The organism is Neobacillus cucumis (assembly GCF_023715505.1).
In genome coordinates this window covers 1-57,671 of record NZ_JAMBOH010000031.1, presented here as the reverse complement: position 1 = coordinate 57,671, position 57,671 = coordinate 1, and the positions used below count along the sequence as shown (strand labels likewise).

The following is a 57,671-nucleotide window of genomic DNA, read 5'->3' as shown; positions in this document are numbered from 1 at the left end:
CCATATTCTTTTTAAGAACTTAGGTACATTTCAGCCGACTTCACCTAGCTCCATACACATTAGGGCTACTACCATTCCGTGCATGCAGGAGTATCAGATAACTCGTTTCAGCTCAACATGACGGCTTTCATTCCGAGTTTCGATTAATCAGTTGTAATTGCCTTTCGGCAATCCTCCTATTTCGTGCTTTGGCACTTATAAGGAAACGTTTCGCACAGTACATCTCTTCACAATCTTGCTCTAAATCATAGAAAGGATGAAGCCATTTGACTTCATCCTCAATATTATTACTATCTAACATTTTATAACCTCTTAAGGCTGAACATTTATCGTAATCGTCGGTATCGGGTTTTCAAAAGGTAGAGAAACGACTTTATCATCCGTAACCAACAAAAAGTGTACTTCTCCGCCTTTATCAAAGGTATAAGAGTTTCCTTTCCACAGACGGTCTGAATTCGATGTATTCAAGGGAGCGCCACTATTCCAGGCATCCGAATAAATGCCGATAATTCCCTGTTCGAAGGCGGCTCTGGTTTTTCGTCAGACTTTTCAACATTTGCAGCAAATGCCGATTCCAATAAAATGGAAGCCACATTTTTAAACGTAATCATTCCACGGGCCATATCTTCAACCGAGAAGTTTTCCCAATCCCATGAGCCCATGAGACCCACTCCTTTTTTTGTCCCAAGTTTCTGGTAGGGAACACCAAACACCGTATCTGGTTCTGGATAACCCATTAAATACAGGGCACTATCCAACATATGCACCCCGATATCGATTAAATGGCCTCCCCCCTGTAATTCTTTGTTCGTAAATACACCCCAGCCAGGAATTCCACGGCGCCTCATCGCTGTTACCAGGGGGCAACTGCTGTGAGCATGGCCATGGGTTCTACTACCTTTGGTGCTGTAACGGGTCCTAACTTGGTCGATGTGATGGGAGAATTTGCGCATTCGATTTGTGTTCCAACTTTGGCTGGCCCCTTTATCATAGCTAGTAGCGTCAACAGACTTGCACATAAGCATTCTAAATAACCTATAAGCATGATTGAGAGAAAACAGGTTACGCTATTCACTTATGCGATAGAATTTGCCATTGGAAATAAAGCATAGACAACATTATAATGTTATTAAAGATGTAAACTATTTAGATTCAATAGAAATCCAATAGATTTTGGTAAATTTATGGAAGGCTTAATATAGAAACTTCTAGATGATTTATTGGTAGAAGTCCAGAGGAGAATTGAAAATGAGTAAAAATATGACAGTTTCTTTGAAGAAGAACGAGAACATTTATGATAGGAATGAACGAAGTGTAAAGGCTGTCCTACTAGACCTTATCTCCCTTTTAAAAGGATTTGTGTTGGTTGCCAATGTGTTTCCTGTCCTAACCGGATTTTGGTTGGCACTGTACTTTACCGATGCTTCCATATCCCAATATTGGGATGTACTTTTATTCACGATGATCGGAAGTACATTCGTCATTGCTGGAGCATTAGCTCTTAATAACTGGTACGAGGTTGATCTTGATCGAGAAATGGAAAGAACAAAAAAGCGTCCAACCGTGACCGGAGGCTTTTCTCTAAACGCTGTTTTGACGATGGGAATTGTTTTTACCCTTGTCGGCTTCGCGTTTTTATTTCAGACAACGAGCGAAGTAATCATCTACGCTTTTATTGGCTGGTTTACCTATGTGATCCTGTATACAATGTGGTCAAAACGCAAATATACCCTTAATACAATGATCGGAGCCATTTCAGGTGCTGTTACTCCGCTCATTGGTTGGACGGCCATTGCACCAGGGTTTCATATTGTCCCAATTACGGTGGCACTGATTGTGTTTATTTGGCAAATGCCGCATACCTTCTCCATTGCAATGAGAAGATATGACGATTATAAAAGGGCTAGAGTAGCGATGCTCCCAGTGCTATATGGATTTGAATTAACAAAACGGCAAATTGTTGTTTATATCCTTTGTTTGCTACCATTGCCATTTTTCCTATGGTCTCTTGGTACAGTTTTTATCGCCATCGCAACATTGCTTAACATTGGTTGGATTGTTATTGCGATACGTGGACTTTTTACGAAAAATGATATGAAATGGGCAAACACCATTTTTATTTATTCCGTTAATTATTTAATGATCCTGTTAGTCGTGATGATGATTGTTACATGAGGATATATAGTAAGAAGAGCTTGGGAAATTCCCAAGCTCTTTAACATGTTACCGGGAAATAACAGAATTTCTTTTCTGAATAGGATTATTTTACTAAAAAGATACGAATTACTTTGTTTCCGTATTGGCACTAAGGGCCACCATTTGATTAAGGCTTCACTTACTTCCTAGCTCATCCATAGCCAACGCCTCCCATTCATGAAAGATCCCTTCGTTAGAAGCAAGAAATATGAATACAATAATCGCTTGCTATACACATTCATCTATTGTCCTAAAATTCAAGAACACTCTTCTTCGTCTGACTGTTTCTAAGATGCAGTTCGATAGTTCCGATTTCCTCTACTACGGCTGCCCCCACCGGACGTGGAAGTGTAGGAAATACCCGTTCCGGGCAGTGATACTGTAGTTCTTCTTTGGTCCCGTGAATTAACAGAATACCTTAATCCCTTAACTCCTACACTTGCCCCGACCCCTCGACTACTTACGTTTTAAAAATAACTTATATGTTACTATATAATATACAATGACATATATATTGAAATATAATTTGATTTATATTATAAAACATAGATGGGATTAATATATAAATTTTAATTTGTTAATTTACGACCTAAAAAATAGCATTGGTAGCAAGCAATACGGCAAGTTTGCAATACAAATTATCTTTCCATCCAAAACGCGGCGAATCGAAAAGGCTAACTCCTCACTCGGACTGTCCTTCAATAAAAAATTTCTTACAACATCTTTTAATTCACGTTGAAAATAACCATTGCTTGCAAAGGTTGTTATAAAAATTACTTTCCATCCCTGCTCTTTAAGACGTATCTATATCCATGATACAAACTTCTGGCTATAATTGGTGAACAAGAGTAAGTGCCTCTTCTCCATCCCTCACCTGCCCCACGACTTCCTTATTTATCATTTTCCAAATTCAGTAGGGAACTAATTCCTCTAACAACTTTTCTTAATCCTCTGCCATTACAATTCGAATCATTTAAGTTCTCTCGTTTATCGGGCGGCTTCTATTAAGCAAAGATTCCCAACACAATAATAAGCTTCTTTTACAAAACGTCTAACGAGATCCCTTGTTTCAAGCTTGCGGTCATTCCGTTTCAGCCTATGGGATGAGAAAACTAGAATTTTGTGGGCTTTAAAGACGTCAAATCGCTAGATGGAATTAGTATTTCCGTTCAAGTTATACCTGAACTATAACGTAAATTAGGTTTACCTAATGATATATTGTACGGACATTATGCTATAACCAAACACTTTAGAAAATACTTAAAGGATTCTCCTGAATTCGTAAATATCTCCAAATTCCACTTTCCTGCTGCAGACCAAGAAAATTATCGTTGAGCACATTTTTTCCGTTAAACTAGCATTCCTCATAGTACTTGGAGTATATTAACTAAATATAATGGTTGTTTTTATGTTTATGAGTAAAAGGAGTGTATAATTCGGATGTTAAAAATTGAAGTGCCAAGAATTGAAAAGGTTATGATTAGCGAGGATGCCAAGTATGGAAAGTTTGTCGTTGAACCACTCTTGCGAGGATTTGGAACGACACTTGGCAACTCATTACGTCGCATCCTTTTATCTTCACTCCCCGGTGCCGCTGTCACCTCCATACAAATAGATGGGGTGCAGAATGAATTTTCAACTATTGATGGGATAGAAGAAGATGTAACAACTATCATTTTGAACATAAAAAAATTATCTATGAATATTCTCTCTGACGATGAGAAAGAATTGATAATCGATGTACATAGAACCGGTACAATAACAGCTGCTGATATTTCTCATGATAGTGATGTAGAGATCTTAATCCCCGATTTGCATCTTGCTACCCTTAAAGAAAATGTTCATTTTAGAATGCGCCTAACTGCAAAACGTGGACGTGGTTATGTTCCTGCAGAGCAAAACAAACGTGATGGCCTTCAAGTAGGAGTCATACCAATAGATTCAATCTATACACCGGTTACACGCGCTAGTTATTTAGTTGAGAACACTCGTGTAGGTCAATTGGTTAGTTTTGAAAGGTTATATTTTGAAGTTTGGACAGATGGGAGTTTAGGGCCCAGCGAAGCCATTTCTGAAAGTGCAAAAGTGTTTAAGGAACATCTTTCTATTTTAGTAGGACTTAATCCTAAATTACAAGATAGCCAAATTATGTTGGAAAGAGAAGAAGTTTCAAAAGAAAAAGAAATTCTTAACCTGACTATTGAGGATTTAGACCTTTCTGTTCGTTCTTTTAACAGTCTAAAACGCAATGGGATTAATACGATTCATGACCTAGCTAATAAGTCCGAAGAAGATATAAGAAAATTACGCAACTTAGGACAAAAATCTTTAAAAGAGATTATAGATAAATTAGAAAGTTTGGGTATAAGCGTACGCAAAGATGATTAAAAATCACCATTATTTTCCTTGTGAATTCCCACTAAAGCAAAAGTTCTAAGGTACCTTGAAGAAGTACCAATGGGCGGTAGTTATAAATGATTATTCTCTTATATTTAAATGCAGTATGTAGGTGATAATTAAGTATGATCACCTATATACTGCAAGGACTGCGCAATTATGGTTTTCAAAAAATTTCCTGTTTAAAAAAATGAATGAAAGACCCCAAAATAATTTGGTCTTTCATTCATTTTTTCATACGACTAATTATTATTATTTAATACCAGTAGTGAACCAGCACACAACATTTGTAGTGTGTGATTTTATATAACCTAAGCAAATAACAGTCTTTAAACTACTTATTAAAGTTAATAAATGAAAATGTGTGACTACTATTAAGATAATACCTGGGTAGACATTTTAGTTCTAATTACATGTACTATTCTAAGGTAAATTTGTTTCATCCATTAAAAATCTATCACACTCCCTAGCAGCACCTCTTCCTTCATTTATAGCCCAGACGATAAGACTTTGACCACGACGCATATCACCTGCAGCAAAAACCCCTTCGATATTTGTTTTATATTTTCCATACTCAGCTTTTACATTTGAACGATTATCAGTCTCGACGTTCATTTTTTGAAGTAAATCCTGCTCTGGACCACTAAATCCAATCGCGAGTAATACTAACTGAGCAGGCCAGATTTTTTCTGTACCAGGAATTTCTTTTCGAATTCGCTGCCCATTTTCATCGGTTGTAGTTTCAACGTTAATGGTATGAATTTCTTTGACATTGCCAAACTCATCCCCTACAAACTTTTTCGTCATTACGGCATAGGCTCGAGGATCTTCACCAAATGTGGCTGCGGCTTCTTTTTGGCCATACTCCACTCGATGGATAACGGGCCATTGCGGCCATGGATTGTCATCTACCCGAACTTCTCCTTTTTTCTCATAAATATCAAACTGTGTTAAGCTTTTACATTTATGACGTACAGAAGTAGCCAAACAATCTACACCTGTATCCCCGCCGCCAATGACAACCACATCTTTATCTTTAGCTGATATAAAATCACCGTTCTCAAGGTTAGAATCTAATAAACTTTTGGTATTGGCATGGAGAAAATCCATCGCAAAATGGATCCCCTTTAGCTCTCTTCCTTCTACATTTACGTCACGAGGTTTTGTTGCACCGCCACATAGAACAATCGCATCAAATTCTGATTGTAATTCTGAAATTGGATAATCTTTGCCTACGTCTGTATTTGTCACAAACGTAATCCCCTCTGCCTTAAGAAGATTGACTCTTCTCTCGACAACAGAGTAAGGAAGCTTCATTTCAGGTATCCCATACGTTAACAGCCCCCCAACACGATCATGACGTTCGAAAACTGTGACATGGTGTCCTGCTTTATTAAGTTGGGCAGCGCAAGCCAACCCAGCCGGACCTGAACCGACAACAGCCACCTTTTTATCAGTTCGGGTCTCTGGAGGCTCCGGTTTCACCCACCCTTCCTTAAAGCCTCTATTAATGATTTCTAACTCGATTGTCCGGATTGCAACCGGCGGCTCATTAATCCCAAGTACACATGCTCCTTCACATGGAGCCGGACAAGCAAGTCCAGTAAATTCAGGAAAGTTATTCATTTTATGTTCTCTCTTCAGGGCTTCCTCCCATTGGCCTTGGTAAACTAAATCATTCCACTCCGGTATGAGGTGATGGACGGGACAACCTGAAGTCATCCCGTTTATCATGATTCCAGTATGACAAGTTGGAATACCGCAATCCATACAACGAGCACCTTGTTCTTTTAATTCTTGTTCTTCAAGAGGTGACGTATAAACGTCCCAATCAGCCGTGCGTGTTTTAGGGTCACGTTCCGGCCTTGATTGTCGTTCATAGTCCATAAAACCAGTTGGTTTTCCCATTGTTCACCCTCCCTCTTTTATCGCTTTCACTGCTTTTTGGCTTTCTTCAAATGCCCGAAGTGCTGCTTGATTTTCACTCAACCCAGCTGCTTGCAGGCGTTTAATTCGCTCTTGCATCTCCAAATAGTCTTTCGGAATGACACGGACGAATTTCTTTCTCATGTCTGCCCAGCTATTTAACACTCTCTCCCCAAGGGGGCTATGCGTATATTGAACATGCTTTTCAATCATTTGGTGGACAAGTTGGAGTTCCGACTCATCTTGGATAGGATCGAGATAAACTTGAGCCCGATTACATTTGACTCGAAAATCGTTTGTCATATCCAAGACATACGCAACACCACCCGACATACCGGCTGCGAAGTTTTTCCCTGTTTCCCCCAGTACAATCACTGTTCCACCTGTCATGTATTCACAACCATGGTCGCCCACACCTTCTACGACCACATTTGCTCCGCTATTCCTCACACAAAAGCGCTCTCCGGCAATTCCGCTGATATAGGCTTCTCCTGCCGTTGCCCCGTAAAAGGCAACGTTTCCGATAATGATATTATTTTCCCAGGTAAAGGTAGCCCTCCGGGAAGGGCGAACAATAATTTTCCCCCCTGATAACCCTTTACCGATAAAATCATTGGCATCTCCTACTAGTCTCATCGTTAATCCGGGTGGAATAAAGGCAGCAAAGCTTTGTCCGGCAGAGCCTGTAAAAGTTAGGTGAATCGTATCCTCAGGCAGCCCCTTTGCACCATACCGTTTTGTTATTTCACTCCCTAACATGGTCCCAGCGACTCGGTTAATGTTCCGTATCGACAAAGTTGCCTTAATAGGTTCCTGGTTTTCAAGCGCTTCTTTACATAAAGGGATTAACTCTTGTTTGTCCATTGTTTTATCAAGTCCATGAACCTGTTCAACCGTGGCATAACGGCTGGTATTTTTCGGAACTTCAGGCTGATAGAGAAGAGCAGAAAGATTTACCCCTTTTGCTTTCCAATTGTTAATCGCTTGATGTGTCTCTAAAACATCAGTCCTTCCAATCATTTCATTGATAGTGCGGAATCCGAGTTCGGCCATAAGCTCTCTTACTTCCATGGCGATGAACCTCATAAAGTTGATTACATGCTCCGGTTCACCCGTAAATTTTTTCCTTAACTCAGGGTTTTGTGTGGCAACGCCTACCGGACAAGTATCGAGGTGGCATACCCGCATGATGATACATCCTAATACAACTAACGGTGCCGTTGAAAATCCATATTCCTCTGCCCCAAGTAAGGTTGCAATTACAACATCCCGGCCCGTCATCAATTTCCCATCCGTTTCCACGACGATTCGATCACGGAGACGATTTAACAGCAATGTTTGATGTGTTTCGGCTAAGCCCAGTTCCCACGGCAATCCTGCATGCTTTAAGCTTGTCCTTGGCGCAGCCCCCGTTCCGCCGTCATATCCACTAATTAGAACAACATCGGCTCTTCCTTTGGCAACACCTGCTGCAATGGTTCCGACACCGGCTTCCGATACAAGCTTGACACTAATTCTGGCGGATGGATTGGCATTTTTTAAGTTATGAATCAATTCGGCCAAGTCTTCTATGGAATAAATATCATGGTGGGGAGGAGGCGAAATCAATCCTACGCCAGGTGTTGAGCCCCTTACCTCGGCAATCCATGGATATACTTTTTTTCCGGGAAGATGTCCCCCTTCTCCCGGCTTGGCACCTTGGGCAACCTTAATTTGGATTTCGTCAGCATTTACAAGATAATAACTAGTCACTCCGAATCGGCCAGAAGCAACTTGTTTAATCGCACTGCGCCTTGATTGTCCATTTGGATCAGGTGTAAATCTGTCAGGGTCCTCTCCACCTTCTCCAGAGTTGCTTTTTGCACCAATTTTATTCATGGCAATGGCAAGTGATTCGTGGGCTTCACGACTAATGGAACCGTATGACATCGCTCCCGTTTTAAACCTCTTACAAATTTCTTCAATAGATTCCACTTCGTCAATCGGTATCGATTCTCGTTTTTTAAACGATAACAAGCCGCGAATGGATTGAAGATTGTCACTAGGATCTGTTAATAATGCTGAATACTCTTTAAAAAGTTTATAATTATTCGTTCGGCAAGCTTGCTGTAATAGATGAATGGTCCGCGGGTTGTATTGATGATCTTCTCCGTCATGGCGCCACTGAAAATCATCACCTGAATCCAATGTCCTCTCCCCGCCTCTTGTCGGAGCAAATGCTCGTTTATGCCTCATCATGACTTCTTCGGCAATGATACCCAACCCAATACCTTCAATTCGTGAAGCTGTTTCAGTAAAATATTTCTCGATCACGCCTTGATCAATTCCGATTGCCTCAAATATTTGTGCCCCAATATAACTTTGAATGGTTGATATCCCCATTTTCGATAACACCTTAACGATTCCATCGGTTGCTGTCAAAATGTATGTGTTAATAGCCTTATCAACTTCTGTTTCGCGTATATCACCGATTTCAATCAAGCCCCTTAAAGACTCAAAGGCCAAATAAGGATTGATCGCTTCCGCCCCGAAACCAAGTAATGCAGCGAAATGATGGACCTCTCTTGGTTCCGCCGATTCAACAATGATACTTACCTTTGATCGTGTTCCTTTTCGAATTAGATGATGATGCAAACCCGAGACTGCGAGCAGAGCTGGCAACGCGGCATTTTCTGCATCGACTCCGCGATCAGATAAAACCAGTAAAGAAATACCATTGTCGATGGCGTTGTCGGCTTTCTTAAATAAACTATCTAAAATTTTATTAAAATCAGGTGTATTGGCTTCAACAGGAAACAGAATGGATAGCGTTTCCGTTTTAAAACTGGAATAATGAAGTTTTTCTAACTGACTATTCATCAAAATCGGTGTCTGAAGCTGAATTTGTTGACAACTTTCAGGCTCGGGTTTAATTATGTTTTTCTGTGGTCCAATTGTTGTTATAACCGAAGTAATAATCTTTTCCCGAATGGAATCAATCGGCGGATTGGTTACCTGGGCAAAAAGCTGTTTGAAATAGTTATATAGCAACTGTGGTCTTTTTGATAAAACAGCAAGGGGAGAATCATACCCCATCGATCCAATGGGATCATGCTTATCTGTAACCATCGGCTTCAAAATTTTATTGAGGTCTTCGTTTGTATAACCAAATGCAAGTTGCTGTTTGAGTCGTTCATCTGTATTAATAACTTGTTGATGACTGTCCGTTTCAGGCAGATCATCAATATGAACTAAATGTTCTGCTAACCAATCTTTATACCGATTCTCTGAGGCCATGTGCATTTTAATATCTTCATCCGGAATAATTTTGCCCTTTTCCAAATCAACAAGGAGCATTTTCCCTGGGAGAAGTCTGCCTTTATATTCAATATCCTCAACAAAAATATCCAATGCGCCTACCTCAGAACCCAAAACAATCATACCGTCTTTTGTTACATAATAACGGGCAGGACGCAGCCCATTCCGGTCAAGACATGCCCCGATTTGTTTTCCATTCGTAAATACAACAGCAGCAGGACCATCCCATGGCTCCATTAAACAGCTATGAAATTGATAGAATGCCTTCTTTGCTTCATTCATTGTTTCATCATATACCCATGGCTCGGGAATCATCATCATCGCTGTATGCGCAAGTGAACGTCCTGATAGATGCAGAAATTCAAAACAATTATCAAACATGGAAGAATCACTTCCATCCGTATCGATGACCGGAAATAACTTTTGATAATCCTTGTCTCGAAATAACTCAGATTCACAAAGAGCCTCTCTAGCCTGCATCCATTTAACATTTCCTTTTATCGTATTAAATTCTCCATTATGGATTGTAAACCGGTTTGGATGAGCCCTTTCCCAGCTAGGAAATGTGTTTGTACTAAATCGCGAATGAACAAGGGCTAGTGCAGACTTAAAATCACGATGATTTAAGTCAACATAAAAGGAATCCAGCTGTTCAGGAATTAACATGCCTTTATAGACAATTGTTCTTGAGGATAAACTGCAAACATACATCCCTTCTTGATGTTCCTTATCTGAAGGGCATACTTCTTTTTCTAACCGTTTACGGATCACATATAATTTTCTTTCGAAATCATTTTGATCATGTGGATTAAGAGATGAAGCAATAAACATTTGACGGATAAACGGTTTTGATTTTTTGGCCATGTCACCAACAAAAGAATCATTAACCGGAACAGTCCTCCAACCAAGAAAGACCTGCCCTTCTTCTTTAATAACGTTTTCAATTTTTTTTTGGGTTTTTTTTCTAACTTCTGGATCCTGTGGTAAAAAGATCATACCAATCCCGTATTTACCCTCTTCAGGGAGTTCAATATTTTCTTTTTCACATTGTTTCTCAAAAAAAGAATGAGGAATTTGAGTCAGAATCCCTGCTCCATCCCCGGTACTCGTGTCTGCGGATTGTCCGCCCCTGTGTTCTAAATTACATAAAATCGTGATAGCATATTCCACAATGTCGTGTGACTTTTTTCCATTAATATTAGCGACCATTCCAATTCCACAAGCTTCATGTTCATATTCAGGGTGATATAAACCTTGCGGACCAGGATACCCAGGCTTTTTCATGACAACATCCCTTCTAAAAAATTTGTATTTTATGATTAAGCAGACCTGCTATGTACAACTTTTACTTGGTAAATATTTTTTCACATAAAAATAGTGTATACATTCTATTTCTATATATCCTATTTCATAAAAAATCAATGTCCGTCAAAACCGATATAATGAAAATATTTAAACAAAAATCTCGTTTAAAAATGCGAAGAACCTTTTTCAGCCTACAGCAATACTGTTACACCCAAGAATAATAAAAAGAGCCTCCCTAGAAGAAAAGACTCTTTACTCATTGTTACATCCTTTTATTTACCCATTTTTACAAGCAGTGAACAGAACTCCACATGTGTGGAATGTCGATCACTACATTAGCCTACAAAATAAATCCGTTTTCTTGAGTCGGCCTTTATATTATTTTAAAGATAGGATGTTCTATTCTTGATCTAATACTCCAGTTGTCTCTTGTGATGACATTTGTTTTTGCGCTTTGGCAACTGGGTTGTTTTCATGGTTGAATTCATTGACTTCACTGAATTTTTTGATGTCTTCCTGTTCTTTTTTCGTCACAGCTTGCGTATTATCCATATTTATCCCTCCCGCCAGTAACTTTTTAAATTCACCTATACATCTGATTTTCGTAGTATTTCAAAAGCTAGGATTTATGATCCGGATTATCACCTAGCGGGCACTGCCCATTGGCGTCGTTTGGAAACCAATGGTTTCAAGTACACGGAAGATAGCAACTGCTGTATCAAGAGAGGTTAAACATGGAATACCATTTTCAACTGCTTCTCGGCGAATCCTAAATCCGTCACGCTCAGGCTGTTTTCCTTTTGTTAGGGTATTGATGACAAGGTGGGCTCTGCCATTACGAATCACCTCTAACAGGTTCTCCTCTTCACTTCCGATTTTGTTGACAACTTTAACTGGAATTCCTACTTGTTTAAATGCAGCAGCTGTCCCTGCTGTTGCCAGGACATGGTACCCAATGTTGTAGAAACGTTTAGCCAGATTAGTTGCTTCCGCCTTATCCTTATCGGCAACGGTGAACAATACAGAACCGCGTGGCCTAATGGAAACACCAGATGCAATAAAGCCTTTATAAAGTGCTTTCTCCAATGTTGTGTCTTGCCCCATGACTTCCCCGGTTGATTTCATTTCCGGTCCAAGCGTGATATCTACTTTTCTTAGCTTCGCAAAAGAGAAAACAGGGACTTTCACATAAACATTTTCCTCTTCGGGATGAATGCCTGATTGAAGCCCAAGCTCCGGTAACGTTTTTCCCAACATGACTTTCGTAGCTAGATTGGCCATTGGTATACGTGTTATTTTGCTTAGGAATGGTACTGTACGGCTCGAGCGCGGATTCACTTCCAATACATACACTTTGCCTTTTGATAAAACGAACTGGATATTGAGTAACCCGACTATTTGTAAACCTTTCGCAATTCTTGTTGTATAGTCAATGATGGTCGCCTTTGTTTCTACTGACAGGACTTGAGGTGGATAGACACCGATGGAGTCGCCTGAATGGACACCTGCACGTTCAATATGTTCCATAATTCCTGGAATGAATACATTCTCACCATCAGAGATTGCATCAACTTCCATTTCCTGGCCCGTTAAATAACGGTCAACCAGCACCGGCTGATCCTCGTGAACTTGGACCGCATTTTTCATGTAATGAAGTAATTCCTCTGTTTGATAGACAATTTCCATTGCCCTTCCGCCCAGTACATAAGAAGGCCGAATCAGGACAGGGAAGCCAATCGACTCTGCGATTTTTACCGCTCCTTCCACTGACGTTGCTGTTTTCCCTAAAGGCTGTGGAATTTTCAGGGTGGCTAATGTTTTCTCGAACTTTTCACGGTCTTCTGCTGCCTCAAGACTCTCAAGCGATGTTCCTAAAATTTTCACACCGCGGCTTGCCAGTTCTGCGGCCAAGTTTATCCCTGTTTGCCCTCCGAATTGCACGACAACTCCAATTGGTTTTTCTAAATCGATGATGTGCATAACATCTTCAATGGTTAATGGTTCGAAATAAAGCTTGTCTGAAATACTAAAATCAGTTGAAACCGTTTCGGGGTTGTTATTAATAATAATCGCTTCGTAACCTGCTTCACGAATCGCCCAGACAGAGTGAACCGTTGCATAGTCGAACTCCACTCCCTGTCCAATACGAATCGGACCTGATCCCAGTACGATAACACTCTCCATTTTTGTTACAACGGATTCGTTTTCCTCCTCATACGTACCGTAAAAATAAGGTGTTTCCGATTCAAATTCGGCTGCACAGGTATCTACCATTTTATAGACAGGGATAATATTTTGCTCTTTGCGGTATTCATATACTTCACGTTCGGTCATACCCCAAAGTTTGGCAATAGTCTTATCTGAGAAACCGATTTTCTTTGCTTCGAGCAGCACTTCTCGGTTGCCTTTGTTGTCTGCTACAACCTTCTCAAACTTTACAATATTTTCAAACTTCACAAGGAAGAAAATATCGATTTTGCTCCACTCATGAATTTGTTCGACTGTTATTCCGCGTCGAAGGGACTCACCAATGTAGAATAAGCGCTCATCCCCGGCTGTACGAATACGTTTTTCAATTAATTCATCATTGATTTGATCTGCATCCTTTAATTCCAGATGAAATATTTTCAACTCAAGTGAACGAACTGCTTTTAATAATGACTCTTCGAGTGTGCGCCCGATGGCCATTACTTCACCTGTCGCTTTCATTTGGGTACCAAGCTTACGGTTGGCCGACTCGAATTTGTCAAAGGGCCAGCGCGGAATTTTTGTTACCACATAATCCAGAGCAGGTTCAAAGGATGCATAGGTTCTTTCCGTTACAGGATTCATCATTTCATCCAGCGTTAGACCAACTGCTATTTTTGCTGAAAGCTTCGCAATGGGGTACCCTGTCGCTTTGGAAGCCAGCGCGGATGAACGGCTGACACGCGGGTTTACTTCAATCACATAGTATTGAAAGCTCGATGGGTCCAAAGCGAGCTGAACGTTACATCCACCCTCAATCTTTAAGGCACGGATAATCTTTAAAGAAGCATTGCGTAATAATTGATACTCGCGGTCGCTTAACGTTTGGCTCGGTGCGACAACAATGGAATCCCCTGTATGGACCCCGACGGGATCGATGTTTTCCATGTTGCAGACAACAATCGCGTTGTCGTTGCTGTCACGCATGACTTCGTACTCAATTTCTTTAAACCCGGCAATACTTTTCTCGAGCAAACATTGGGTAACTGGACTGTATTTTAAGCCGCTCGTGACAATTTCAATTAATTCCTCTTCATTATGGCAAATGCCGCCGCCCGTTCCTCCAAGTGTATAGGCGGGACGAACGATAACAGGATAGCCGATTTGTTCCACAAACGAATAGGCCTCTTCAAGCGAGCGAATAATTTCACTTTCCGGAACAGGTTCATTCAGTTCGTTCATTAAGGAACGGAACAAATCCCGGTCTTCCGCTTGCTCAATGGCGGTTAATTTTGTCCCTAAAATTTCAACACCCAGCTCATCTAAAATACCTGATTTGGCAAGTTCGACCGTAAGATTTAACCCTGTTTGTCCCCCCAGTGTCGGCAAGATGGCATCAGGACGTTCTTTATGAATGATGGAGCTCACGAATTCAACCGTTAACGGCTCAATGTATACTTTGTCTGCCATTTCCGTATCGGTCATAATGGTCGCGGGATTTGAGTTAACAAGAATAACTTTGTACCCTTCCTCTTTTAATGCGATACATGCCTGCGTGCCTGCATAATCAAACTCTGCCGCTTGTCCAATCACAATAGGTCCTGATCCAATTACTAAGATTGTTTCAATGTCTAAGCGCTTTGTCATCGTTCGTCCCCACCTTCTTACTTGTTTCCATCAAGTCAATGAAATGGTCAAATAAATAATTTGCATCCTCTGGCCCCGGGGATGCCTCTGGATGGTATTGGACAGTAAAAGCCAGATATTTGTTATGCTTTAACCCCTCAACTGTCCCATCATTTAAGGCAATATGGGTGACAGATAAATCCGTCCCTGCTAACGATTCCATACGGACCGTATACCCATGGTTTTGCGAGGTAATTTCGACACGGTTTGTTTCTAAATTCTTTACTGGATGGTTTGAGCCGCGGTGGCCAAACTTCAGTCTTTCTGTATCGGCTCCGCATGCGAGTGCAACCAATTGATGACCTAAGCAAATGCCGAACAATGGTATTTTCCCAAGCACACCTTTGATCATTTCAATTCCTTCTGTTATTTCCTTCGGATCCCCCGGCCCGTTACCTAACATGATGCCATCAGGGTCTAAACTTAATATTTTTTCCGCTGTTGTATCATATGGAACCACTATGACATCACAGTTGCGCAGTGTTAACTCACGCAAAATACCGTGCTTCATTCCGAAGTCGACAAGCACGACTTTAAACCCGCGCCCTGGGCTTGGGTAGGATCGTTTTGTTGATACTTGCTTCACCTGATCTCTTTGCCATTCCGCTTTCTGTAACTCTGAAACTATTTCGTCAACATTAACATCCATGCTGCAGATTCTTCCTTTTAGAATCCCATGTTCGCGGATTTTTCTTGTAAGCTTCCTTGTATCAATTCCCGCTAGACCTGGAATATCTTTGTCTTTTAAAAATTGATCAATCGGATATTGGCTGCGGAAATTAGACGGTACTTCACAAAATTCTTTGACAATCAAGCCGTTAATGGTAGGTTCAATCGATTCAAAATCATCACGATTAATCCCATAGTTACCGATTAGTGGGTATGTAAGTGTAACAATTTGACTGCAATAAGAAGGGTCGGACAAAATTTCCTGATAGCCCGTCATCCCTGTGTTAAATACTACTTCACCTATCAATTCCCTTTCACTGCCAAATCCCTTTCCAACAAATACAGTACCGTCTTCTAAAATGAGTTGACGTTTCATACCATTAATTCCCTTTCTTTCATAAAGATTATCCTTCTACCAGCAATCCTTCGATTAATCTTGTCAACCCTTCAAAACGAGGATGCATTTTAAAGGTTTTTTATTTCATTTAATATTTCGTAAAGTTAAAACAACTTCTTTCTCTAATATGTCTTTTACAGATCATTCCCTATAATCCCCTTATTTGGAATTAAGATGTATTAAATAAAATACTCAATAATGTCCATATTATTAAGCTAATCTTTTTAAATACTGCCTATTTTCAGCACAGCCAAAATAAAAAAAATAAAAGTGCCATAGGACACTTTTACTTTTTCAACATATCAAAATCCACCTTTCCCATTCTGTCAACAGCCCCTATACGGCACCTTTATCTTTTCTTATATCCCCTAACAATTTTACAAAAACCCACATGTTTCAACCAAACCAGCCAGCCAATGTATGTATCTTATTTCCTTTCCCGTTAAATCTCTGTCCAATCTGCTTGAAATTAGACGAATTAATTGTTTATATCTCTCTTCGTCAGTTACATAGCCGATGGCATCTAAATATTCTTTTCTACTCATCATAATTTTTATCTCCTACAAATTAATATGATTGTGATTATATTTTTCTAATTGTTCTTGTAAGAGTGATATGTAATTCATCATTGCCATTCTCACTATCGATACGGTTGGTAAAATTGCCCCTAACAAGCTCAACCGTAGGTTTAAAACAGATCGTCCTTATCAAAAGCTCACGGTTGTATTTCCTGAAGAGTTAATAAATTAAAACAACAAATATACCAAATAACTTGAGATTCTGTAAAATATTTTTTATTTTTTGTAAAAAAATTTTTACCAACAAATTTTCGTTTCAGGAAAATGAATTTCCCATCCTAGATGTTCTAAAATTCTTCCGTTGCCTTTCCTACCTTACTTTGAAACATGTCTACTAGACAGGTGGCAAATAGACACCAAAGCAGCATAATTGAGTTATAATGACACACACCCACTAAATCCCCACTTTGTCACAAAGTTCGGCCGGCTCCAGATGTTTAATTTCTCTCTTCTTGCCAAACTCTCATCGTCCCTATATAAATCTAGATATCTATAGGGTGGATTCATAATATATGCCACTCGTGCGAATCCATCTTTTAACAAGGCTTCTTGAACAGATTGGCCCTCAACATAAACATAGGCCAACAGTCGACCATAGACATCCCTTATGTTCCCCTGCTCGTATTCTATCGTTATAGTGCCGTTATTCACCAGCTCGTCATTCCTTAAATAAGCTTCCTTTGCGTAAGGCTGGCACACATGTCTGGCTTTTTCGATTCCGGTGTATCGATCAATAAATAACGAACGGTTTCGATTTTCCCCTTCACTCTTACCTTTATGGTATCTCCATCCACAGTATCGACGAATGTAACGGGTACTTGTCCTGTCGGGCCGACCAAAGCTTCATCCTGACGTGAAGTAGTCGCTGAAATCTCATCCTGCTGTAGGCTGACCCTGGATTTTATTTCTTCTTGCTGAAAAGATGGCGGATGTAAGGCTAGAAGTGTTGTGGCTGCTACTAATGCGACTCCTGTTATTCTTTTTCGCAATATAAATACCTCCCTAATTTCAAGCTTCCAAGTCTACAAATTGTCCAAATAGCTTGTTAAAGCCTCTTAAAATACCCCGCGAACAAAATCACATCGGCGTCTTGTTCCACACTGCCCGATTCACGAATATCAGACATCATCGGTCGTTTATCCGCTCTTGATTCCACTGAACGATTTAGCTGCGCCAAACAAATGACGGGGCAATTAAAATCCTTCGCCATCGTTTTCGGTGATTTAGAGATTTCAGTGACCTGTAAATGGGAATTCCATCCGTAAATTTGACCGGATTGGATCAGTGTTAAGTAATCAATCAAAAGGATCGGTTTCTTGGTTGGAAATTGATTCATCATTTTCCGCGTCTTCGCTCTTATTTCGGCAATGGATTGTCCTGCCCCATCAAAAATTTGCATATGGGTTTGATTGAGAGCACCAATCACATCCGACCATTTATCCTTTTGACTTTGACTGAGCATTCTTTTCGGATCACGCATTTTTGCACGGTTATAGCCCCCTGTTGAAGCCATTAATCGGGTGGTAATCAACCTTTCCGGCATTTCTAAGGAAAATACGAGTGGCAAGTAACCAGCCCAACCCGTCATCTTGGCAAAATGAAGCATCATATCGGTTTTTCCCATGGAGGGTCTTGCGGCTAGAATCGTTACTTCCCCGTCCTGGAAGCCACCCGTTACTTCGTCAAGTTTTTTGATTCCCGATGGGGCGCTTTTTAGCGTTAATTGATCTTCCCAAGGTGCCTCATAGATATCGGACAAGGCTTGCTGTAAAGACGTGTGATCCACCATCTTCATTTGATTAATCTTGTCCAATTCGCCAATGACTTTCGCAATCTCCCAATCATTCAGGGCTGCAATCGTCAAGATATTTCTCTTCTCCCGTTCCTTCCATAGGTCAAGAATGAGCTTCTCCGTGCTTTCAAATTTTTCGAGATCCGCAAACGATAACAGCTCAGAAAGGTAAGACATTCCCCCGAATGAATCGAGATCGGGTATGGTGGTCAATGTGATCAAATCAATATTCTTACCGGACCGGTTTAACTCGACCATTTTTCGCATTAGTTCTTTATGCCGTGTACTTTCTAGCTGTTCAGGCTGGACCACGGTATCCTTGAGTAAATACTCTTCTTTCATTAAGCACCCTAAGAACGCTTTTTCCGCTACACTCATCACTCTTCACCCGCCGTTAAATCGAGTTTAAAACCACTTGGAATTTGTCGTCCGGTTGATATCGTAGATTGCTTATGCTTGAGTGCAGGTTTATGGTTGTTCTCATGATACGAATCAATTTCTTCTACTGTCAGAAGAGATTCATTTTCCCAGTTTTTCAAAATTCCAACCACATAACTCAACCTTCTCTTGTTATTAGCACAGGCAATTTTCATTGCTTTTATAATGACCTCTTTCCGCTGTAGGAAGCTGGAATCCTCTAACCAAGCTAACAGCTGCTGTTTCGCATTGAGGTTTGAAATACCAAATCCATTGTTGTCCCAAAATTCAACAAGTTCATTCACATCTTTTTGATTATTCACTAATGGATTCACGATATCTGGATTTTTCTCTATATTTGGATTAAAAGATTCTTGTTGTTGTTTTTCTTTTTCTTCTTCTTTTTCTTTTTGCCCACCTGTCGTATAACGAGGCGTGAACGTATCGTCACGATCTTCAAATTGAGGTTCTTGATATGTATCATTTTCATCTTGGCCACTTGCTTCGTTGCCGAACATCATCTCTTCTTGTTGACAAAAGGCTTCATAAAGGCTGCGAATTTCCTGTTTTTGAATGGGTTCCAAAACATATCGAATCAGTGATAAATCTTCTACCTCCTTTAACTCGGATAAAATACAATCTATCACCGGTTTTCCGCCTTTTTGCAGATTATCTTTACCCCAGTTTTTAATCGCAAGTTCTCTTGTTACAGGATTGTAACGAATCAACTTGTGATGCGTGATAAATCGTTCCATTAACGAATGAACACTCTCAATCGAATAACCGAGATCAAACGCTATTTGTTTTTTCGTAATTTTGTAGATTCCAATTTGAGTTGTTTGTGGATTCGTTAGAAGATAAATGTAAAAATATCTATCCTCCGGGGTCATTACTTCTGAAACAATTGGATTCGTCCAAAAATCAGTACGTACCATTCTAAACTTTGCCATCTTCCACCACTGCCCTTCTTCTTATAAAAATTTCTTCTCACTTGATATATAAATAAATGAAGCAAATGGTCATATGATTTTCATTAGAATGTGAATAGCTTATGACACTCTTTCTTCACCTTGTCCATTGTGGTGGCTTTCTGTAAAAGCCTCCGTCTTTTGGCACTTCTACCATATCGAGATTTGCGGGCCAAAGCGAATTTCACTTTTTCGCATTTGAGGGCACTTTTAGCGCTTAAAAGCAAAAAATCGCCTTCAAATTTCGAATTTGAGGGCGTTTTTTGCCATTTAGCGTCAATTTTGAACTTTTTTTGAAGGCGTTTATCTTTTTTTAGTTATGTAAAAATCCTGTTTTTCTCTGAGTAGTTTTATCAATATATTAAAGACAAAAAGATAAGCGTACCACAATAGAATAAGGAAGAGCCTTTTTTTATTTTTCCTTCAAAGTCTTTTGGAATACTTTTTCCTACAAGTGGGGAAATTTATTAATGATTCACACTCATTTTTGTGATTGTTCCATAGACGTTTTTATTCCCCTTTAAGGAAGTGGTGACCATTCATAATAGTACTAGCGACTTATTTAACATAGAAAGATTGAAATGTTTGATAATCTCATCGTTAAAAGGAATCTCACAGGTAGTATTGGTGGAAAACTCCATTTCCGGATTTATTATTTTGGCCGCCATTACCATTACATCCTATTCTTTAGGAATTATTGCTTTTTTCTCAAGTCTGATTGGAACGTTAATCGGGAAAGCAGGTGGAGCCGACCAGAACAGCGTCAATCAAGGATTGTATGGATATAACTCTGTTCTGACAGGTATGGCCCTTTTCTTATTTTTAAGCGGGGATGACCGCTGGTTCATCGCTTTAGCAGGTTCTGCAATCGCCGCTTTATTTACAGCAGCCATGATTTATATCATGAAGCCCACTGCAATCCCAACTCTAACCTTTCCATTTATTGTCCTAACCCGGTTTTGGCTCCTTACTACATATCGATTAGTTACATTCAAAATCAGCCCTGAACTTACACCGCAATCTTTATCCAATTGGACCCTAAATATAACCGGAGAGACAAATTGGCTTAACGGCGCTGTGAACGGAATGGGGCAAATTTTTTCCTTGATAATCCCTTTTCTAGTATCCTGCTATTTATTGCGGTTTTTTGGGCTGGATGGAAATTAGGGCTTTATGCGATAATCGGGAACCTAGCCGCCCTAATCACTTCTTATTTACTCGGTGGTGAACACCATTTAATTTTTATGGGGCTCTATGGTTACAATGCCATTTTAACCATTATTGCGGTTTCAATCGTTTTTAATGACTACGATCGGAATGGATTACTATATGGAATAATTGCTGCTTGTTTAACCGTTCCGATTACAGCAAGTATTGTCACTTGGCTTTTGCCGTACGGCCTGCCGGCATTGACCATGCCTTTTGTTTTTTGCTCATGGCTATTCCTTTGTGCTAGGAAAGTTCTTCCTTTATTTTAATAAAAAAGCATCCGGACCAAATAAAATGGTGGATGCTTTCTTTTATTAGTCTTGATGATTACTCATCATATATTCCTGCATCCAATCAGATCCAAAGTTTAAATAAGCCATCATTCACACCTAAATTATACATATAGTAAAATCCAAAAATCGTACTTAGAGCTCTTGTTGCTAATATTAGTGTTCGCCCTGCTGTGACTCGTTTAATACATAAAATATTCCGCATACTGTTTACGTGACATTTCAAAACTCATTTTTTCACACCCTTTTCAACCGATCCATCCGTTCTATTGTTAAATCCATACACTTTACTTTCTCCTGCATAACTAACTAATTCTACTTCTTTTTCATCCCCCGGTTCAAAACGAACCCCTGCTCCTGAAGGAACATTTAATCTTTTTCCAAAAGCTTCTTCTCTATTAAATTTCAGGGATTCATTCACCTCATAAAAATGGAAGTGTGAACCTATTTGAACTGGGCGATCCCCCGTATTCGTCACCTTTATTCTGAAAAGATCTCTTCCTTCATTGCAAATAATCGGCTCTTCTTTTAAAAATAACTGACCTGGTTCCATTTCCATGTGTTTATCCCTCCTACTGTTTCCTAGCGAATTGGATCATGTACGGTTACTAATTTTGTTCCATCTGGAAAGGTAGCTTCTACTTGGATATCGTCGACGATATCTGGAATTCCTTCCATTACATCTTCACGTTTTAAAATAGTAGCCCCATATTCCATTAATTCAGCCACTGTTCTGCCATCTCTTGCGCCTTCTAGCACTTCATAGGTAATAAGTGCTACAGCTTCAGGATAATTTAATTTCAACCCTCTATCCCTTCTTCTTTTAGCAAGATCTGCTGCGACAACAATCATGAGTTTATCAATTTCACGGGGAACTAGTTGCATTGCAAGACACCTCCATTAAAATACCAAAAAATAACTTCTAAAATTTTACACATTACTTCAATAAAGTTCTCCATTTAATTTCTAAATTAAATCATTTATGGAATAATTATTTTAAAAATATAGTTATTCTCTTCCTAAAAAAAATAAAAACGGAAGCCTCTTTATGCTTCCGTTTTACCTTTAATTAGATGAATTGAGATACCTTGCGTAATTTGAATGACCTTGTCACGTGCATTATATACATTCGTTTTTCCAGCCAGCTCTGTGAGCTTGACTATAGGATGATAATTTCCACGGATGACATTAGTATAATCCTTTTTCCCAGTTTGAACCTTTTCAGCCTTCACCCGTCGATTCCAGACAATGGTCAAGTTTCCTTCGAGCCATGACGGAATCTGATCTAAACTAGTAAGCGTTAAGCTTTTCTCGGTTACCGTCACTTTGGTCTGAATAGATTTGCTCTTATTTTTCAATGTCACATCATAGCGTCCAGGTGCAGGTAGTGTATAGTGCGAATAGGGAGTTAAAAAGGATCCAGTTCCTTCGCATTTTGTTTCGTAAGAGTGACCGATCAGATCGGGCAGCTCCTCGACATTCCCATCTAACAGTAGTTGTCTGATACGAGTCGAACTAATTTTTTCCCCTTTGTGTTCCACCTTATCGACCGTAGTTACCTCAATCCGATTTCCGGAATCTTGTTTTAGTGTCGTCATATTTCCTGCACCTCGGCGGCCATAAGAAAAGTCATATCCTGCTACTGCATGAATAACACCCAGATTAATCAGATATTCCTTAACAAAAGCTAGAGGTGACAACCCTGCAAAGTCTATATCGAACTCCACCAGGTAAAAAGTATCAACACCTAGTTCACTAAGCTTCTTTTCTTTTTCGGACTGCGGCATTAAATAGTGAAAACACCCCTTCCCCCCGATGACCGTTTTCGGGTGAGGAAAGAAACTCATGACGGAAAGAGAGACTTGTCTTTCCTTTGCTTCCTGCCATGCGGTTTGAATCACTTTTAGATGCCCATGATGGAGACCGTCAAAACATCCAAGTGCCATAACCTTTGCGCTTGCCCTTTCCTGATAAGCAGCCAAATTCTCCTTATTTAAATAGATTGTTTCCATACAGTCTCCTTTCATGTTCCAAAAATGAAATCAGCTTATACTTCTGCCAATGCACGATATTTTCCGTTGAAGAAAACAAGCGGTTCCTTCTCTTCAAGGTGAATATCGGTTACTTTTCCAATAAACAACGTATGATCTCCTTCTACATGCACCACGGATACTTCGCAAGCCACCTGTGCGCACGCGCCTGCTAATACTGGTTTGCCATCTAGACGATCAAAAACAACTTCACGAGGTTCCTTGATTTGTCCGGCAAAAATCATCGAAAGCTCTTGTTGATCCGCAGCCAAAATATTCACGGTAAAGATCTTGCTTTCCTTGATTTTATTTAAAATTTTTGCTCTTTCTCCTATTGAAATGACAACAAGCTTTGGATCAAGGGATACAGACATGAAGGCATTTGCTGTCATACCATGTATATCTCCATCCAGTTCCGTGGTAATCACGGTTACCCCTGTTGCGAATTTTCCCATTGCCGTTCGAAATTGACGATCATCCATCTCTATCAACCTCCCAAGATTATTTTTATGTAGTAGAAATATTGAAATTACCCACCTTTATTTTTGGTATCCTCCATCACGCGCAGGGTTCATCCTTATGATTCATTATTTAATAAATCTTAAAATATTCTCCACGAACGGCTCGGTTTTTTCGATTTGTGTCCAATGGCCGCATTCATTAAAAACATGTAGTTCTGCATGCGGAAGCAATTCAATCAGACGGTAGCTTGTATCTTGAATGGGAATAACCCTGTCATTCAAGCCATGGAATAACAGTGTTTGTACGTTAATGCTTTGAATTTGTTCATCCGTTAACGCCAATTCGTCCAGTTTTTGTTGGCGAGGCTCTGGGAACATGGCCGAAAAGGCATCTTTCACTTCGGGTTCCATACTAGCTTCATAGCGAAGACGGACTAATTCTTCATTTTTCGCTGCTTTTTCATCGTAGGAGAATAACTCAATTAATTCTCGCATGGATTGCAAACTTGGCTCATAACCCCAAACACGTTCTAACCCTTCTGAAATTTGGTGTTTAATGCCAACACTACCCATTAAAATTAATTTTTTTACAAGGTCCGGTCTTTGGTAGGCAACATGGAGTGCTAATGCACCGCCCATTGAGTTGCCGACTAAGTGAACAGGCTCATCAGACACGGATTCAATAAAGCTAATTAAATGTTGTACCCACAATTCAACGGTATATTGATGATCGGGGAGTTTATCCGTCTTACCAAAACCAATAATATCTGGTGCAAAGACATGATAGGATTCACTTAAACGTGGGATAATTAAGCGCCAGTTTGCGAAGGCAGATACACCTGGTCCTGACCCATGAATTAAAATAATTTTTTCTGCTCCGTTCCCTTCCTCATGATAGTGCGTGTTAATCCCTTTCACATCCATATATTTTGAGATAATCGTCATAATGCATTGCTCCTTTCATCTATTAAAAAGAGATAGAGGAAACTATTGAAAGCTTCCTCTCGCTTTTAGATTCCATTCATTGTGAGCTTGTACGATAGAGGGAAGTCCATGTTTCCCCTTTCAACAAGCTCACCTTTAACAATTCACCATCGTTTATTTTATTGGTGCAACTGCCTTTTTCCTCACTGGTGTTCCATATTCAAAGAACTCTTGTGGTAAATTAGAACCGTACCAAATAATGGCATGCTCTAAATCTTTCCCTTTCCATTCAACCGTTTTCCAGTCTGGGTCAAAAATTTGATATCCCGTGTCACCGAATAATTCAACACGATTGCCCCCTGGTTCAATCACATATAGGAAGTAAGCCTGAGAAACACCGTGCTTGCCAGGACCTGCTTCAATTTTAAAGCCGTGCTCTACCAATAATTCACTCACATCCATTAAATGTTGGGGATACCCGTACCAGTAGCAAATATGATGCAATCTTCCCCTTTCAGCTAACGCGTCTCCCATGATGGCCACTTCATGCACTAATGAGTTTGAACTTAACCATGCTGCAACATCTGTATTATCATCATTTAGAATGCGTTCGCGCACTTTAAATCCAAGTGCATTTTCTAAAAACTCAACGTTTTTATTTGTTTCGTTCGCCAGTAGATTCACATGGTCTAATCGGCGTACTGGTACTCCGCGGCGTGGACGTTTTTGCGGACGATTCAGAAGTGGCGTTGCTTGCTCTTCATTCGGTTTGAAATATTCAACCTCCCAAAGAATTTCCATTTTATGACCATCTGGCGTTGTGAATTGGTAGGCTGGTCCATGACCGACATCGCCTTCAATCCACCCCATTCCATAACCTGTCGCTTCAATCTCTCGTACACGACGCTCTAGAGCTTGCGGTGATGTGGCACGCCAAGCCACATGCCCAAGACCCGCTTCCTCATTTTTGGTAATGATCAATGTATGATGATAGGAATCCTCGTAAGCACGCATATAAACAGAATCACCTTGGCGGTGAGATTCTTCCATCCCTAAAATTTCTTTAAAAAACCAAACAGACTCTTCTACTTTAGGACTATACATTTCAATATGTGCCAGATGTGCTACATCAAAAATAGGTTCTTTCATCATTTCACATTCCCTCCAAAGTTTTATTTACCAAATTGGGTTTCCTTTAAAGCCAAAGATTGACTTGCCATATGAGGCCATTGCATCTTCGTAATGGTGTGTCGGATGAGAAGCCGCTGTCATAATATCACGCACGAACAATTCGGTAGGCTGCCCTTTAAATACGGAGTTTCCACCTAAAGTTAATAAAATACGGAGCGCCATCTCAGAAGTCGTTTTTGATATATGCCCACGAATTCCGAACAATCTTTCACGCTCTTCTTCATCCAATGTACGAATGCGATTTTGTTGATAATACGTTAACCTTTCAACATAATCATTTGCTAAGCCTTTTAAGGAACTTAATTGTAGCTTTAATTCCGCCAGTACACGTTGACTGCTTGCTGCTTCTTTTTCATTTGAATTATTGTTAAAAATACGAATCCGATTTTCTGTTTTTTCTTGGAAAATATCAATCAATCGTTCAATGCCGCCAATCTGAATAAATTGGAAGCCCATTAAAAACCATGGGATATATGGTACATTAAAAATTTGATAATCAGGCTCAAAATTGCCATCTACCGGACCTGCACCGTTAATAACACGGGTTGCATGGAAAATTCGATTCGGCGGTATGTAAACGTTATCAACTTTCACCGCGTTGCTTCCTGAGCCGCGCAAGCCCATTGCATCCCAGTTATGGACGATTTCCGCTTCCTCTTTATTCAAAATGAATAAACAATATTCTGGCTCTGTCCCATCCTTTAGCTTGGTGATGGCGCCTAGTCCAATCCAATCACTCCAAAGCACTCCGCTGCAGAAGTTCCATTGCCCTGAAAGGCGGTAGCCTTCGCCATCCTCTGTTACTTTCCCAACAGGGGCAAACACATCTGCCATTAAGCCACCATGTCCATACAATTCATCACGGCTTTCTTTTGGTAAAAACGCAACCCAGGTTTCATGAATAACAAAGAAATAACTTATCCATGCAGCGGCGATACTATGATTTGCGATCGTTCGGATGATTTCACCAAAAGTAAAGTAATCTAAATCTTGGCCGCCATATTCCTTTGGCCGTAAAAGTTTATGAAACCCAGCTGCTTTTATTTTTTCAATTACCTCATCTGGAAGCTTTGAATCTTGATCTGCCTTTAAAGCGTATTTCTCAGCTAATAAACCGACTTCCTTTGCCATCATAAGAAGTTCTTCTTTGTTGGGAGTCTTTTTCACTTCTAAAAGATTAACTGTCATATACCTTCCTCCTTTAAAGTAAACGTTTTCAAATTCTATAAAGCATCTACCACTGATTTGAATTATAATATTTAGAATATTTTAAATATACCTACAATAGGTATTGAATTTCGATTGTTTTTAAAACGTTTCCTACTAAATACTATCTTTATATATTTAATTGGATTGCGTAAACTACGAAAAAGCCTTGTCCATCAACAAAGTGAATGGGCAAGGCATTATATTTTAAATCTCAATTTTTCCTTTCGCTTTTAAAATATTGATGGCTAAATATAGCGTGAAGGCATATTGTGTGTCATTCAGATCATGGTTTAAAATCTCACTAATTTTGGCCAGCCGATAGCGTAATCCGCTAATCGACATGGATAATTCCCTCGCCGTATTGTTAATACTGCTTCCATTATCTATATAGGCAAATAACGTTTTTATTAACTCAAATTCATCGCTATCTACATCTAATAACTTACCAATATGTTGATTCACAAAGCGCTCAATCAGCACATCATCCTGTATTTGGAATAAAACGCTTTCAATTCCAAGCTCTTCGAAGTAATATACATTTTTTCGATTGTTTGTTGCACGTAATGCCGCCAATGTTTCCTTGTATAGCGTGACAGTTTGTGAAAACTCCTGGATGACCGAGCTAACACCGACAGAGATTCCATTTTTCGGAAAGCGCTGCGAACAATTCTTTAATAATTGATCAATAAACGTAGACTGTGAGATATGTAAACTTTCAAAAGTAGGATACTCAATTAAGATAATAATTTTGTTAAGTTTCTGTGAAACAATAGTATTGATCTTGCGCTCTTTCAAAAATAGATGAATATGACGAATCCATTCCTCATTAACCGCTATTTCATGTTCAATTTTTGATTCCTTTACAAATCGTTCTAACGTTAGCATCCAATAGGTCGAGGAAGGATTGAAATTTAAATAATAGGCGATTTTATACATTTCTTCCTTTGCTAATCGACCTTCTAGGATATCATTTAAAAAGCTGCGTTTAATGGTTTGCTCCGTATTAACCTTTATACTTTCATTCAATAAAATGAGCGAAGACGTTAAAGCAGCCTTTTCAATAATCATATAATCCAGTTCATCTGGCTGCTGATCTCCTGTGTAAACAAAAGAACAATATCCTTTCATCTGCTGTCCGGCTAAAATGGGGGTGCGCAGTATAGAAAGCTCCTCTGAATAACGTACGAATGTTGTATTCGAATCTCTAAGAGTATGTAACGTAAGCTGTTTCGGAAGGTTTCCTGATTTTACAAGAATTTGATGATATTCATCTTCAATAAAGACTGGTAATCCAGTCGTTTCATATAAAATATCCACCACTTTTTGTAACCCTTGGTTCGACAGCAGTTCCTCAATTAATTGCCGGTGTATATCGCTCGCTTTACTTAAATTGTCCCGCTCCGTTTTAAATTTCGCTGTTATTTCATCGAGTTCCTTGATCATGCTATTAGCTTGATAATAACTCAGGTCACTCGCAATTTCTTCTCCCCACTTTTCAATTGGCATACAAATGCACTTACATTGCTCGTGGCCCATCGCCCGGCATTCCACTTCCTTAACAAGGATTGGCTGTTGCAGCACTTTTGACAAGTAACCGCTTGCATATCCACACAAATTGTGACAAACAGGCTCATTACTAAGGCCTTTGGCTTTTAAATATTGAGACGCTTCAAACGTATTAATCCAAAGGACTTCAATAAAATTGCACCTCTTATTCTCATCAAAGCTCATTTCCAAGATTTCCACTTTATCTAAGTAACCATGCATCCTGTGAAATTTAGGACCTGCATGGACCAAATCCATCTCATCATCCCATTGCAATGACATGGCTTTTTCCGCATCACTCACACCACAATGCCAGCCGTAGCGAATAAACACGCCTCTTGTTCGTTCCTCGCCAATGACGGTAGTGAGCTCATTTTTCAAATTAGTTCTGGCTTCAATCGGGATTGTAATGATTCGTTCATAAAATTCATTCAAAGCTGCTTCTTTAGGTAATTCAAAAGCATTCTTTATGTGCATTTGCTTAAAACTCATTTTTTTACTCAACCCCTTAGTCTGTACTCAATCGAACAAATGAACAGTTATCATATACCACGATGGAAATTCTATTTTTTCCACTTTCACATTTTTTTGTTTTGCACTCTATGCTACCATAATTTACAGAGTACAATTTTCATTCTAACATATTTTTCTGAAAACTTAGATATTATTGCATAATAATTCAGCTAATCCCTTGCAACCAAAAAGCCAATGGAAAATTTAGGCCCTTGAGGTGATAGATGGTGTCTACATATGGTTAAAGCTTGAATCGCAAAAACCGACGGCGCATCCGCGTCGTCGGTTTTTGCGATTCAAGCTCGTCTCTGCCCGGCTGCGGCAAGACTTCTCTAATTAATTGTTTCACTTTCATAGACTTTTTTTCCTTGCTTTCTTTGATGATTTCACCGATGTATGCCATTAAACTGATGTGTATTACGCATTGCAATGCTTTAATCGTCCCAATTTCATTTGGAATGTCAACTTGCTTCATCAAATGATAAAAGACTACAGAATGTCCATTTGGCTCAGCAACCTTAATAAGTAACGCCTATTAACCCCAACCAATACCTTGATAGCCATATAAATTACGGCCGTAGGTATAAACAGCATCCTCATACAAAGAAGTAACATGTGTGGCAACTGCAATAATATCACGTACAAATACTTCTATCGTGTCATTCTTTGTTAGAGATGCCCCTCCTAGTGATACCATTACTGTCGTAGCAATATCCTGACAAATTTTTATAATTTCTGCACGAACGGCAGAAAACTCACCTTTTTCATAAGGACCTTCTGTTTCATACGTCGCTAATAAATCGTAATAGTGATCCATTAATCCATTCGCTTTTTTATATTGCAACATAAGCTGAGCTAGAATTCGTTGACTACGTGGAGAATCTTTTTCATTCTCCCCATGTAGACGGACTCGGGCTGCTGTTCTCTGCTTATACTCATCGATTAAACGTTTGGCTCCACCTAATGCCATATTCGGGAATCCAAGATAGAATGCTGAAAAGTATGGCACATGATAAAATGGATAGTCTGGATCATAATTAGAACCCACTGGTGGACGACGTGTATCATTCGCAACCTCAAGTCTTAATACACGCCTTCTTGGAATAAATACATCCGATGCAACTACCTGGTTACTACCTGAACCACGTAAACCAAATGTATCCCAGTTTTCATTTACTTGGACTTCTTCTTTACGCATGAATCCCATGATAAATTCAGGACGATCCCCTTCAGGTAATTGAGCAAATGCCCCTAATCCAATCCACTCTGCAAACGCAACACCACTTGTATAGTTATAAGTACCAGTTAACCGAATTCCGCCATCTACAACAGTTACTTGTCCAACAGGTGCAAAAACATCAACGATTAAACCACCTGATTTTATCATTTCATCTCTACCTTCTTGTGGGAGGTGTGATGGTAAAGAGTTGTGTAATGGGAAGAAATAACCTACCCACGCAGCAGAGATATTATGGTACGCAATAGTGCGTACAATTTCTCCTAGGCCACGTAATGATATTTGTGGCCATCCGTATTCTTTTGGAAGCATTGCACGTGTAATACCTGCTTCCATCAACTTATTAACAAAGTTTCGAGAAACAGATGCATTTAGTTCTGAAGTTACTAATTCTGATTCAGCTAGTTTGCCAGCTTCACGAGCTTTTTCAATCAATTCTAACTCTGTTTCAGTAAACCACTTATTCAATACTTTCCCTTGAACTGTCATATATGAGCCCCCATTCTGTTTTTGTTAATGATATTAAAAGAATTCTCTCACTGCTGATAAAAACTCGTTCTTTTTCTCTACCTGAATCCAATGTCCACATTGAGTAAATAAACGCAATTGAGCATTTGGCAGATAGTTCATCATAGCAAGGCTGCTCTCCTTCGCCACAAAACGGTCATTATAGCCATGCAATAGTATAAATGGTTGTTGCATTTGTTTTAAGGCATTTGGTGGAATAATGGCCTCACCTGGTCCAGGGAACATATTATGATTATATGATTCTCTAATTTCTGGTCTTTGCACCATTTCATAACGGATTTTTAAAATATCATCTAAGGAATCCTTTATCAATGACGGATCATGCACGAACCATGTAGTAAGGTTACGTAAGTTTTCGAAAGTGGGATTTTTATAAAAACCAACCATACGTAAAATTTCAGCCGTTGGTGGAGCTTCTCCACCTGCACTTCCCATTAACATTACTTTTTTAACTCTTTCTGGTGCATGTAGTACAACATTTAATGTTACATAACCACCCATAGAGTTCCCGATTAGATTAAATACATGGATATTCTTTTTATCTAATAGCTCAAGAACTTGGTCCACTCGACATTGAGTCCATTCCCAAAAGGTTTTAGGATGGATGTCAGGATGCTCGGTATGACCAAAACCATACATATCTGGTGCAATGACATGATATTCTTCTGAAAGTTCATTTAGCATGTGCTGCCAATTGCTAATAGAATTGGCTCCTGGTCCTGATCCATGTAAAAATACAAGGACCTCTTTATTTTCTGTTCCGGTCTCACAATAAAAAGTTCGATAATTTCCTGTATCAAGAATTTCTGTTTGATATACCACGTTGACACCTCCTAGGCTTCAGTTGATTCCTCATTGCCAATAACTGCATCTTGTCCCCAATAAGTTAAACCAACTTTTAAATCCTCTGGAGTCCATTGAACAGGCTCCCAGTCTGGTTCAAAAATTAAATAACTTCCTGAAAACAGTTCGATACGGTGATTACTTCCTGCATCTTTAACATATAAGTAAATCGCTTGAGAAATACCATGTTTCCCTGGACCAACAAACTCGATGCCATACTCACTTAAAATATCAGCTGCTCGTAAAATGTCTTGTGCATTATCGAACCAATAAGCAAGGTGGTGCAAACGGTTTGGTGTTTCCGCTTCTGGTTCTGCCATTACCGCGATATCATGTACTAGCGGAGTTACACTTAACCAACCAGCTTGAATAACACCATTTCCTAAATCTACATATTCACGTAATTTAAAGCCTAAATTATCTATTAACCATTTATGAATGGCAGCTGGGTCTTGAGAAGTAGCTAAATTGACATGGTCGAATCGTCTAGGGGAAGCACCTTTACGCCATGATTTATATACTTGGTTTTTAAGTACAGACTTACGTTCTTGGTCAGGTTTTGTTTTTTCCATCTCATAGTAAATTTCAAATGGATGTTCACTTGGTAATTGGAAACGAATCGCTCTACCTTGTCCAGCTTCAACACCCTTTTCAACCCAAGTTACTTTAGCTCCAGCAGCCTCTAACATTTTAGCAAATTTTCCCACATCCTCAGGACGTTTCGTACGCCATGCAATGTGATCTACTTTTGATTTTTTCCCTTGTGTTAACGACAATGAATGATGTTCAAAATCTCCCCATGCTCTTAAATAATGTGTACCATTCACATCCTCTGTTTCTTCTAGACCTAATACTTCAGTGAAGAACCATAATGATTTCTTTAAATCCGGAGTAATTAATGCTATATGCCCTAACTTTGCAATTTCTGGTAACATAAATAAATCCCCCTTGAACAGTTATTGTTTTACAACTTCACTATACAAGAGTTAAAATATTCTGATAACGAACTAACCGTCTGGAAATGAAAACGTTATCAGTATGCTTCGTTTGGTTTTTTTATACGAAATTTTTGCTATATTGTCATAAGGAGGAACATTTTTGAGTTCACAAATAGTAACAATCAATAAAACTACCTTTCAATCCGAATATGATATAGATTACATTGTCATGACAAGGGCGATTGCCCATTTACGAAATGAAATATTAAACACCGTCGATGATGAAAAAGCTAGAGAATTAATGTTCAATTATGGCTATGAATTGGGAAAAACAGAAGCCATGTTAATGAAAGAAAAATATTTCAACATAAAGGAACTGATTAACCAAGGTCCTATTTGTCATTGTAAAAAAGGTCATTTTACAGGTTCTATTTTCGAAGGATATATAGAGCTCTACGGGGATGATACGATTAAAACGATTCAAGGAACTGGAACATGGCAGCAATCATTTGAGGCGATGGAGCATTTAAAACAATTTGGTCAAAGTGACAAACCAGTTTGCGACATACTTATTGGATTTGCTTCAGGTTATTTGAGTACGGTTTGTCAGTTTAAAGTGAATGTTGTGGAAAAAACTTGTGTTGGAAAAGGTGATGAAAATTGCACTTGGGATATATATACAGTGCAACCGTTAGTAGCAAAGTCTTCTAATGATCATACACAGGAGAAGAACTTCGATTTAATCGAATTAAGTAATATTCAAAACAAATTAATTCAATCTATAACAGATGGTGCTTCTATTGAGGAGGTTCTCCAGCAAGCATTCCTTGCTTTTGATCGCAAATTTGTTATCGAAGATATCTTTTTTAATGTTGCACATTGTATTGGTCTTGATAAAGATGAGAAAAATCTTATCCAACAAGATATGTATAATTATGATCAGCAGCAGCGTCAACAATTAGGTGCCAATTTCTTTGAGCAACGACAACAGCTCGCTTTTAACAAAAAAGTAATAACACTTGACCACCACACGCGACTATGTAATACAATCGTTATCCAAAATAAGGTTGTCGCTTATTTATCAATTATAAGCGTTCAAAAAAATCAATTTACATCAAATGATTATTTAATCCTTACCCAATTCACAAATGTAGTTTCAATCCTCTTATTAGCGAATCAGATTAAGACCAACTCAAGTGAAATGAACGAAAATCGCTTTACACATAATTTAATCAATAAAAAGCACACAAGTTATAATGAAATTCTATCCAAATCGCGTTTTTTTAACATTGATGTCAATGAAAAGTACACGATTGCAATCTTAAGATGGAACAAGAACATTTCCCCTATTCAACAAGAAATCGAACACTACCTTCAAAAGCAACTCTCGAAATACCGTATATTAATTACCAATAAAGAATTGGAAACGATCACAATCATTTTCCATCGTCTAAATAATGAAGAAGAAGTCGGCTTAATCTTAAAACATCTCTATCAAGTAGTTTGCAAACAATTTCCAAAGCATCCTCTACAAATTGGTTATAGCAATATTGGTCATTCTATAAACGAAGCAAATTCACATTATCATGAGGCATCACTTGCACTTTTTTCCAATTCAAAGAATTCAATCGCTGCCTTTCAAAACATTAGTATCCTTTCAATTTTTTTAAATGAATCAAATAGTAATCACATAATACAAATATCAAAGCATAAATTCGCTCCCATCCTTACTTTAAAGGAGCAAAAGAGCAAAGAATTATTACAAACACTTTATGTTTATTTAAATAATAATTTAAAAATCGAAACAACAATGCGTATTTTGAACATCTCTAAAAGCGGCCTCCTATATCGTTTAGATAACATTAAAAACTATTTGGAAACTGATTTAAAAGATCCAAATGAAAACTTCCAATATTTGTTATTGTTAAAAGCTATAGAAATCTCCTCCCACAAAATTAATTTAACTGAGAGGGGACATCGACTTGAATATTTTATTTTAAAATTTCTCGTTTACTAAATTTAAGAATCTAACTATATATACATCATACAAAACTGACTAACATCAGTAGTACAAACCAAGGCCATAGTTTGTACTACTCTTGTCGAACGAATAAAAGGTTTTTTCTGATAATAAAACGTTCCTTACAAAATCTAAGAAACGTTGAAAATATTCTCTTTATCTATTTAATTGTTTCACTTTCATAGTCTTTTTTTCCTTGCTTACTTTAATGATTTCCCCGATAATACTGACGGCAATTTCTTGTGTTGTTTCCGAGCCCATTTCCAAACCGATTGGGGAATGGACCTGCTCCAACTGTTCCCCTGTGATCCCTTCACTTTTTAATTTTTCAAATATGGTTATCACCTTACGCTTGCTGGCTACCATCCCAACATAAGCAATTGGAAATTGAAGTGCTGTTTTTAAGACAATATCATCACGATCTTTTGTCGCAATCACCACATATGACTTTTCATTTAGGTTGACTGTAAGCAAAGCCTCTCCTATATCTTCGTCCACAAAAAGATTTGTCGCATTCGGAAAGCGTTCCTTTGTACAATAACCAACGCGATCATCGACAATACAATAAGGATATTCCAGGAAATCAGCGAGCTTTGCCAATGCATAACCTAAATGACCGGCTCCACACAGAACGAGTTCAGGCCTGCTTGTGTATACTTCAATAAAGACCCGTAACGTACCGCCACAACTCATTTGAATTCCGTCTTTTGCATGTCTATTCAATTTATATTCAACGATTTTCGATTGGCCATTTTGGATTGCCTTTACACTTTCTTGGATGATATAGTGTTCAGCCAAGCCCCCTCCGACTGTCCCTTCAATCGACCCATCACGGTATACAATCATTTTCCCAACATGACTGGGAGTCGAGCCCTTTGATTCGATTATCATGGCTAAAGCAAATGTTTCGTTAAGACGATTAAGCATGGCCACTTTTTCCATCAATAGCATGACTAGCTCCCCCTTTTTTTGAAAAAATTAATTCGTTTGAGTTTGCTTCAAGCTGAGAAAATAGCGTAACAGATTTAATGCAACAGTTTTTCTATAGACGGCCGTGGAGCGCTGATCGTCGATTGGACGAATGATCTTATCGAAGTCTGCCAAAATCGGAGCAATATCTGAATTTGCTAATGGGATGGATTTTCCAATCAGCTTCTTCTCAATATCAAAGGAACGAACCATCGTAGGTCCGACCGCCCCGAAGGCAAATCGAATGTCATCGATTCGATCTTTGCTGATCCGGACGAAACCTGCAAACGATACTTTGGCAATGGCATCGGCATTGCGGTTGCCGACTTTCTCAAAAACAACATGAGCACCTTCTTCCAATACGGACGGGAGAATAATCTCCGTCACGATTTCATTAGGAAAGCGCCCGACCCTTCGTGGACCCTGAATAAAATCGCTAATCGCCACGATGCGATTACCATTTATGGAGTGCAGCAGAAGCCTTGCATTGTATACATATAATAATGGAAGCGAGTCACCGGCTGGAGAGGCGTTACAAATATTGCCGCCTAATGTTCCACGGTTTCGGATGGCCGGGGCCGCAATGGTTTTAATAGCGTTCTTTAAAGCAAGAGGTATTAACGGATGTTCAAGTAATTCACTATACGTACAGCAGGCCCCGATGTGGAGATCCTTTTTATCTTGATAAATCTGCTTTAGCTCGGAAAGATGATCAATAAAAACAATCGGTTTAGGGATTTTCGGCGGTACTCCCCTTCTGCTTTTGTGAAGAACCATGACATCGGTGCCTCCGGCTATGATGACGCAATCTTCACTATTCAATTGGCTCAAGGTTTGGTCCAAACGATCAAAGCGGTACGCAGTTATTTTCTCTGCCATATGCCGACCCCTTTTTTAGCTGCCAGGTTAATGGCATCCACAATCATATTGTAGCCCGTACATCTGCATAGATTTCCGGAGATTCCTTCACGAATTTCCTCCTCTGAAGGATGAGGGTTATGGGATAATAAAGCGGCACTTGCCATGACCATTCCAGGAATGCAGTAACCACATTGCACTCCTCCTGCAATCGAATAACACTCATCCAAAATCTTAAATTGGTCGGTTTCCATGATCCCTTCTATTGTTTGAATATCGGCTCCCTGAATCGAGCCAATCGGGATCAGGCAGCTGTTTTGCAGGAGGTTATTGACAAAAACACTGCAGGCTCCGCATTCTCCTTCACCGCAGCCTTCCTTTGTACCGATTAACTCAAACTCATCTCTTATTAAATCTAGTAATCTTGTTGTGGCCGGGGCATCCGTTTCTATTGTTCTTCCATTCAGTATAAATGTAATCAACCTTCTTCACCTTCTCTCATCAAAAGACGTTCTATAATGACTTCCGGTGTAATCGGAATTTGCTGAAAAGAAGTTTGCAGCGCATCCTCGATCGCAGCCTGAACGGCTGGAGCGCCGCCGATTAATGTCAATTCACCTGCGCCCTTCGCCCCGTATGGACCATCTGCATAGGGATTATCAAAGACTTTGCTTTCGATGGAAACGACGTCCAATGAAGTCGGGGGTCCATAATCCGAAATGCTTCTTTGTTGGATTCTGCCTTGCTTAGACGTCATTTTTTCTAAATATCCGTACGCTAATCCTTGAGCCAAACCACCGTCAATCTGGCCTTTCATGATCCGGTCGTCAATGACCTTTCCCACTTCATAATTGGCGTATACTTTTTCCAGCTTTACATTTCCGGTTAGACTATCCACTTCTACTTCTACGATATTCACACCCCATGAATAAGCTGGGTAGGCATCTCCGGTGAAGCTTTTTTCGTCCCAAGGAATCATTTCACGGTGAACATAGTTCTCTACTACTTCCTGTTCCACCCCTGTTTGCCATTGAGCCTTCAGTTTTTTGGCGGCACGTTCCAGCAATTTTCCGACAATCATCGTCGTCCTAGAGGCTACGGTCGGTCCAGAGTCGGGAACCTCTTTGGTATCGGGATTAGGGTACAAAACTCTGTCAAACGGGAGGTCGAGTTCTTTGGCGACAATCTTACTCAATGTGGTATAAATGCCTTGTCCCATATCAGAATTGGAGATTTTTAGCATCACTTTGCCATCCTTTGATTTAACCAGCTTCACTGTTGCTTTGATATGATCTCTTTCCCCACTGCCTGTAAATCCACAGCCGTGGAGAAACAACGATGTGCCAATGCCTTTTTTATAGCGATGATTTTGTTGATTATAACTGTGAAATTCCTCCTTTCTCTTTTGATATTGTGACGTGCTGAGTAAATCCTCAATCATATCTTCTACCAATATTGGATCACGGAATTTTCCTTTGGTGATGGTGGGGTCTCCTTGTTTGACGAGGTATTTTCGTTTATATTCCAGTGGTTCGGTGTTTGCTAGTTTACTAAGATGCCCGATATGACTTTCGATTCCGGCAAAGCTTTGTGGAGCACCAAAGCCTCTGAAGGCACCGTTTGGAACGGTATTCGTTTTTAAAACATAGCCTTTTGCATGAAAATGTGGAATTTTATAGACACCGGCACTGTTTAGTAAGGCACGCTGCAGCACGACAGAGCTCAATCCCGCATTCGCTCCCCCATCAAGAAAAATGTCCACACACATGCTCAAGATCTTTCCTTCCTGATCAAGGGCCGTTCGATAGCGAAGTTTGGCCGGATGCCTTTTGGTCGTCACCACCATATCTTCAGAACGGTCGAACACAAGCATGACTGACTTTTTGACTGCTTTTGCGGCAACCGCTACGTGACACGCCATCATTGAAGGAAAATCTTCTTTGCCGCCAAAACCTCCGCCGGTAGGGCTTTGAACCACTCTGACTTCATCGTCACCACAGGCTAAAGCGCTTAACAATGCATTTTTTATATAATAAAGACATTGCATCGAACCTTGGACGACGATTTCATCTTCCTTATAAATGGCGAGCATTCCTTGTGGCTCCAGGTAGACATGCTCCTGATAACCTGTATCGTATTCTTCTTCAATAATTTGATAGGCTCCCTGCTCGATTGCTGAAATACGATCTAAGCTTTCACCAAATTCATAGTTTGCCATTACCACCCCAGCGGATGATTTTTGTTGAATGGCCTCTTCCAATGTATATATCGCCCGATGCTCTTCAAACTCGACCTTCACTTCATTTAGCAAACCATACAGAGTATCCAGGTCTTCTCCAATCAGCATAAGAATCGGTTCCCCAATATAATTGACCCACTCATTGGCAAAAATAGGCTGATCTTCTTGAATAATTTTTACATAATTCGGCCCTGGAATCTGCTCTGCTCCCACTGCTTCATATCCTTCTGGCAGGTTCGGTAAATGAATAGAACGGATTTTCCCATAAGCAATCGGCGACCGAACCAAAACACCATACACCATGTTTTCCACTTTCACGTCACTTATATAAGCCAATTGGCCCGATACTTTCCCTTTATGGTCCTTTTTGGGCACTGAGGTGCTTATGTCTTTTAGCTTCATTCCGGCAACACCCTTCGACTCATTTTTTTATAACGGACACGTCATAAATAGAAACCTCTTCCTACGATTTTATAAAATAAAAGAGTCTTTTATGATTATTTTTATTCAAAAATGTCTAAATAGCCCTTCCATCCTTCATTTCTTAACATATATTGTAATAATGAGTTTAAAATTGGAGCTTGAATGCCTCAATTAAGGGTAATTGTATTTAGTAAATTGGAGGGATTATGGATTAAAAATATTATTATGAACGAAGGGATTCAAACAAAGGAAGTAAGACTGGTTTCAGAAAACGGTCAACAAGTGATTCCCACCACTCAGGCACTTAAGATGGCGATTGAAATGGGATTAGACCTTATTCAAATCAGTGATTCAAACCCGCCAGTGTGTAAGATATTGGATGGTGGAAAATACAAATTTGAATTACAGAAAAAAGAAAAGCAGAGTAAACAAAATCAGCAGACAATCGAAACAAAAGAAATACGTATGTCTATCACAATCGGCGAAAATGACTTTCAAACAAAAGTAAAAAGCGCCATCTCCTTTTTAACCAAAGGTTATCATGTAAAGGTAAGTGTTCGTTTCCGAGGAAGGGAAATCACGCATATCAACCTTGGCGAAGAACTCCTCGCACATTTTTGCAACGAGGTTAGCCACTTGGTGAAGTCTCAAACAAAAGCGACATTGCAAGGCCATATATTATCGATCATCTTAAAACCATAAAAAATCAAGGCGTGAGTAAAATATTCAAATTTTGAAAATAAAAAATTCTGTTACAATTAATAAAGGACCCTTACCGCCTGTAAAGGTCCCTTTATCAATATTGTAACAATTTAAATTTCTATTTTGACGTATGAAACAAAACGACAATGCCTTTGAAAGCATTGCTCCATTTTACTATAATCTTCTTCCTCTTCTGCTTTTATTTAAATCTTATCATTGAGGTATGCCAATTTCTTTTAATGGATAATATCGAAATTTCACTTCCCCAATAACTGCGTCGCAGGAAACATAGCCGAAAATTCTGCTATCCTTACTTTTCAAGCGATTATCTCCCATTACAAATAACCTACCTTCAGGCACTTTAGATACTCCAGTTTTTTCTTGTAATGAAAAGTCCTCTGTCAGTCTATTTAATATATTTTCACGTTTATTTTCTATTAAGTACGGTTCTTGTAATACCTCTCCATTAATGTACAGCACATCATCTTTCATTTCAATACTGTCTCCTGGAAGACCGATTACCCTTTTAATATAATGTTTACCCTCAAGATCTGGAGCATCAAACACAATCACATCAAATCGTTGTATTTCAGACATTTTACTTATTACAACTCTATCTTCATCTTGAAAAGTAGGTGACATGGATTCTCCAAATACAGTTGTCGGTGTGAAGATAAATTGTCTACAAATAATAGTGATGATGAATGCAAATGCAATTGATTTTAACCATGAATAAATTTCTTTTTTTGTACGAACGTTCATATTTTTCCTTCTGTCTCAATACTAACAATGTATTTATTTCCTATTTTAACATATTTAGACATTTAATATTAATTACTTGTTAACCTGCTCCGTTTTTTAAAAAGGAAAGCTGCCCCAATGACAGATGAGTCTCTGATATATGTGTAAAATTGTGTACTTAAAGTAAAGGGCAAGATAGCTTACAAAGGAATTTTCACATTTTCACTTGAATATATCTTAGGAAAAGACTATGGATGGAGGGCTGTTTATGGCGTTAGTTTCAATCTATACTGTTGGTAGGCTAAAACACCCCTATGACCACTCTGCCTCTCGTGAATTTTTTCAAGTAGGGAATGATGTATATCGTCAGGCAACTAAATCAGGACTTATCGAGGCGTTTTCACCTGAAGGAGTTCCTTTCCCTGAAGAAACGGTAAAGGGAAATGGTTCACCTATTCTTACACTAACTGTATGGAGAAGCCTTCAATCCTTAAATCGCTTTACCTATTCAGGACAACATATGCAAGCATTACGAGATAGAGGCAAATGGATAGAAACGTATCCGGAGAAACACCTTTCTTATGTAGTTTGGTGGACAGAAAAGGTGATGGATATCTCATGGGAGGAGGCATTCAAGCGATACAACCATTATATTCAGCATGGTTCCACACCTTTTGCATTTGATTTTAAGCGTGCATTTGATGAAAAAGGGGAGACATTCTTGATTAAGTAGCAGAGGGGAACCTTCATTGCATCAAAGTTTTAGAAAACAGCCTTATAAAAAAATATCCGGGAATTTATTCAAGCAGTTTACTACAACTAACCAAAGTGTAATACTAGAATGTTGGTGTAAATATAATTGGATTTTATTAGTACAATAAAAGGCAAGAATAGCTGAAAGCGGTATTTATCTTCATTAATTTTCATTATTCTGTTTATCTTTGTCGGGACGCTGTTTTATGCCATCATTAGTGAATGGATCGTTCATACGGATGGGTACCCCAATACCTATTTTGATTTTAATAAAGATGATTATGTGGGAATTAACCCGTTACTTTATTTTACCTTGATGAATTCACCATTTTGGTTTTGGCTTTTAGGCCTTTTTGTCGCAATTCGTTTCATTCATAAACGGAAATTCAGATCACTCATTACGCCCAATAGAAAAATAGATTGGAAGAGAATAGGACTTGGATTTATTACCTACTTTGTCATCTCAGGTTTGACTTCCATCCTCAATCGCCTCTTAAACCCTGGGGATTAGTCATTCAACGATGTCAAAGTTTCTGATTTTTTGATTTTATTTATGCTCGTGCGGGTTTCTACTCCCATTCAAACAACCTGTGAGGAATTATTTTTCAGAGGATATCTCTTGCGGTTTTTCGGAAAATGGGTTCGCATTCTTTTCTTTTATCTCTAATAGTTGGCTCGATTTTTGGCGCGCGCCATTTCACCAATCCTGAAATGGGGTATTCCCCCTATTGGTTGGAGCGGATTATTTGTTAACTGGATTCATTTGGTGTATATTACCTTAAAAACGAACAGTGCTGAATTGTCGATTGGAGCGCACGCAGCAGATAATATGCTGCTGGGGTGGTTCCTCCCGATGGATGACTCTGCCTTGGGTAAGATTCCATCCTTCTTTGTTGTCACAAATATTAATCCGGCTATCTCACTCATGTGGACCATTGTTTCTCTAGGAATTTTCTTTTTTATTTCTTTGAGAAAATACAATTTTTAGACTAAAAAAAAGGACGAAATTTACAAAGAATTACAATCAGTATTGCTCATCATTTTTATTGGAATTCCACGCTACCGCTCCGAATACAGCTCCAATGATTAAGATAATCCATTTTATTGCTTTTTTCACCTTCGACACCCCTTTGTTTATCCTTTTTCTTAAATCTGATAATAACGAGATAGTTTTCTTATTCAACAAATATTCTGTCCTGTTAGCATATTAACAAAAAGGCTGACTTTTTATGGCAGCCAGTTTTGATAAAGACATTCCCTTTTAATATATGCTTTATACCAATATTTTCAGAAAAAGGTTTCATTATTATCTGTTCATTCTTCAACTATCCACCACCAATCGTTTACATGCCGCCTTCTCATTTACTGCACATTTTCTTCGTATTGGACTCATTTTTCACCCTAATGATCAATTTCTCGTTAACTATTGGTATCATCAGAATTTAACCGTAACTTTGAACATATATAAATAAGGGGTGATTGAAATGGATAAACATTTACAACAAACATTTGATATCCGTTATTTAAAAATTGGTGGAATGGTCAATGGTGGTGTTTTACAAATTGGGTGTGGAGCTGGTAAAGTCCCACGAGTCCCTCCTAGTGGCTATACTACAATAGGAAGTTCATTAGTTGGTGTACCAGCAGCCCCTCAACAATTTGCTGTCCCATTGCAAGCAGCAGTAAGGCAGAAATCATAAACTACTTGTGTTTTATAGTTTTTAATTTTTTAAAGCAAAACTTTTGATAATAGTATTGATGGTTATTTTACTATGCTACGAAACAAATTTATACGAAAAAGCGGCTAGGGTTACCTCTAGCCGTTTTTCCGCTGCCTCACAATATATTCAAGAAAAAGGCGTTAGATCAAACCATCCATTTTGAAAATCAGTCACCAGAAAATGGAGAACTTTAAGATTTTGGAGTTTCCGATGGATAAAAGAGTATGGATTTAAAAATTATCTTCATCCGTCACAAAACAAAATCCTAATTTTACAATCTTGTTTCAGAATAACTAATATGTACTTTTATTTGACTAATAGGCACTTTAAAACAAACAGGATAAACATATGATGGCAGAAAATAAATAAGCTAATAACGGATTTTAATGATGCAACAGTATCATTAACTTTGTTGTCTATTTTGATAGTAATTACCAACAAAATAGCTACAAATTATCCCTATAATAAAAGGAATTACTGAACCTCCTGCTTCGAACCCTTTTGAAGTTTCTTGGTAAAAACTAAACATAAAAAATTTAATATCAAACAAGTATCCTATCAATAATAGTAAACTGCTAACAACGATAAATGATATTAAACCTACACCCACAGTTTTTATCAAAACTCTACCTCTTTCTATTATTTCTGCATTTTGATATGAGGAAAAATAAGGTGGATATCTTCTTTAATTTCTTTATAAGAGTACCTTTATCAGTGCCACTCTCCACATTTATCACTTGTCTTATATCTTACCATACATTTCCAAAGTCTTGTTCAACTCCTATTGTTTAGTACAGGATTCATTATGCTGGGCTAAACCTGAATTGCACATGAATCTTCCCTTAGAGGTCTTAATATAGTATCTCTATGTGAAGGAAACATGATAAAACATTTTATTAGTTTGAAATAAACTTTTTTTCAGTGGGGAGATCATCTCTTCGTATCGAGGGAAGTATAGGAAGGATTCTGTATTCATATTGGAAACACAAGAGCTGTCCCGAAGCTCTTGTATGGATAACGGTCGTCAATCAGCTACCCTGATGGGGGATTTTTTGAGGTGACCGGTCGTCAATCAGCTCTATTGTCTACCTTGATGGGAGATTTTTGAGGTGACCGGTCGTCAATCAGCTCTATTGTCTACCTTGATGGGAGATTTTTGAAGGGGCCGGTCGTCAATAAGCCTTATTGTCTACCGTGATGGAAGATTTTTGAGGTAACCGGTCGTCAATAAGCTATATTGTCTACCGTAAGGGAAGATTTTTTGAAGTGGCGGTCGTCAATAAGTTCTATTGTATAGTATTCACCGAAAACGGAACATTTTAAATTCTAATACTTGCTCTATTTTTGTCTTTTAAAAGATCTTTCCTACCATTTCTATTTTAACTATTACTCCATACAAAATGACTTTAAAGTAAGTAATGGATACTGAAAACAATCTCTTTTATTTACGTTTAGACCTAAAAAATCCATAACCCCGTCCTAAATAAAGGACAGGGTTAACATAAAGTGGTTTAATGTTTGACAAAAACACTTCACCCAACTAAAAACATATCAATAAAGTCGTTAGAACTAGAATATTTCGTCATGAAGTTCTTCTGCATTATTTGAATAAGATTGCCGCATGTATCGTCAAAGACAGCTATAGTGAATTCCCCCATTTTTGTCGGTTCCATAGTAAACCTCACGCCTTATTCCAATAACCGATTGTACTCTTTGTGAATATCAGCAACGCTAAACATTGTTGCTGGAATGCCATCGGCAAATATCTTCTTTTGATACTCCTTCGTGGCAGGATGGGCATTAGGTTAGAATAAAAGCTCGGTACCATCTTGGTCATCGGGAGATACAAGCGTTACCATCTAAATTCTCCGACGGGAACGTCCTCTTTTTTTACAAACCCAAGCTTTTCTGAATAAGACCCCAGTACCCTGTCTTGATCTTGTACGAATATACTGGTAACAATGATTTTCATACTGTTTTTACCAACTTTGATATTTTTGAAGCATAAGCTATAAGGTATTCAACTATTATAATATTTCAATATAACCATCTGTTCCATGCACACGAATGCGTTGCCCGTCTTTTATCAAGTTGGTCGCATTTTCCACCCCAACGACTGCTGGTAAGCCATATTCTCGTGCGATAACTGCTCCATGGGTCATCAGTCCACCAACTTCGGTAACTAGACCTTTTATGGATACAAATAATGGTGTCCAGCCAGGGTCAGTAAAGGAAGTGACTAATATATCACCATCTTCTAAATCAGCATCTTCCATGTTTAAGATGACTCGTGCTCGTCCTTCTATCACTCCGGAAGAAACAGGCATACCTAAAATTGCTTCGGCGGGGAGATTTTCTCGTTTGTACACACCCACAATGATTTCACCATCTGACGTGATCACACGTGGGGGCGTTAGTTTTTCATATAATTTGTACTCACCTTTTCGCTTGCTTATGATCTGGTAATCAAGTTTTTTTGTACGTACAACTTCGCGAAGTTCATCAAAAGTGAGATAGTATATATCTTCTTTTTCACGAATAGCGCCCGCTTGTACAAGTTGTTCGGCTTCTTTCAGTAACGCCTTCTTATAAACAAAATAGCGATTAATCATGCCGTATTTTGGATATTCACGATAACCGATAAAATTCCGGATTTGGCCGATCATTCGTTTTGTTTCTTTGGCCTTTTGTTCACCATCCGGTAATTGCTTCAATCGGTCTAATAACTCTTGTTCCTTTTCCAAAGCAACACGCCGCCCTTGCTCGAATTTGCGCTTTCCAGCATTTGGCTCAATGTTTTTAATGTTACCGAGAATCATGGGGACAAGAGTAATAGGCTTTTCACTCCAACGAGTTTTAGTCATATCGATTTCTCCGGCACATCGCATTCCGTATTTGTTGAGAAAAACATTGAAAGCGTTTCCAGTTTCCTGTCCACCATCAAAACTAACTAGTTCATCCAAAAAGTTATCATCTTTTACATGTTGTAAATAATCAATTACTTCTGGATAAGGACGAATCACATCTGCGACATCCAATAGTGCTAGACCCATTTCCGAAGTAATATTATTTGGTACAGATTGAGAAAGTATGTCTGCTACGTTTTTTTCACCTAACCACTCCATCATTTTTTCATTGATCCAATGTGAAGCATTTATAGCAGTCATAAAAACAGCTGTACTTTGTGGGTCAAATAAAATCTTCTTTAACTCTTTGATATCTTCCAAAATAAAATCAAATAGATCCGGTCCTGATTTCGTTTTAATGTTTTGTTTTAACTCTTCTATCGACGTTTGACTGCGCTTAATCAACTCATGAACAATGGTCGGATTGTTATCGATTTCTTCCGGCATTGCTGTATTGTTTCTGTTGGGACCCGGTGCTTTTTGATCATATGGTAACGATTTTATAAAATCTCCTCGCTCTACAACAGTCGTAAGTGCGTCTTTCATGAGCGGATCGTGTTGTCCCATGGTATTTAATAACATGTTTCTCCTGTCAGGTGAAGCCAGCATAGGTGTGACATCCACAAACAACCTTCCACCAGCTTTACGCATAGGTGCAGGAGTTATTAACAGGTGAAAAGATAATCCCAATGGTTTTAAGGGCGCGGTCATCATTTGTTGATGACCAACAGATACATAGACGTGATTTTCTTGATCATTCGCTTCAGGGATGGGGAAAAGCGTCGTGATTGGACGGCTCTGGACAATATAAAAAGTATCATCAACCAAACACCACTCGATATCTTGCGGGAAGCTAAAATGAGCTTCGATCTGTTTTCCGAAGCGTGCCAGTTGTAAAATTTGTTGGTCGGTAAGAGCTTGAGTCTTTTGCTGCTCCGGATCGATCGGCACGGTCTCTGTTCCGCCTTCTTTTCGTCCATAGATCGCTAATTTTTTGGTTGCAATCACCTTATCGACGATTTTATCTTCCAGTACTTTATAACAATCGGCAGAGACCAAGCCAGAGACCAGAGCTTCTCCAAGTCCAAAACCGGCATCGATCGATAACAACTTTCGGTTAGATGTAATAGGATCTGCTGTAAATAAAATCCCTGAAGTCTGTGGGAAAACCATCCTTTGAACGATAATGGATAAATAAATTTGTCTGTGGTCAAATCCATTTTGCATACGGTAGATTACCGCGCGATCCGTAAATAGGGAAGCCCAGCATTTGCTGATATGCTGTAAAATTGCTTTTTTGCCGATGATATTTAAATAGGTATCGTGTTGACCAGCAAAAGAGGCATGTGGTAAATCTTCAACAGTCGCACTAGAACGCACTGCATAAGCATATTCATCGCCAAACTGGGAGAGATAGTGAGCAACTGCTTTCACAACATCGGAAGGAATTTCTACTTCTATAATGAGTTGTCGAATCTTCCTGCTGATTTCAGCAATTTGATCTCGATCCCCTACTTTTAGCTTTGTTAGTTGATCCAACAAAACTTGAAACGTTTCGTTTTGTTCGATGGCTTTTTGATATCCCACTGTTGTTATACAAAATCCTTCAGGTACTTGTATTCCTTGAATTTTTGTTAATTCCCCTAAATTTAACCCTTTTCCGCCAACCAGCAAAAGCTGTGATTTTTCCATTTCCTGAAAACCGAGAACCAAAGAACTCATCTAATTCTCCCCTAACCATTACATTTCTTGTGGTTTCTTTGATATATTAATCCATCTCATCAAAACTAATTAAAGTTCTATTGTATTTTAGCAGTAGCAAATAAGAATAAACAGTCTATATTATCCATTTTTTGTATGTTATAATTAAATTAGGAAGAGTTAGAGTTCAACTTTCAAAAATAGCTAGATCTTACCATACACTAACCTGATAAAATCCAGTTCATCCCCTCGACAGTAGCGCATATACCTTTTAGCCCACAATGAATAGGGTTAAAATACCAACCCTTCCCATCTTATCTGTTTATCTCCACCTTTATAAAGTAATTTATTTCAACATAAGATAAATACCTCAGGCTAGGGTTTATCCCCTTGCTTCCTTTTAGGAAGCATTAGTTTTCTAATACGAACCCACCATCTATTGTCCCCTTTCGGTATTTAACCAGGAGAAGCAAGAAACCCCAATTGTAAATAGACAAATAACTTTTCCTACTAACCTAAATAATTAAAAAAGAGATGTGCAAGATTGAAATTAAGATTCAACCTTTATACATCTCCTTTATAAAAAGTTTACTACATATTGCTAACAATTCTTCTTCAGTGATTTTTGCAGCTATATTTTCATTGCATAATTTAATGCTGCTTCTTGCCATTCTTCACTAATGGTTGAAGTTCCATCGGTTGCAATTACAACATGATCCCATCCATAATCTGCGTCATCACTACAAGTATGCTCTACAGCTATGTTAATCCAAACACCTGTAACATAATTGGGTTTGATTGGATGACCAACAGTAGCGATGTTACAGCTGGGCCAAACAAAACATCTTTTCCGATGATAATTTTAGTAAAAAAGAATGGCTGACCTTAAAGGGTTAAGTCTTCTTATGTAATCTTTACTTGATAAATCCATTGAGAAATTGATATAACTCTTCTAATTCGCCTTCTTTTGCCACAATACAGTTAGGATATTGATTAATCTCTGCACCGCTGGATAATTTAAAATCATTGGGAGTTGGAAGTCCAGAAGCACAAATCATTAAATAGTCGGCATAATGAATTAATCCTGTCACTGCTGATGTTTTTATGATCATTTGCCCCATTGCTCTCCCTGCAAACAAACCCTTCATCGCACTTTTTCCACCTGTTCTTTCTATTACTATTCTACTTTCGTCAACCATTACTTTTGTTCCTGATTATAAATCAAACGTTTTCATCCTATTCAGCTCCTACTTGGCCTTATTATTTTTCTATTTTTACATATTTTCACAGTGTATATTAATTACTGGTTAATCTGCACCGCTTGTAAAAAGAAAAGAGCTTCAATGTCAGATGGATCTCCGATATATATGTGAAACGGCTATATCCACATTCTTTTCATGTAATTAATGATGTTCAAGGAATTTAAAAACAGCTCGAATAGACCTAACAAGACTTGGTCCAAATAATTCTGCAAGATCAAAAAAAATATCAAGGAATTCCCACCACTTGGATTCCTTCCCTTCCTTTTTCCTCTTATCCTTTCGGGCCTTTCTTCTCTCTTTAAAAGTATTCATTTACACCCACCCATCCCGTTTTAAATTCGGAATCACCTACACATTGGAGAGAAATTTTACCGTAAATGACCATTTTTTTATTTAAAAAACCAGCAGATTATTTACTAAATTAGAAAAAGAGCTTGACGTCAAATTATTTGTAATAATAGGATAATTCAGGTAATGCAGATAAATTTGGAGGTATATATATATAAGTATAAACACTTTTTAGTGGGTTTGCAGGGGCTGATTTTTATTAAGTAATCTAAATCTACAAAACATACGGAAATTGATTTAACCAATTTGACTAATCTAAACCAATAGTGTAATAATTTGTATGTGTTTTTCAAAAACTACTAGAATGTTGGTGTTAATATAATTGGATTTTATTAGAGTAATAAAAGGCAAGAATAGCTGGAAGAGGTATTTAACATCATTTATTGTCATTATTCTGTTTATCTCTGTCGGGGCGCTCCCTTATGTCATTATTAGTGAATGGATTGTTCATACGGATGGAAACCCCAATACCTATTATGATTTTAATAAAGAGGATTATGTGGGAATGAACCCGTTACTTTATTTTGCTTTGATGAATTCACCCTTTTTGTTTTGGCTTTTAGGCCTTTTTGTCGCGATTCGTTTCATACATAAACGGAATTTCACTACGCTGATTACGCCCAATAAAAAAATAGATTGGAAGAGAATAGGATTTGGCTTTATTACCTACTTTGGCATCTTAAGTCTGATTACCATCATCGATTGCCTCTTAAACCCTGGGGATTACTCATTCAACGATGTCAGAGTTTCAGATTTTTTGATTTTATTTGTGCTCGTACTGGTTTTAACTCCCATTCAAACGGCCTGTGAGGAATTATTTTTCAGAGGATATCTCTTGCAGTTTTTCGGAAAATGGGTTCGCATTCCTTTTCTTTTATCTCTAATAGTTGGCTCGATTTTTGGCGCGCTCCATTTCACCAATCCTGAGATGGGGTATTCCCCTGTATTGGTTGGAGCAGATTATTTGGTAACTGGATTCATTTGGTGTTATATCACTGCAAAAACGAACAGTGCCGAATTGTCGATTGGAGCGCATGCAGCAAATAATATGCTGTTGGGTTGGTTCCTCACGATGGATGACTCTGCCTTGGGTAAGATTCCATCCTTATTTGTTGTCACAAATATTAATCCGGCTACCTCACTCATGTGGACCATTGTTTCTTTAGGAATTTTCTTATTTATTTCTTTGAGAAAATACAAATTTACTAGACTCTAAAAAAGATGCCAGACACCTTGCTATTTTTAAAGGTTACTGGCATCTTTTTTAATTGAAACAAAATACTGACTCAATAAGTCGATTCACGTATCGACCATCGAGCCAGTATTTGCTTTATAGAGACGCGTGATTAACCTGGGAATAGCTGTCTTAATCCAAAATTCTTGACTTACTTACCTCGACATTCCCCCATGAACAAGAACCTCTTCTATTGGGACAAACTAAGAGAAATAGGCTAGCGAGGCCTATAAATGAAAAAACTCTGTCAATATTGATTGCCTGTTCATTTCTCTTGTCGTGTTCGTCGGTTAATTTCTGATGATGCCTGTACTTTTCGCCCGTTAGTTCTTATCTGCACCTGCTTGCTGCATTGAAATTCATAGCCTAATTAAAGCATTTTCAAATGATCGTTATGTTCCTAGTTTTCTTCAAGCATAAAAACATCTTGTACGATTTTTATCCATCTTCCGTTCTGGTAGGATTAGATTTTTGCCAAGTCTACTTCAAATTCTGTTCCCCAAGAACTAAGGCCTTCCCATTTTCTAGGTTTTAATGGTAATTTTTGATGCCATGGACGCGGTTCGAAAATATCGAGCTCAGGAATATACACATCCATCTCTGTATATAGCTCAACTACATTTCCATCCGCATCATGGTGATATGTGGCAATATTATGTCCAGCTGTATGTCGAGAAGGACCCCAAAGAACAGATAAACCTTGTCTCGCTAAAATATCTGAACTTGCATATTGATGTCCTGCATCTCTTAACTGATAAGCAATGTGATGTAATCTAGTCTCATTTGATGCTACGATATTTAATACGTGATGTTCATAATTACATGTTAGGAAATTACAGAATTCCTCCCCGATTTTATCTGTAAAAGTAAAGCCTAATACATCTCGGTAAAATTCAATTGTTTCAACAAAGTTTTTTGCATAAAATGCAATGTGCCCTAGTTTAAGAGGAAGAATACCTGACGTACCAAAACCAACAACTGGTTGACCCATTTCTGTAAATAGCTCAACAATATTTCCAGCTGGATCATTTAATTCTACGAATCTTGATATTCCTGGTTTTCCATCTATTATTAATCTAGAATCAATTCCTATAGAATGTAATTGTTCTTGTACCTCTTCTAATGACAATTGTCCATCTAATTGATAACCATAACTTCGAATTCCTTTTTGAATACTAGGAGTAATCACAATATTATGATGGTCCACACCATTACTCAAATAAGTAATTCCGTCTTTTTCTTCCGTAATACGATAGCCCATTGTATTTGTATAATAATTCACCATTTTTTCAGGTACTGGTGAAAAGAAATCTGCATAACCTAAACGAAATACTTTTACATTAACCATCGTAAGTTCCTCCTAAAATAATATTTTCAATAAGAAAATTTATAAAATAACCGGCAAATTACGAAATTATTTCATCATATTTTTATTAGAAATGTTAAAATGATACTTATAGGTTTTCCAAGGCCTATTTTCTTGGTTGAATTTGTCCGCTAAACAAATCCAACCTGACGCAGCGGCTCATGATTTAATTTTTTAATTCATAGCTGCTGTGTTCATAAACTTTTTCAGTTGATTTCTTAAATCCTCTACTAGTTCAGAAAGCTCAGAGAATGAAGTTACACTGCCAAAATGATAGAAATCTGGACGGACAATAACCGCCTCTATCTGATTTTGTTTGAAATACTCATAATATTTCCCGTTTACATCCACAACGACATCTGGTCCCATCTCAGAATCTGCTATTTCTATAAATGTAGCGCCGATATCTTCGAGAAATTCAATTTGCTTATCGTTTAAAGCATTTTTCGGGTTGCTTACCTGGCTAATTACCATCCAACCAGTACCAACAACATCATCGAACAAACCTGTTTCCCCTAAATATTTCACTTCGCTTTGTAGAGATAGCTGTCCAGCTAAATAACAACCTTTCCTTACTTCTGGTTGATGGAGAATTCCATCTCTTAAAATTGGAAATTCAGGGAATGGCGGAGCATCTCCGTTTAGAAAAGCTTGGTCTCTTTCTTCAGCCTTTTTCGGGTCCGCTACACAAATCAGTTTTCCTAAATAGATTGCTGCTTCAACGACTCTTTGATTATGTGGTTTACGTTCTTCTGTATAGGTTTCTAATATGTTGTCGTTCACATTTCCTCGTAAAATAAGATCAAGTTTCCAGGCTAAATTAGCTGAGTCGCGAAGACCTGAGCACATTCCTTGTCCCATAAATGGCGGCGTTAAATGTGCCGCATCTCCTGCAATCATCAATCTACCTTTTCTCCAATTATCAGCCCATCTTGCTTTAAACGTGTATAACGCATGTCGTTCTAATATGGCGTTTTTCGGCGTAATGTCCCATGGTTCAAGTAATTTCCAAACCTTTTCTTCCATTTTAAATTCTTCTTTTGATTCACCAGGACGGATCATAAATTCCCAACGTCTTCTGCCATAACCTCCTGAAACAACTGTGGTCGGTCGGACTGGATCACATAATTGCAAATTCATTGGACTAAACGTTCTTTCTTCTTTCGGAATGATATCAACAACAAGGAAATCTGAATTGAAGTCTAAATCTATCATGGTATGTTCCATATTTGCTCGAACAAAGCTATTGGCTCCATCACAGCCGACAACATATTTTGCATGAATCTTTGTTACTTCTCCGTCCAAGTCTTTTACATTTAGCTCAACGTGGTCATTAAATTCCTTTAATTGAATGGCTTCCATTCCAAGATTAATGCTTACCGTTTCTAGTTCTCGGCATGTGACATCCATAATTGCTTCTAGTTCAGGCTGACAGAAAAACATATCTGCTTGCCATCCTGAAATACCAAATTGTGACCAATCAAGTTTTATTAAGGGTACACGATTAGGATTTTGCCATTCATAAAAATCATGAACAGGTTGTAAGACCTTCTTCACATCATCCGTCGGAACAACGGATTGGAGAAGTCTAGCAATCTCATGATCTAGCTTTACAGCACGCGGTAATGGATAGGGTTCAAGAAATCTCTCAAATATACCTACCTTCCACCCTTTCTGACCAAGTAATGTTCCTAATAACTTTGCCACTGGACCATAGCCTACAATCGCAACATCTAAACTTTCTTTTTTCATAGTTTCACTCCAATCTAAAAGAAATTTATATGATTCAAAAAAATGAAAGCGAATACAATATTAGTTACCTTAATAAAATCAATACCGCACTATTTTATACACTATTTATTGCAATAAAGTGCTGAGAAAAAATTAATTACCCGTAATCTAATCTCAGCACATAGGTGAATTCATTTAGGAAACAGTTACTTTACTAGGAACCACTTTATTGACTTGTTCACCGAGGTCGATTGTTCCATCTGCACTTTTAATACTGCAGCGGATAACATCCCCATCTTTTAGATAATTACCAAGCTTTAATTGGCTTTCCAGCATAACTTTGACTTTCTCTTCATAAGGAGTAGTTAAATTTGAAACCTTACTCATTTCTTCTTTAGACAGATTCATTGCTACGCCACCTGTTGTACCTGTCACAATCAAATCACCTTTTGAGAGATCCATAATCTCAGATAGTTCGATAATGGTTTCAGCTGGTTTAAATAACAACTGATTCGTGTTAGCTGATTGGCGTAGTTCATCATTTACCCATAGTTTAATTTCAAGGTCATGAATGGATGGCATTTCCTCTTGATCAAGCAGGTAAAAATATGGTCCAGTCGGTCCAAACGTACGGTAGCTTTTTCCTCTTAACCATTGTCCTTGAGTTAGTTGTACATCCCGTGCTGATACATCATTGAAAATAACTAATCCCGCAACAAATTGGTGAAGGGTTTCTTCCGTTACCTCTACTGGTCCTGTAATCTCTGAACCAATAATTAAACCTAATTCAATTTCATAGTCTAATAATTGTACATGGGCTGGACGGATAATTTCTGTATATGCTCCACATAGAGAACTATCTGCTTTACTGAAAATCAAGTTAAATGGAGGTTTATTTGCTTCTAATCCTGATTCTGCTCTGTGTGAGCTATAATTGGCACCTTGACATACGATTCTTGCAGGAGTTGTTACTGGACTTAAGAAGGTTACCTCGTTTAGTGAAACTTTTTCACCATTTTCTTGTTCATATAATTTTCTGGCTTCTGCCTTTCCTTTATCTAGGAATTGAGCCAGAGAACTATATGTATCTTGTAATACTAAGATATGATCCCCTTTCACAACACCCCAACGTTCAACATTTTCTTTTTCAAATCTTACAATTTGTAATCCCACTTTAAATTCCTCCCTTTGTTAAACTTGCAAATATAATAAGCTTACGAGTAATTGTTAAATATTTTTTGTAAGATAGTCCTTACACGTAAGATTAATTCCGTCATTGTTTTTTTAGCCATTGCTTCGTCACGTGACATGATTGCTTCATAAATCATACGATGTTTTTCTAAAGCTGCCCTTGTTGGGGAATCGTAAGGAAATTCTTGATTATCATTTGTTAAAGGTAATGTCTTTTCCCTACTAACGGTAAGGGCTTTACGCATAATACGAATGGTTCCGATTAATAAATCATTGTGTGAAGCTTTTATGATACTTTCATGAAAATCATAGTCCGCTTTGGCCCAAGCTTTTTCATCCCCTATAGATTGTTCTAGTTTTTGGAAAGCTTCTTCCATGTTCATTCTGTCTTGTTCTGTTGCCCTACTGGCTGCTAATGCTGCTGCCGTTGGTTCTAGCCCCATTCTTACTTCTGTTAAATGAAGTAAGAAATCTTTATTGTTTGGATCTTCTAGCAACCAAGTCATTACCTCAAGATTCCACCATTGCCACTCGGTTCGTGGTAAAACGACAGTGCCCGAACGCTGATTGGATCGCACCAGACCTAGGGTTGATAAACCTTTATATGCTTCACGGACTACAGTTCTGCTAACATTATATTCTTCACAAAGATCTTCCACTTTAGGTAAAATTTCTCCTGTAGTAACTTCTCCAAAAACGATTTTTTTCCCAAGATCTAAAATTAATTGTTCACTTCTATTCTTCATCAATTTCTCTCCTATCCACTTATTACTATTAGTATACATAATCTTTTAAAAAGGATTGGAGAGGATAATAGAACGTTCTTGGAAGTTAACGCTTACATTTCAAGTGAAATTATTTCACTCCCCCTTTCAATCTGAATGTTAAAATAAAACCCAAGATAAATATTATTTATCTTAATATTATAATAAATCATATTTATTTTTATTGTCAATAGATTCTAACCATTCTATCTCAAATTACATTTTGAGGAATTTCTAATATATTTTCTAAATGATTCTTGAGTTACAACATTTCACAACCTTTCTTATGGAAAAAGAAAAAAAGGCGACCTTCTTCTTGAAGTATCGCCCCCATTTAGTTTCAAAAATATTTCTCCCCAGCAAACTGTTTTCGTAAAACAATCTGGCTTATTTTTTATCTCCACGAGACCATATCACCACTGGAATTAGTAATAAGGACAAAATCCCACCAGTAAATGATAATGTTAGATAACTTGAACCTGCTACAATCATTCCAGACAGTGCTCCTCCAGCAGCTCCTGAAAACGCAATCAAAACATCCACTGTACCTTGGGTTCTAGCCCTTGTGGAAGATTCAGTTGAATCAACAATGAGTGCAGTCCCACTTATCAAACCAAAATTCCATCCTAATCCAAGTAAAGAAAGAGCAATTATTAGAAGAACAATAGAATCTCCTGGTGCGAATGCTGCAATTAAACCGGCCAGAAGTAATGTAGTTCCAGAAGCAATAGCCATTGCATTACGCCCCAACTTATCAACAAGGACACCTGTAATTAGTGATGGTAGATACATGGCACCTATATGAAAACCTATAACAAGACCTACTGCGCCCAAGCCATGTCCATGATGCATCATATGAACTGGCGTCATTGTCATAATAGCTACCATAACAATTTGAGTAAGGACCATAACCGTTGCACCAACGATGATGCCTCTTTTGTTTTCTTTTTGTTCTGTTGTTGCCAATTGTCCTTTATCATTAGGTTTTTGATTGGCTCTTTCTATCGTTCTTGCTATCACTAATGGATCTGGACGAAGCATGATGAAAAGGACAAGACCTGCTAAAATATATGCTGCTGCTCCTAAAATGAAAGGACCAGCAAGTGATGGAACACCAATCGAAAGAGCGAAATTCCCCATTATATTTACTAAATTTGGACCTGCAACTGCACCAAAGGTTGTAAAAACCATCGTCATACTAATAGCAGTCGCCCGCTGTTTACTATTCGCTAAGTCTGTACCTGTATAACGTGCTTGTAAATTTGTTGCTGACCCGGCACCATAAACAAGTAGGGAAGCAAATAACAAGAAAACACTATTTATTAATGCTGCAATTATGACTCCTATTGCTCCAAGTCCACCAATCATAAAACCAGCTGATAGACCTGTACGACGACCAAACGCCTGCGAAAGTCTCCCAACAAATAATGCAGCTCCTGCTGACCCTAAAGTTAATAAAGCTGAAGGAATTCCAGCAAACGCATCAGTACCGAGCATTTGCTGTGCAAGAAGTGCCCCCACAGTAACTCCTGCTGCTAACCCTGCACCACCAAAAATTTGTGAAATACTTACAATGAATAATGTACGCTTGTATAACGATTTTTGTTTTTCTGAAGAACGAATGTAGCTTTGTAACGAAGCTGTTTGGATGTCTAATGCCTTTTCACTTTCTTTCTGTAACATAATCTAACCTACCTTTCTAGAAACCTAATTCTATTTCTAATTAACTTCCGACTCGATTTGAATTTTCATAACACGCAATCGAGTAGGAGGCTATTCATTAATTGATTAGCCGACTCCGGGTAGAAAGGTCGCCCAATTGGCGACTCAAACCCCCACAGAACCCGGCGTGCGGATTTCCCGCACCGGGCTCTTCAGAAATTGCTTCACAGTTTCGCGTACATCTTTAATTCCGAAAATGGAATTGAAAGTTTAGGACGCTCTAGAGGAAAAATCGACTTAATCTTATTGAACTTTTCCCACGTTATATAGCTCTTTTGGCTTCTACT

General features: G+C 38.5%; 46 protein-coding genes and 6 pseudogenes. 10 read left to right on the top strand and 42 right to left on the bottom strand.

Features of this window, described 5'->3' with window-relative positions; genetic code table 11:
* Positions 1-127 precede the first annotated feature (127 nt).
* From M3226_RS26570 to M3226_RS26560, 3 genes and pseudogenes are all read right to left on the bottom strand, one after another.
* On the bottom strand, positions 128-301 hold the full coding sequence (locus M3226_RS26570; RefSeq protein WP_251571813.1) for a hypothetical protein: 174 nt from the start codon (positions 299-301) through the stop codon (positions 128-130).
* Positions 302-312: 11 nt separating this feature from the next.
* Positions 313-468 (bottom strand): hypothetical protein, encoded by a 156-nt coding sequence (locus M3226_RS26565; RefSeq protein ID WP_251571811.1) that lies wholly within the window; start codon positions 466-468, stop codon positions 313-315.
* 71 nt (positions 469-539) lie between these two features.
* Positions 540-851, bottom strand: a pseudogene (locus tag M3226_RS26560) (Gfo/Idh/MocA family protein); the annotation flags it as partial.
* Positions 852-857: 6 nt separating this feature from the next.
* Between M3226_RS26560 and M3226_RS26555 the strand changes: the two are divergent.
* Positions 858-1,016: pseudogene (locus M3226_RS26555) on the top strand (MFS transporter); the annotation flags it as partial.
* A 232-nt stretch (positions 1,017-1,248) separates the two neighbouring features.
* The gene (gene cyoE, locus M3226_RS26550; RefSeq protein WP_251571809.1) at positions 1,249-2,175 is read left to right on the top strand and encodes a heme o synthase; all 927 of its coding nucleotides are present in this window, start codon (positions 1,249-1,251) and stop codon (positions 2,173-2,175) included.
* A 308-nt stretch (positions 2,176-2,483) separates the two neighbouring features.
* Here cyoE and M3226_RS26545 read toward each other — a convergent pair.
* Positions 2,484-2,651, bottom strand: a pseudogene (locus tag M3226_RS26545) (DUF4236 domain-containing protein); the annotation flags it as partial.
* A 985-nt stretch (positions 2,652-3,636) separates the two neighbouring features.
* Between M3226_RS26545 and M3226_RS26540 the strand changes: the two are divergent.
* On the top strand, positions 3,637-4,584 hold the full coding sequence (locus tag M3226_RS26540; protein ID WP_251571807.1) for a DNA-directed RNA polymerase subunit alpha: 948 nt from the start codon (positions 3,637-3,639) through the stop codon (positions 4,582-4,584).
* A 432-nt stretch (positions 4,585-5,016) separates the two neighbouring features.
* Here M3226_RS26540 and M3226_RS26535 read toward each other — a convergent pair whose 3' ends face one another.
* The 11 genes and pseudogenes from M3226_RS26535 to M3226_RS26485 all read right to left on the bottom strand — a co-directional run bounded on the left by M3226_RS26535 (position 5,017) and on the right by M3226_RS26485 (position 19,797).
* A complete protein-coding gene (locus M3226_RS26535; protein ID WP_251571805.1) occupies positions 5,017-6,501 on the bottom strand; it encodes a glutamate synthase subunit beta in 1,485 nt (494 codons plus the stop codon).
* Between the two features lie 3 nt (positions 6,502-6,504).
* Positions 6,505-11,100 (bottom strand): glutamate synthase large subunit, encoded by a 4,596-nt coding sequence (gene gltB, locus M3226_RS26530; RefSeq protein ID WP_251571803.1) that lies wholly within the window; start codon positions 11,098-11,100, stop codon positions 6,505-6,507.
* A 420-nt stretch (positions 11,101-11,520) separates the two neighbouring features.
* Positions 11,521-11,673, bottom strand: a complete 153-nt coding sequence (locus M3226_RS26525; RefSeq protein ID WP_205181377.1) for a hypothetical protein — start codon at positions 11,671-11,673, stop codon at positions 11,521-11,523.
* Between the two features lie 93 nt (positions 11,674-11,766).
* Positions 11,767-14,955: a carbamoyl-phosphate synthase large subunit gene (carB, locus tag M3226_RS26520; protein ID WP_251571801.1), complete on the bottom strand. Its 3,189-nt coding sequence runs from the start codon at positions 14,953-14,955 to the stop codon at positions 11,767-11,769.
* Positions 14,933-16,039: a carbamoyl phosphate synthase small subunit gene (locus tag M3226_RS26515; protein WP_251571799.1), complete on the bottom strand. Its 1,107-nt coding sequence runs from the start codon at positions 16,037-16,039 to the stop codon at positions 14,933-14,935. Before M3226_RS26515 ends, carB begins: the two co-directional genes overlap by 23 nt.
* A 398-nt stretch (positions 16,040-16,437) precedes the next feature.
* Complete coding sequence (locus M3226_RS26510; protein WP_251571797.1) at positions 16,438-16,608, bottom strand: hypothetical protein; 171 nt, start codon at positions 16,606-16,608, stop codon at positions 16,438-16,440.
* A 273-nt stretch (positions 16,609-16,881) separates the two neighbouring features.
* Positions 16,882-17,006: pseudogene (locus M3226_RS26505) on the bottom strand (Fe-S oxidoreductase); the annotation flags it as partial.
* Between the two features lie 7 nt (positions 17,007-17,013).
* Positions 17,014-17,289 carry a thermonuclease family protein gene (locus tag M3226_RS26500; protein ID WP_251571795.1) on the bottom strand — a complete coding sequence of 92 codons (276 nt, stop codon included), beginning with the start codon at positions 17,287-17,289 and terminating at the stop codon, positions 17,014-17,016.
* Positions 17,290-17,303: 14 nt separating this feature from the next.
* Positions 17,304-17,627 (bottom strand): thermonuclease family protein, encoded by a 324-nt coding sequence (locus M3226_RS26495; protein ID WP_251571793.1) that lies wholly within the window; start codon positions 17,625-17,627, stop codon positions 17,304-17,306.
* A 56-nt stretch (positions 17,628-17,683) separates the two neighbouring features.
* The gene (locus M3226_RS26490) at positions 17,684-18,808 is read right to left on the bottom strand and encodes a DnaB-like helicase C-terminal domain-containing protein (RefSeq protein WP_251571791.1); all 1,125 of its coding nucleotides are present in this window, start codon (positions 18,806-18,808) and stop codon (positions 17,684-17,686) included.
* Positions 18,808-19,797 (bottom strand): DnaD domain protein, encoded by a 990-nt coding sequence (locus tag M3226_RS26485; RefSeq protein WP_251571789.1) that lies wholly within the window; start codon positions 19,795-19,797, stop codon positions 18,808-18,810. Before M3226_RS26485 ends, M3226_RS26490 begins: the two co-directional genes overlap by 1 nt.
* Positions 19,798-20,343: 546 nt before the next feature.
* Between M3226_RS26485 and M3226_RS32875 the strand changes: the two are divergent.
* A pseudogene (locus M3226_RS32875) lies at positions 20,344-21,293 on the top strand (urea transporter).
* Positions 21,294-21,543: 250 nt separating this feature from the next.
* Here M3226_RS32875 and ureB read toward each other — a convergent pair.
* From ureB to M3226_RS26415, 12 genes are all read right to left on the bottom strand, one after another.
* Entirely contained in the window at positions 21,544-21,867 is a 324-nt protein-coding gene (gene ureB, locus M3226_RS26470; RefSeq protein ID WP_251571821.1) for an urease subunit beta, read from the bottom strand.
* Positions 21,868-21,896: 29 nt separating this feature from the next.
* The gene (locus M3226_RS26465) at positions 21,897-22,199 is read right to left on the bottom strand and encodes an urease subunit gamma (RefSeq protein WP_251571785.1); all 303 of its coding nucleotides are present in this window, start codon (positions 22,197-22,199) and stop codon (positions 21,897-21,899) included.
* A gap of 161 nt (positions 22,200-22,360) precedes the next feature.
* Positions 22,361-23,326: an FAD synthetase family protein gene (locus M3226_RS26460; protein WP_251571782.1), complete on the bottom strand. Its 966-nt coding sequence runs from the start codon at positions 23,324-23,326 to the stop codon at positions 22,361-22,363.
* Positions 23,327-23,361: 35 nt separating this feature from the next.
* Positions 23,362-23,826, bottom strand: coding sequence for a flavin reductase family protein (locus tag M3226_RS26455; RefSeq protein ID WP_251571781.1), 465 nt, complete (start codon positions 23,824-23,826; stop codon positions 23,362-23,364).
* 105 nt (positions 23,827-23,931) lie between these two features.
* A complete protein-coding gene (locus M3226_RS26450; RefSeq protein ID WP_251571779.1) occupies positions 23,932-24,750 on the bottom strand; it encodes an alpha/beta fold hydrolase in 819 nt (272 codons plus the stop codon).
* 153 nt (positions 24,751-24,903) lie between these two features.
* Entirely contained in the window at positions 24,904-25,881 is a 978-nt protein-coding gene (locus M3226_RS26445; protein ID WP_251571777.1) for a catechol 2,3-dioxygenase, read from the bottom strand.
* A gap of 24 nt (positions 25,882-25,905) precedes the next feature.
* Positions 25,906-27,108: an acyl-CoA dehydrogenase family protein gene (locus M3226_RS26440; RefSeq protein WP_251571775.1), complete on the bottom strand. Its 1,203-nt coding sequence runs from the start codon at positions 27,106-27,108 to the stop codon at positions 25,906-25,908.
* Between the two features lie 225 nt (positions 27,109-27,333).
* Entirely contained in the window at positions 27,334-29,166 is a 1,833-nt protein-coding gene (locus M3226_RS26435; protein ID WP_251571773.1) for a helix-turn-helix domain-containing protein, read from the bottom strand.
* Between the two features lie 262 nt (positions 29,167-29,428).
* Positions 29,429-29,665, bottom strand: a complete 237-nt coding sequence (locus tag M3226_RS26430) for a hypothetical protein (protein ID WP_251571771.1) — start codon at positions 29,663-29,665, stop codon at positions 29,429-29,431.
* A gap of 57 nt (positions 29,666-29,722) precedes the next feature.
* Positions 29,723-30,913, bottom strand: a complete 1,191-nt coding sequence (locus tag M3226_RS26425) for an acyl-CoA dehydrogenase (RefSeq protein WP_251571769.1) — start codon at positions 30,911-30,913, stop codon at positions 29,723-29,725.
* A 33-nt stretch (positions 30,914-30,946) separates the two neighbouring features.
* A complete protein-coding gene (locus tag M3226_RS26420) occupies positions 30,947-31,774 on the bottom strand; it encodes an alpha/beta fold hydrolase (RefSeq protein WP_251571767.1) in 828 nt (275 codons plus the stop codon).
* Between the two features lie 11 nt (positions 31,775-31,785).
* Positions 31,786-32,730: a VOC family protein gene (locus M3226_RS26415; RefSeq protein WP_251571765.1), complete on the bottom strand. Its 945-nt coding sequence runs from the start codon at positions 32,728-32,730 to the stop codon at positions 31,786-31,788.
* Between the two features lie 163 nt (positions 32,731-32,893).
* Between M3226_RS26415 and M3226_RS26410 the strand changes: the two genes are divergently transcribed.
* Complete coding sequence (locus M3226_RS26410) at positions 32,894-34,750, top strand: V4R domain-containing protein (RefSeq protein WP_251571762.1); 1,857 nt, start codon at positions 32,894-32,896, stop codon at positions 34,748-34,750.
* Between the two features lie 159 nt (positions 34,751-34,909).
* On the opposite strand, the gene M3226_RS26405 is transcribed toward M3226_RS26410, so the two are convergent.
* Genes M3226_RS26405 through M3226_RS26390 form a run of 4 tightly spaced genes read right to left on the bottom strand, consistent with a single transcriptional unit; the run spans position 34,910 to position 39,221 of the window.
* Positions 34,910-35,704 carry an XdhC family protein gene (locus M3226_RS26405; protein WP_251571760.1) on the bottom strand — a complete coding sequence of 265 codons (795 nt, stop codon included), beginning with the start codon at positions 35,702-35,704 and terminating at the stop codon, positions 34,910-34,912.
* 27 nt (positions 35,705-35,731) lie between these two features.
* Positions 35,732-36,601, bottom strand: coding sequence for an FAD binding domain-containing protein (locus M3226_RS26400; protein ID WP_251571758.1), 870 nt, complete (start codon positions 36,599-36,601; stop codon positions 35,732-35,734).
* Positions 36,586-37,062 carry a (2Fe-2S)-binding protein gene (locus M3226_RS26395; protein WP_251571756.1) on the bottom strand — a complete coding sequence of 159 codons (477 nt, stop codon included), beginning with the start codon at positions 37,060-37,062 and terminating at the stop codon, positions 36,586-36,588. The genes M3226_RS26400 and M3226_RS26395 overlap by 16 nt, the downstream gene beginning before the upstream one ends.
* Positions 37,059-39,221, bottom strand: coding sequence for a xanthine dehydrogenase family protein molybdopterin-binding subunit (locus M3226_RS26390; RefSeq protein WP_251571754.1), 2,163 nt, complete (start codon positions 39,219-39,221; stop codon positions 37,059-37,061). Before M3226_RS26390 ends, M3226_RS26395 begins: the two co-directional genes overlap by 4 nt.
* A 183-nt stretch (positions 39,222-39,404) precedes the next feature.
* Between M3226_RS26390 and infC the strand changes: the two genes are divergently transcribed.
* Positions 39,405-39,944, top strand: coding sequence for a translation initiation factor IF-3 (infC, locus tag M3226_RS26385; protein WP_251571752.1), 540 nt, complete (start codon positions 39,405-39,407; stop codon positions 39,942-39,944).
* Between the two features lie 213 nt (positions 39,945-40,157).
* Here infC and lepB read toward each other — a convergent pair whose 3' ends face one another.
* Complete coding sequence (lepB, locus tag M3226_RS26380; RefSeq protein ID WP_251571750.1) at positions 40,158-40,706, bottom strand: signal peptidase I; 549 nt, start codon at positions 40,704-40,706, stop codon at positions 40,158-40,160.
* Positions 40,707-40,953: 247 nt separating this feature from the next.
* Here lepB and M3226_RS26375 point away from each other — a divergent pair, with 247 nt between their 5' ends.
* The 3 genes from M3226_RS26375 to M3226_RS26365 all read left to right on the top strand — a co-directional run bounded on the left by M3226_RS26375 (position 40,954) and on the right by M3226_RS26365 (position 43,138).
* Positions 40,954-41,418 carry a DUF3291 domain-containing protein gene (locus tag M3226_RS26375; protein ID WP_251571748.1) on the top strand — a complete coding sequence of 155 codons (465 nt, stop codon included), beginning with the start codon at positions 40,954-40,956 and terminating at the stop codon, positions 41,416-41,418.
* A gap of 702 nt (positions 41,419-42,120) precedes the next feature.
* The gene (locus M3226_RS26370; RefSeq protein ID WP_251571746.1) at positions 42,121-42,426 is read left to right on the top strand and encodes a hypothetical protein; all 306 of its coding nucleotides are present in this window, start codon (positions 42,121-42,123) and stop codon (positions 42,424-42,426) included.
* A 496-nt stretch (positions 42,427-42,922) separates the two neighbouring features.
* Complete coding sequence (locus tag M3226_RS26365) at positions 42,923-43,138, top strand: hypothetical protein (protein WP_251571744.1); 216 nt, start codon at positions 42,923-42,925, stop codon at positions 43,136-43,138.
* Between the two features lie 1,553 nt (positions 43,139-44,691).
* On the opposite strand, the pseudogene M3226_RS26360 reads toward M3226_RS26365, so the two are convergent.
* From M3226_RS26360 to M3226_RS26345, 5 genes and pseudogenes are all read right to left on the bottom strand, one after another.
* Positions 44,692-45,131 (bottom strand): annotated as a pseudogene (locus M3226_RS26360) (VOC family protein).
* A 55-nt stretch (positions 45,132-45,186) separates the two neighbouring features.
* Entirely contained in the window at positions 45,187-47,787 is a 2,601-nt protein-coding gene (gene ppsA, locus M3226_RS26355) for a phosphoenolpyruvate synthase (protein WP_251571743.1), read from the bottom strand.
* A 610-nt stretch (positions 47,788-48,397) separates the two neighbouring features.
* Positions 48,398-48,529 carry a hypothetical protein gene (locus M3226_RS32870; RefSeq protein WP_374110692.1) on the bottom strand — a complete coding sequence of 44 codons (132 nt, stop codon included), beginning with the start codon at positions 48,527-48,529 and terminating at the stop codon, positions 48,398-48,400.
* 151 nt (positions 48,530-48,680) lie between these two features.
* Positions 48,681-48,965 carry a hypothetical protein gene (locus M3226_RS26350; protein WP_251571741.1) on the bottom strand — a complete coding sequence of 95 codons (285 nt, stop codon included), beginning with the start codon at positions 48,963-48,965 and terminating at the stop codon, positions 48,681-48,683.
* Positions 48,966-49,169: 204 nt separating this feature from the next.
* Positions 49,170-49,340: a hypothetical protein gene (locus tag M3226_RS26345; RefSeq protein ID WP_251571739.1), complete on the bottom strand. Its 171-nt coding sequence runs from the start codon at positions 49,338-49,340 to the stop codon at positions 49,170-49,172.
* 358 nt (positions 49,341-49,698) lie between these two features.
* Here M3226_RS26345 and M3226_RS26340 point away from each other — a divergent pair, with 358 nt between their 5' ends.
* Positions 49,699-50,592 carry a CPBP family intramembrane glutamic endopeptidase gene (locus tag M3226_RS26340; protein ID WP_251571736.1) on the top strand — a complete coding sequence of 298 codons (894 nt, stop codon included), beginning with the start codon at positions 49,699-49,701 and terminating at the stop codon, positions 50,590-50,592.
* A 481-nt stretch (positions 50,593-51,073) separates the two neighbouring features.
* On the opposite strand, the gene M3226_RS26335 is transcribed toward M3226_RS26340, so the two are convergent.
* From M3226_RS26335 to M3226_RS26315, 5 genes are all read right to left on the bottom strand, one after another.
* Positions 51,074-51,958 (bottom strand): VOC family protein, encoded by an 885-nt coding sequence (locus M3226_RS26335; RefSeq protein WP_251571734.1) that lies wholly within the window; start codon positions 51,956-51,958, stop codon positions 51,074-51,076.
* Between the two features lie 192 nt (positions 51,959-52,150).
* Positions 52,151-53,728, bottom strand: a complete 1,578-nt coding sequence (gene mhpA / locus M3226_RS26330) for a bifunctional 3-(3-hydroxy-phenyl)propionate/3-hydroxycinnamic acid hydroxylase MhpA (RefSeq protein ID WP_251571732.1) — start codon at positions 53,726-53,728, stop codon at positions 52,151-52,153.
* Positions 53,729-53,902: 174 nt separating this feature from the next.
* Complete coding sequence (locus M3226_RS26325) at positions 53,903-54,880, bottom strand: fumarylacetoacetate hydrolase family protein (protein WP_251571730.1); 978 nt, start codon at positions 54,878-54,880, stop codon at positions 53,903-53,905.
* A gap of 41 nt (positions 54,881-54,921) precedes the next feature.
* Entirely contained in the window at positions 54,922-55,644 is a 723-nt protein-coding gene (locus M3226_RS26320) for a FadR/GntR family transcriptional regulator (RefSeq protein WP_251571728.1), read from the bottom strand.
* 405 nt (positions 55,645-56,049) lie between these two features.
* Complete coding sequence (locus M3226_RS26315) at positions 56,050-57,348, bottom strand: MFS transporter (protein ID WP_251571819.1); 1,299 nt, start codon at positions 57,346-57,348, stop codon at positions 56,050-56,052.
* Between the last annotated feature and the right edge of the window lie 323 nt (positions 57,349-57,671).

Coding starts and splice junctions, on each gene's coding strand:
- M3226_RS26570 (WP_251571813.1), bottom strand. CDS start 301: ATGTTAGATAGTAATAATATTGAGGATGAAGTCAAATGGCTTCATCCT.
- cyoE (WP_251571809.1), top strand. CDS start 1,249: ATGAGTAAAAATATGACAGTTTCTTTGAAGAAGAACGAGAACATTTAT.
- M3226_RS26540 (WP_251571807.1), top strand. CDS start 3,637: ATGTTAAAAATTGAAGTGCCAAGAATTGAAAAGGTTATGATTAGCGAG.
- M3226_RS26535 (WP_251571805.1), bottom strand. CDS start 6,501: ATGGGAAAACCAACTGGTTTTATGGACTATGAACGACAATCAAGGCCG.
- gltB (WP_251571803.1), bottom strand. CDS start 11,100: ATGAAAAAGCCTGGGTATCCTGGTCCGCAAGGTTTATATCACCCTGAA.
- M3226_RS26525 (WP_205181377.1), bottom strand. CDS start 11,673: ATGGATAATACGCAAGCTGTGACGAAAAAAGAACAGGAAGACATCAAA.
- carB (WP_251571801.1), bottom strand. CDS start 14,955: ATGACAAAGCGCTTAGACATTGAAACAATCTTAGTAATTGGATCAGGA.
- M3226_RS26515 (WP_251571799.1), bottom strand. CDS start 16,039: ATGAAACGTCAACTCATTTTAGAAGACGGTACTGTATTTGTTGGAAAG.
- M3226_RS26510 (WP_251571797.1), bottom strand. CDS start 16,608: ATGATGAGTAGAAAAGAATATTTAGATGCCATCGGCTATGTAACTGAC.
- M3226_RS26490 (WP_251571791.1), bottom strand. CDS start 18,808: ATGAGTGTAGCGGAAAAAGCGTTCTTAGGGTGCTTAATGAAAGAAGAG.
- M3226_RS26485 (WP_251571789.1), bottom strand. CDS start 19,797: ATGGCAAAGTTTAGAATGGTACGTACTGATTTTTGGACGAATCCAATT.
- ureB (WP_251571821.1), bottom strand. CDS start 21,867: ATGGAACCAGGTCAGTTATTTTTAAAAGAAGAGCCGATTATTTGCAAT.
- M3226_RS26465 (WP_251571785.1), bottom strand. CDS start 22,199: ATGCAACTAGTTCCCCGTGAAATTGATAAACTCATGATTGTTGTCGCA.
- M3226_RS26460 (WP_251571782.1), bottom strand. CDS start 23,326: ATGGAAACAATCTATTTAAATAAGGAGAATTTGGCTGCTTATCAGGAA.
- M3226_RS26455 (WP_251571781.1), bottom strand. CDS start 23,826: ATGGATGATCGTCAATTTCGAACGGCAATGGGAAAATTCGCAACAGGG.
- M3226_RS26450 (WP_251571779.1), bottom strand. CDS start 24,750: ATGACGATTATCTCAAAATATATGGATGTGAAAGGGATTAACACGCAC.
- M3226_RS26445 (WP_251571777.1), bottom strand. CDS start 25,881: ATGATGAAAGAACCTATTTTTGATGTAGCACATCTGGCACATATTGAA.
- M3226_RS26440 (WP_251571775.1), bottom strand. CDS start 27,108: ATGACAGTTAATCTTTTAGAAGTGAAAAAGACTCCCAACAAAGAAGAA.
- M3226_RS26435 (WP_251571773.1), bottom strand. CDS start 29,166: ATGAGTTTTAAGCAAATGCACATAAAGAATGCTTTTGAATTACCTAAA.
- M3226_RS26425 (WP_251571769.1), bottom strand. CDS start 30,913: ATGACAGTTCAAGGGAAAGTATTGAATAAGTGGTTTACTGAAACAGAG.
- M3226_RS26415 (WP_251571765.1), bottom strand. CDS start 32,730: ATGTTACCAGAAATTGCAAAGTTAGGGCATATAGCATTAATTACTCCG.
- M3226_RS26405 (WP_251571760.1), bottom strand. CDS start 35,704: ATGCTATTGATGGAAAAAGTGGCCATGCTTAATCGTCTTAACGAAACA.
- M3226_RS26400 (WP_251571758.1), bottom strand. CDS start 36,601: ATGGCAGAGAAAATAACTGCGTACCGCTTTGATCGTTTGGACCAAACC.
- M3226_RS26390 (WP_251571754.1), bottom strand. CDS start 39,221: ATGAAGCTAAAAGACATAAGCACCTCAGTGCCCAAAAAGGACCATAAA.
- infC (WP_251571752.1), top strand. CDS start 39,405: ATGCCTCAATTAAGGGTAATTGTATTTAGTAAATTGGAGGGATTATGG.
- lepB (WP_251571750.1), bottom strand. CDS start 40,706: ATGAACGTTCGTACAAAAAAAGAAATTTATTCATGGTTAAAATCAATT.
- M3226_RS26375 (WP_251571748.1), top strand. CDS start 40,954: ATGGCGTTAGTTTCAATCTATACTGTTGGTAGGCTAAAACACCCCTAT.
- M3226_RS26365 (WP_251571744.1), top strand. CDS start 42,923: ATGGATAAACATTTACAACAAACATTTGATATCCGTTATTTAAAAATT.
- ppsA (WP_251571743.1), bottom strand. CDS start 47,787: ATGAGTTCTTTGGTTCTCGGTTTTCAGGAAATGGAAAAATCACAGCTT.
- M3226_RS26350 (WP_251571741.1), bottom strand. CDS start 48,965: ATGGTTGACGAAAGTAGAATAGTAATAGAAAGAACAGGTGGAAAAAGT.
- M3226_RS26345 (WP_251571739.1), bottom strand. CDS start 49,340: ATGAATACTTTTAAAGAGAGAAGAAAGGCCCGAAAGGATAAGAGGAAA.
- M3226_RS26335 (WP_251571734.1), bottom strand. CDS start 51,958: ATGGTTAATGTAAAAGTATTTCGTTTAGGTTATGCAGATTTCTTTTCA.
- mhpA (WP_251571732.1), bottom strand. CDS start 53,728: ATGAAAAAAGAAAGTTTAGATGTTGCGATTGTAGGCTATGGTCCAGTG.
- M3226_RS26320 (WP_251571728.1), bottom strand. CDS start 55,644: ATGAAGAATAGAAGTGAACAATTAATTTTAGATCTTGGGAAAAAAATC.